The organism is Moorena producens 3L (assembly GCF_000211815.1).
GTDB classification, from domain to species: domain Bacteria; phylum Cyanobacteriota; class Cyanobacteriia; order Cyanobacteriales; family Coleofasciculaceae; genus Moorena; species Moorena producens.
On the sequence record NZ_GL890970.1, the window covers coordinates 327,266 to 384,936 of the forward strand.

51 protein-coding genes and 1 pseudogene (1 of these 52 cut by a window edge) are annotated in these 57,671 nt (G+C 43.3%); 19 read left to right on the forward strand and 33 right to left on the reverse strand.

Annotation, left to right across the window (positions count from 1 at the left end):
* Both LYNGBM3L_RS35145 and LYNGBM3L_RS30080 read left to right on the forward strand, forming a co-directional pair.
* A partial coding sequence (locus LYNGBM3L_RS35145; RefSeq protein WP_052308485.1) for a beta strand repeat-containing protein occupies positions 1-2,868 on the forward strand: 2,868 nt, incomplete at its 5' end.
* Between the two features lie 299 nt (positions 2,869-3,167).
* Complete coding sequence (locus LYNGBM3L_RS30080) at positions 3,168-5,810, forward strand: CHAT domain-containing protein (protein WP_063747955.1); 2,643 nt, start codon at positions 3,168-3,170, stop codon at positions 5,808-5,810.
* A 112-nt stretch (positions 5,811-5,922) separates the two neighbouring features.
* Here LYNGBM3L_RS30080 and LYNGBM3L_RS30085 read toward each other — a convergent pair whose 3' ends face one another.
* Positions 5,923-6,345, reverse strand: coding sequence for a type II toxin-antitoxin system VapC family toxin (locus LYNGBM3L_RS30085; RefSeq protein ID WP_008190319.1), 423 nt, complete (start codon positions 6,343-6,345; stop codon positions 5,923-5,925).
* Positions 6,345-6,590 (reverse strand): FitA-like ribbon-helix-helix domain-containing protein, encoded by a 246-nt coding sequence (locus LYNGBM3L_RS30090; RefSeq protein ID WP_008190321.1) that lies wholly within the window; start codon positions 6,588-6,590, stop codon positions 6,345-6,347. Before LYNGBM3L_RS30090 ends, LYNGBM3L_RS30085 begins: the two co-directional genes overlap by 1 nt.
* Before the next feature lie 378 nt (positions 6,591-6,968).
* On the opposite strand from LYNGBM3L_RS30090, the gene LYNGBM3L_RS30095 reads away from it, so the two are divergent.
* The 3 genes from LYNGBM3L_RS30095 to LYNGBM3L_RS44635 all read left to right on the forward strand — a co-directional run bounded on the left by LYNGBM3L_RS30095 (position 6,969) and on the right by LYNGBM3L_RS44635 (position 8,608).
* On the forward strand, positions 6,969-7,829 hold the full coding sequence (locus tag LYNGBM3L_RS30095; protein WP_008190322.1) for an RNA-guided endonuclease InsQ/TnpB family protein: 861 nt from the start codon (positions 6,969-6,971) through the stop codon (positions 7,827-7,829).
* 40 nt (positions 7,830-7,869) lie between these two features.
* Positions 7,870-8,286 carry an RNA-guided endonuclease InsQ/TnpB family protein gene (locus tag LYNGBM3L_RS49115; RefSeq protein ID WP_008190323.1) on the forward strand — a complete coding sequence of 139 codons (417 nt, stop codon included), beginning with the start codon at positions 7,870-7,872 and terminating at the stop codon, positions 8,284-8,286.
* A gap of 157 nt (positions 8,287-8,443) precedes the next feature.
* Positions 8,444-8,608 carry a hypothetical protein gene (locus LYNGBM3L_RS44635; RefSeq protein WP_008190324.1) on the forward strand — a complete coding sequence of 55 codons (165 nt, stop codon included), beginning with the start codon at positions 8,444-8,446 and terminating at the stop codon, positions 8,606-8,608.
* A 762-nt stretch (positions 8,609-9,370) separates the two neighbouring features.
* Here LYNGBM3L_RS44635 and LYNGBM3L_RS30105 read toward each other — a convergent pair.
* The 6 genes from LYNGBM3L_RS30105 to LYNGBM3L_RS49120 all read right to left on the reverse strand — a co-directional run bounded on the left by LYNGBM3L_RS30105 (position 9,371) and on the right by LYNGBM3L_RS49120 (position 15,297).
* On the reverse strand, positions 9,371-9,739 hold the full coding sequence (locus LYNGBM3L_RS30105; protein WP_008190325.1) for a YccF domain-containing protein: 369 nt from the start codon (positions 9,737-9,739) through the stop codon (positions 9,371-9,373).
* Positions 9,740-9,916: 177 nt separating this feature from the next.
* Positions 9,917-10,774 carry an alpha/beta fold hydrolase gene (locus LYNGBM3L_RS30110; protein ID WP_008190326.1) on the reverse strand — a complete coding sequence of 286 codons (858 nt, stop codon included), beginning with the start codon at positions 10,772-10,774 and terminating at the stop codon, positions 9,917-9,919.
* A 198-nt stretch (positions 10,775-10,972) separates the two neighbouring features.
* The gene (locus LYNGBM3L_RS30115) at positions 10,973-11,344 is read right to left on the reverse strand and encodes a DUF433 domain-containing protein (protein WP_008190327.1); all 372 of its coding nucleotides are present in this window, start codon (positions 11,342-11,344) and stop codon (positions 10,973-10,975) included.
* A 55-nt stretch (positions 11,345-11,399) separates the two neighbouring features.
* Positions 11,400-13,103, reverse strand: coding sequence for an ABC-ATPase domain-containing protein (locus LYNGBM3L_RS30120; protein ID WP_008190329.1), 1,704 nt, complete (start codon positions 13,101-13,103; stop codon positions 11,400-11,402).
* Between the two features lie 397 nt (positions 13,104-13,500).
* A complete protein-coding gene (locus LYNGBM3L_RS30125; protein WP_008190330.1) occupies positions 13,501-14,718 on the reverse strand; it encodes a hypothetical protein in 1,218 nt (405 codons plus the stop codon).
* Positions 14,719-15,168: 450 nt separating this feature from the next.
* The gene (locus tag LYNGBM3L_RS49120; protein ID WP_267872113.1) at positions 15,169-15,297 is read right to left on the reverse strand and encodes a hypothetical protein; all 129 of its coding nucleotides are present in this window, start codon (positions 15,295-15,297) and stop codon (positions 15,169-15,171) included.
* A 63-nt stretch (positions 15,298-15,360) separates the two neighbouring features.
* On the opposite strand from LYNGBM3L_RS49120, the gene LYNGBM3L_RS30130 reads away from it, so the two are divergent.
* Positions 15,361-15,843 (forward strand): M67 family metallopeptidase, encoded by a 483-nt coding sequence (locus LYNGBM3L_RS30130; RefSeq protein WP_008190332.1) that lies wholly within the window; start codon positions 15,361-15,363, stop codon positions 15,841-15,843.
* A 34-nt stretch (positions 15,844-15,877) separates the two neighbouring features.
* The gene (moeB, locus tag LYNGBM3L_RS30135; RefSeq protein WP_008190334.1) at positions 15,878-17,050 is read left to right on the forward strand and encodes a molybdopterin-synthase adenylyltransferase MoeB; all 1,173 of its coding nucleotides are present in this window, start codon (positions 15,878-15,880) and stop codon (positions 17,048-17,050) included.
* Positions 17,051-17,479: 429 nt separating this feature from the next.
* Here moeB and LYNGBM3L_RS30140 read toward each other — a convergent pair whose 3' ends face one another.
* From LYNGBM3L_RS30140 to LYNGBM3L_RS30160, 5 genes are all read right to left on the reverse strand, one after another.
* Positions 17,480-18,079: a DJ-1/PfpI family protein gene (locus tag LYNGBM3L_RS30140; RefSeq protein WP_008190336.1), complete on the reverse strand. Its 600-nt coding sequence runs from the start codon at positions 18,077-18,079 to the stop codon at positions 17,480-17,482.
* A 286-nt stretch (positions 18,080-18,365) separates the two neighbouring features.
* Positions 18,366-19,214: an Rpn family recombination-promoting nuclease/putative transposase gene (locus tag LYNGBM3L_RS30145; protein WP_008190337.1), complete on the reverse strand. Its 849-nt coding sequence runs from the start codon at positions 19,212-19,214 to the stop codon at positions 18,366-18,368.
* Positions 19,215-19,423: 209 nt separating this feature from the next.
* On the reverse strand, positions 19,424-20,275 hold the full coding sequence (locus tag LYNGBM3L_RS30150; protein ID WP_008190338.1) for an Rpn family recombination-promoting nuclease/putative transposase: 852 nt from the start codon (positions 20,273-20,275) through the stop codon (positions 19,424-19,426).
* Positions 20,276-20,534: 259 nt separating this feature from the next.
* Positions 20,535-21,374 (reverse strand): Rpn family recombination-promoting nuclease/putative transposase, encoded by an 840-nt coding sequence (locus LYNGBM3L_RS30155; protein WP_008190340.1) that lies wholly within the window; start codon positions 21,372-21,374, stop codon positions 20,535-20,537.
* 114 nt (positions 21,375-21,488) lie between these two features.
* On the reverse strand, positions 21,489-22,415 hold the full coding sequence (locus tag LYNGBM3L_RS30160; RefSeq protein ID WP_008190342.1) for an Rpn family recombination-promoting nuclease/putative transposase: 927 nt from the start codon (positions 22,413-22,415) through the stop codon (positions 21,489-21,491).
* Positions 22,416-22,642: 227 nt separating this feature from the next.
* On the opposite strand from LYNGBM3L_RS30160, the gene LYNGBM3L_RS30165 reads away from it, so the two are divergent.
* Positions 22,643-24,145 carry a RecQ family ATP-dependent DNA helicase gene (locus LYNGBM3L_RS30165; RefSeq protein WP_008190344.1) on the forward strand — a complete coding sequence of 501 codons (1,503 nt, stop codon included), beginning with the start codon at positions 22,643-22,645 and terminating at the stop codon, positions 24,143-24,145.
* Here LYNGBM3L_RS30165 and LYNGBM3L_RS42165 read toward each other — a convergent pair.
* The 4 genes from LYNGBM3L_RS42165 to miaA all read right to left on the reverse strand — a co-directional run bounded on the left by LYNGBM3L_RS42165 (position 24,097) and on the right by miaA (position 27,617).
* Entirely contained in the window at positions 24,097-24,309 is a 213-nt protein-coding gene (locus tag LYNGBM3L_RS42165) for a hypothetical protein (protein WP_131826905.1), read from the reverse strand. The two genes, LYNGBM3L_RS30165 and LYNGBM3L_RS42165, sit on opposite strands and share 49 nt — an antisense overlap.
* Before the next feature lie 28 nt (positions 24,310-24,337).
* Positions 24,338-24,535: a hypothetical protein gene (locus tag LYNGBM3L_RS30170; RefSeq protein ID WP_202799278.1), complete on the reverse strand. Its 198-nt coding sequence runs from the start codon at positions 24,533-24,535 to the stop codon at positions 24,338-24,340.
* Positions 24,536-25,532: 997 nt separating this feature from the next.
* Positions 25,533-26,378 carry a phytanoyl-CoA dioxygenase family protein gene (locus LYNGBM3L_RS30175; RefSeq protein WP_008190346.1) on the reverse strand — a complete coding sequence of 282 codons (846 nt, stop codon included), beginning with the start codon at positions 26,376-26,378 and terminating at the stop codon, positions 25,533-25,535.
* A gap of 261 nt (positions 26,379-26,639) precedes the next feature.
* Positions 26,640-27,617: a tRNA (adenosine(37)-N6)-dimethylallyltransferase MiaA gene (miaA, locus tag LYNGBM3L_RS30180; protein WP_008190349.1), complete on the reverse strand. Its 978-nt coding sequence runs from the start codon at positions 27,615-27,617 to the stop codon at positions 26,640-26,642.
* A gap of 198 nt (positions 27,618-27,815) precedes the next feature.
* On the opposite strand from miaA, the gene gyrB reads away from it, so the two are divergent.
* The 3 genes from gyrB (at position 27,816) to LYNGBM3L_RS30195 (ending at position 31,855) form a co-directional block, all read left to right on the forward strand.
* A complete protein-coding gene (gyrB, locus tag LYNGBM3L_RS30185; protein WP_008190351.1) occupies positions 27,816-30,419 on the forward strand; it encodes a DNA topoisomerase (ATP-hydrolyzing) subunit B in 2,604 nt (867 codons plus the stop codon).
* 137 nt (positions 30,420-30,556) lie between these two features.
* A complete protein-coding gene (locus tag LYNGBM3L_RS30190; protein WP_229414762.1) occupies positions 30,557-31,363 on the forward strand; it encodes a type I restriction endonuclease in 807 nt (268 codons plus the stop codon).
* Between the two features lie 168 nt (positions 31,364-31,531).
* Positions 31,532-31,855 carry a XisI protein gene (locus LYNGBM3L_RS30195; RefSeq protein ID WP_008190355.1) on the forward strand — a complete coding sequence of 108 codons (324 nt, stop codon included), beginning with the start codon at positions 31,532-31,534 and terminating at the stop codon, positions 31,853-31,855.
* Between the two features lie 23 nt (positions 31,856-31,878).
* Here LYNGBM3L_RS30195 and LYNGBM3L_RS30200 read toward each other — a convergent pair whose 3' ends face one another.
* The gene (locus LYNGBM3L_RS30200) at positions 31,879-32,214 is read right to left on the reverse strand and encodes a XisI protein (protein ID WP_008190356.1); all 336 of its coding nucleotides are present in this window, start codon (positions 32,212-32,214) and stop codon (positions 31,879-31,881) included.
* Positions 32,202-32,618, reverse strand: coding sequence for a XisH family protein (locus LYNGBM3L_RS30205; RefSeq protein WP_008190359.1), 417 nt, complete (start codon positions 32,616-32,618; stop codon positions 32,202-32,204). The genes LYNGBM3L_RS30200 and LYNGBM3L_RS30205 overlap by 13 nt, the downstream gene beginning before the upstream one ends.
* A gap of 176 nt (positions 32,619-32,794) precedes the next feature.
* On the opposite strand from LYNGBM3L_RS30205, the gene LYNGBM3L_RS42175 reads away from it, so the two are divergent.
* Positions 32,795-33,151, forward strand: a complete 357-nt coding sequence (locus LYNGBM3L_RS42175) for a hypothetical protein (RefSeq protein WP_131826903.1) — start codon at positions 32,795-32,797, stop codon at positions 33,149-33,151.
* Here LYNGBM3L_RS42175 and LYNGBM3L_RS30210 read toward each other — a convergent pair.
* The 4 genes from LYNGBM3L_RS30210 to LYNGBM3L_RS49125 all read right to left on the reverse strand — a co-directional run bounded on the left by LYNGBM3L_RS30210 (position 33,095) and on the right by LYNGBM3L_RS49125 (position 39,309).
* Entirely contained in the window at positions 33,095-36,523 is a 3,429-nt protein-coding gene (locus LYNGBM3L_RS30210) for an eIF2A-related protein (RefSeq protein WP_008190361.1), read from the reverse strand. The genes LYNGBM3L_RS42175 and LYNGBM3L_RS30210 overlap by 57 nt on opposite strands.
* A gap of 198 nt (positions 36,524-36,721) precedes the next feature.
* Positions 36,722-38,086 carry an AAA-like domain-containing protein gene (locus tag LYNGBM3L_RS30215; RefSeq protein ID WP_008190363.1) on the reverse strand — a complete coding sequence of 455 codons (1,365 nt, stop codon included), beginning with the start codon at positions 38,084-38,086 and terminating at the stop codon, positions 36,722-36,724.
* A gap of 504 nt (positions 38,087-38,590) precedes the next feature.
* Positions 38,591-38,728: a hypothetical protein gene (locus LYNGBM3L_RS46235; protein ID WP_008190365.1), complete on the reverse strand. Its 138-nt coding sequence runs from the start codon at positions 38,726-38,728 to the stop codon at positions 38,591-38,593.
* A 455-nt stretch (positions 38,729-39,183) separates the two neighbouring features.
* Positions 39,184-39,309, reverse strand: coding sequence for a hypothetical protein (locus LYNGBM3L_RS49125; RefSeq protein WP_008190366.1), 126 nt, complete (start codon positions 39,307-39,309; stop codon positions 39,184-39,186).
* An 828-nt stretch (positions 39,310-40,137) separates the two neighbouring features.
* Between LYNGBM3L_RS49125 and LYNGBM3L_RS30220 the strand changes: the two genes are divergently transcribed.
* Positions 40,138-40,512: a hypothetical protein gene (locus tag LYNGBM3L_RS30220; protein ID WP_008190368.1), complete on the forward strand. Its 375-nt coding sequence runs from the start codon at positions 40,138-40,140 to the stop codon at positions 40,510-40,512.
* Positions 40,513-41,095: 583 nt separating this feature from the next.
* Here the strand turns inward: LYNGBM3L_RS30220 and LYNGBM3L_RS30225 are convergent.
* From LYNGBM3L_RS30225 to petN, 7 genes and pseudogenes are all read right to left on the reverse strand, one after another.
* A complete protein-coding gene (locus tag LYNGBM3L_RS30225) occupies positions 41,096-41,626 on the reverse strand; it encodes a gamma-glutamylcyclotransferase family protein (RefSeq protein WP_008190370.1) in 531 nt (176 codons plus the stop codon).
* 317 nt (positions 41,627-41,943) lie between these two features.
* Positions 41,944-42,177: pseudogene (locus tag LYNGBM3L_RS30230) on the reverse strand (alpha-isopropylmalate synthase regulatory domain-containing protein); the annotation flags it as partial.
* A 140-nt stretch (positions 42,178-42,317) separates the two neighbouring features.
* Positions 42,318-43,943: a 2-isopropylmalate synthase gene (locus tag LYNGBM3L_RS30235; protein ID WP_044495474.1), complete on the reverse strand. Its 1,626-nt coding sequence runs from the start codon at positions 43,941-43,943 to the stop codon at positions 42,318-42,320.
* 88 nt (positions 43,944-44,031) lie between these two features.
* On the reverse strand, positions 44,032-44,550 hold the full coding sequence (locus LYNGBM3L_RS30240) for a LabA-like NYN domain-containing protein (RefSeq protein ID WP_044495347.1): 519 nt from the start codon (positions 44,548-44,550) through the stop codon (positions 44,032-44,034).
* Between the two features lie 582 nt (positions 44,551-45,132).
* On the reverse strand, positions 45,133-45,954 hold the full coding sequence (locus LYNGBM3L_RS30245; protein WP_008190374.1) for a sulfurtransferase: 822 nt from the start codon (positions 45,952-45,954) through the stop codon (positions 45,133-45,135).
* A gap of 418 nt (positions 45,955-46,372) precedes the next feature.
* The gene (locus LYNGBM3L_RS49130) at positions 46,373-46,507 is read right to left on the reverse strand and encodes a hypothetical protein (protein WP_267872114.1); all 135 of its coding nucleotides are present in this window, start codon (positions 46,505-46,507) and stop codon (positions 46,373-46,375) included.
* Between the two features lie 7 nt (positions 46,508-46,514).
* Positions 46,515-46,604, reverse strand: a complete 90-nt coding sequence (petN, locus tag LYNGBM3L_RS37415; protein WP_010871354.1) for a cytochrome b6-f complex subunit PetN — start codon at positions 46,602-46,604, stop codon at positions 46,515-46,517.
* Positions 46,605-46,943: 339 nt separating this feature from the next.
* Here petN and LYNGBM3L_RS30250 point away from each other — a divergent pair, with 339 nt between their 5' ends.
* Together LYNGBM3L_RS30250 and LYNGBM3L_RS44640 are read left to right on the forward strand one after the other, a co-directional pair.
* On the forward strand, positions 46,944-48,761 hold the full coding sequence (locus LYNGBM3L_RS30250) for an intein-containing RctB family protein (protein ID WP_008190378.1): 1,818 nt from the start codon (positions 46,944-46,946) through the stop codon (positions 48,759-48,761).
* 230 nt (positions 48,762-48,991) lie between these two features.
* Positions 48,992-49,210 carry a hypothetical protein gene (locus tag LYNGBM3L_RS44640; protein WP_154659968.1) on the forward strand — a complete coding sequence of 73 codons (219 nt, stop codon included), beginning with the start codon at positions 48,992-48,994 and terminating at the stop codon, positions 49,208-49,210.
* A gap of 239 nt (positions 49,211-49,449) precedes the next feature.
* Here the strand turns inward: LYNGBM3L_RS44640 and LYNGBM3L_RS30255 are convergent, their stop codons facing one another.
* Entirely contained in the window at positions 49,450-50,187 is a 738-nt protein-coding gene (locus LYNGBM3L_RS30255; RefSeq protein WP_008190379.1) for a hypothetical protein, read from the reverse strand.
* 725 nt (positions 50,188-50,912) lie between these two features.
* Between LYNGBM3L_RS30255 and LYNGBM3L_RS49135 the strand changes: the two genes are divergently transcribed.
* Positions 50,913-51,047, forward strand: coding sequence for a hypothetical protein (locus tag LYNGBM3L_RS49135; protein WP_267872115.1), 135 nt, complete (start codon positions 50,913-50,915; stop codon positions 51,045-51,047).
* 236 nt (positions 51,048-51,283) lie between these two features.
* Here LYNGBM3L_RS49135 and LYNGBM3L_RS30260 read toward each other — a convergent pair whose 3' ends face one another.
* The gene (locus LYNGBM3L_RS30260) at positions 51,284-51,946 is read right to left on the reverse strand and encodes a TVP38/TMEM64 family protein (protein WP_081431836.1); all 663 of its coding nucleotides are present in this window, start codon (positions 51,944-51,946) and stop codon (positions 51,284-51,286) included.
* A 131-nt stretch (positions 51,947-52,077) separates the two neighbouring features.
* Positions 52,078-52,776, reverse strand: a complete 699-nt coding sequence (locus tag LYNGBM3L_RS30265) for a TVP38/TMEM64 family protein (protein WP_008190384.1) — start codon at positions 52,774-52,776, stop codon at positions 52,078-52,080.
* A gap of 1,324 nt (positions 52,777-54,100) precedes the next feature.
* On the opposite strand from LYNGBM3L_RS30265, the gene LYNGBM3L_RS30270 reads away from it, so the two are divergent.
* The 3 genes from LYNGBM3L_RS30270 to LYNGBM3L_RS30280 form a co-directional block, all read left to right on the forward strand.
* Positions 54,101-55,279 (forward strand): mechanosensitive ion channel domain-containing protein, encoded by a 1,179-nt coding sequence (locus LYNGBM3L_RS30270; RefSeq protein WP_008190387.1) that lies wholly within the window; start codon positions 54,101-54,103, stop codon positions 55,277-55,279.
* A gap of 567 nt (positions 55,280-55,846) precedes the next feature.
* Entirely contained in the window at positions 55,847-57,025 is a 1,179-nt protein-coding gene (locus tag LYNGBM3L_RS30275) for a mechanosensitive ion channel family protein (RefSeq protein ID WP_008190389.1), read from the forward strand.
* 454 nt (positions 57,026-57,479) lie between these two features.
* Positions 57,480-57,671, forward strand: the 5' portion of a protein-coding gene (locus tag LYNGBM3L_RS30280) for a mechanosensitive ion channel domain-containing protein (RefSeq protein WP_008190391.1). Its footprint extends 993 nt past the window's final position; 192 of the gene's 1,185 nt are visible here — the first part of the coding sequence; the start codon lies at positions 57,480-57,482; its stop codon lies beyond the right edge, outside the window.

The following is a 57,671-nucleotide window of genomic DNA, read 5'->3' on the forward strand; positions in this document are numbered from 1 at the left end:
GCTAACTTATTTTTGATAAATCCCAACGGTATTTTCTTTGGTCCTAATAGCAGACTGGATGTGGGAGGTTCATTTTTTGGAAGTACTGCTGATAGTGTGTTGTTTGACAATAGTTTTAAATTCAGCGCCACCAACCCAGATGCTCCACCTCTGTTAACGATTAAGGGGCCTCTTGGTTTGCAATATGGTTCTAATCCAGGGACTATTACTAATCAGTTGAGTTTCTTACGGGTACCAGATGGTCAAACCTTAGGGCTGATTGGTGGTGATGTGAATATTCCTGGTGGCTTTAATATTGCATTGGATGGACGGATTGAGCTGGGGAGTGTTGGTGCTAATGGTGTGGTGAAATTGACCCCAACGGATACGAGTTTTGTATTGGATTATTCAGGAGTTCAAGCATATAAGGATATTAGTTTGTCCGACGGTGCTAGAGTCGTTACCACTGGGGAAAGTGGTGGGAGTATACAGGTGCAGGGGGGTAATGTGAGTTTACGCGATCGCTCTGATGTATTTGCGAATACTATCGGAAGTCAGAATGGCGGTGGGATAGTTGTTCGGGCTTCTCAGCTCAGTCTTAAGGATGGTTCTAGGATAATTGCGAATGTATTTGGCTTAGGACAGGGGGGAGATTTGAGTATTACCACTGGGGAGTTAATTGTCTCTGATGGAGCATTTGTTTCAGCTAGCACTGTTGCTGAAGGGGACGGGGGAGATTTGACTGTGAATGCTTCCTCTACTGTTGAACTTAGCAGCGACTTGTTTGCTGTAACTTTTGGGACAGGAAATGCGGGTAATTTAAGTATTACCACTGGGCAGTTAATTGTCAAAGATGGAGCAATTGTTTCAGCTAGCACTTTTGGTGAAGGGGACAGCGGAAATTTGACTGTGGATGCCGACTCTATTCAACTGATTGGTACCTCAGCCGATGATCGGGTTCGCAGCGGCTTGCTTGCTCAAACTAATGAGATAGCAACAGGAAATGCGGGAGATGTAAAGATTACCACTGGGGAGTTAATCGTTTCTGATGGAGCAAGAGTTTCAGCTAGCGCTTTTGGTGAAGGGGATGGCGGAAATTTGACTGTGGATGCCGACTCTACTGTTCAACTGATTGGTACCTCAGCCGATGGTCGGAGCAGCAGCTTGGTTGCTCAAACTGAAGGGAAAGGAAATGCGGGAGATGTAAAGATTACCACTGAGGAGTTAATCGTCTCTGATGGAGCAGAAGTTTCAGCTAGCACTTTTGGTGAAGGGGATGGTGGAAATTTGACTGTGAATGCCTCTTCTACTGTTAAAGTGATTGGTACCTCAGCCGATGGTCCATTTGGGAGCGGCTTGTTTGCTCAAGCTAATCCAAACTCAAAAGGAAATGCCGGAAATTTGAGTATTACTACTGGGCAGTTAATAGTCAAAGATGGAGCACAAGTTTCAGCTAGCACAAGGGGTGAAGGGAACGGGGGAACCTTAAGTATAGATGCCTCCTCTACTGTTCAACTAATTGGTACAACAGCCGATGGTAGGATTAGCAGCGGCTTGTTTGCTCAAACTGAAGGGAAAGGAAAAGCGGGAGATGTGAATATTGCCACTGGGGAGTTAATCGTCTCTGATGGAGCACAAGTTTTAGCTATCACTGTTGATGAAGGGGACGGAGGGAACTTGATTGTGGATGCCGACTCTACTGTTCAACTGATTGGTACCTCAGCCGATGGTCGGATTGTCAGCGGCTTGTTTGCTCAAGTTAATCCAGGCTCAAAAGGAAATGCCGGAAATTTGAGTATTACCACTGGGCAGTTAAGTGTCGAAGATGGAGCAAGAGTTTCAGCTGCCACTTTTGGTGAAGGGAATGGGGGAAATTTGACTGTCAATGCCTCTGAATCTGTTCAACTCATTGGTACTGGTACCTCTGCCGATGGTGAGTTTCCCAGCGGCTTATTTATTCAAGCTAATCGGGAAGCAACAGGAAATGCCGGAGATTTGTTGAATATTACCACTGACAAGTTAATAATCTCTGATGGAGCAGAAGTTAGCGCTAGAAGCATTAACAAGGATAGTTCAGCAGGCACGGTAGATATTAATGCCAACTCCATCTTCCTTGACAACAATGGCAGGATCACAGCAGAAACAGCAGGAGGAGACGACAGCAATATTAAACTCTTTTCCCGTGACATCCGACTCCTCAACGAAAGCAAAATTATAACTGAAGCTCAGAATACAACCACTGGGGGAAAGATAGAAATTAAGACTGATACCTTAGTCGGTCTGGGAGATAGTGACATCATTGCCGATGCTGACCAAGGCTCAGGAGGTCGTGTTGAAATTAACGCCAAAGGCATCTTTGGCTTAGAGTTTCGCGACCGTCTCACTCCAGACAATGACATTACTTCCACCTCCGAACGTGGCTCATCCTTCAACGGTGAGGTAATCCTCAACATCTCCCAGGTAGACCCCACTTCAGGCTTAAACGAATTGCCAGGAATCCTGGTGGATGCAGAAGCGATCCTGGCCAATGACCTTTGTGGCTTTGAGAATGATCGCATTGCTGGGGGCAGTTCCTTTACCATTATCGGAAAAGGCGGTTTACCACCCACTCCAGAAGATCCAGTGATTAATGCCCACAGAACAGTGAGGTGGAGAACTCGTCCTAGGTTAGCCAGCAACAGACAACCATTACAAGCCCAAGCATCCGTCAGACCCCGTCAAGACAAAAAAGTGATTATCGAAGCCCAAGGCTGGGTAATAGCAAAGGATGGCACGATTATTCTGACTGCGCAACCATTTAACGGAACTCCTGTGGAGCAGATATTGCCCAATCTTGATTGTCATTCGGGAAGGGGGAATAGGGAACAGGGAACAGGGAATAGGGAATAGGGAGTAGGGAGTAGGGAGTAGGGAAGAGTAATATATAGCAATTCTCTTTCCCATGAGGTACAAAGGGATCCCCCTAAATCCCCCTTAAAAAGGGGGACTTTGAGATTGATAAGTGTACCTCCTACATGCAATAAAACCTATATAATTTTTATTTAAGTTGTGAACATACTCTCTTAAAGAAAGGCAAGAGGCAAGAGTTAATAAACTATTATTATAGTACTATTCCCGATTCTAAATTCTAAATTCTAAATTCTAAATTCTAAATTTTAAATTCTAAATTCTAAATTCCCTTAATTATTATGAAAAAACTATCATTTATAATTGCTATCGCATTAACCTGCTTCCTACCATCCGGGAAAGCCTTATCAAACTCTGTTGTCATCACACCCAATTCCCGACTCCCGACTCCCGATTCCCGATTCCCGATTCCCGATTCCCGATTCCCGTTCCCCTCCTGGGAGGGGTTAGGGGTGGGTTCCGATTCCCGATTCCCGATTCCCGATTCCCCAGACCAACAAGCCCAACACCTCTATGAAACAGGTCAATATCAAGAGGCGATACCGTTGTTGGAGCAACTTATTAGTAACTACACCGACAGTGGCGACCTTATTGGTGAAATTAATTCCTTAGTAAATCTAGCGTTAGTTTATCAAACCTTGGGAGACCTAGACCAAGCTAAACAAACACTATCCCAGAGTTTTACTAAACTATCACAACTTCCCAATACTAAGGAAAGTCAACAATTAAGAGCCCAAACTTTAGAAGTCCAAGGACAAATATACTTATCTCTAGGTCAGGGGTCAAAAGCCTTATCGACTTGGCAGGAAACTAGTGCTATTTACCAAGATATCGGAGATTTAACTAGATTAACAGAAAGTCAGATTTACCAAGTCCAAGCCTTGCGAGTATTAGGATTATATCATCAAGCCACTAAAACCTTAACTCAAATCCAGGAAACTCTCCAAGACCAACCCGATAGCGCCCTGAAAAGTACCGCCCTCCAATACCTAGGTGATGTGCTGCGCCGAGTAGGTAAATTCAAAGACTCTAAAGCAATTTTACAACAAAGTTTAGCGATAGCGGAAAACTTACGAGATCAGACCTTGATTGCTGATAATCTGATCAGTTTGGGCAATACCGCTAGATTAAAAGGAGACACAGCAGACGCTTTAGAGTTCTATCAACGGGTTGTGGAGGAATCTCCCTTAGCTGATATGAAAATTCAAGGGCAATTAAATCAACTGAGTATAGTGATAGCTCAACAAGAGTGGTCACAAGCCAGAGAATTATTGCCTGCTATCGACAATAGTTTAACTAAATTATCTCCCAGTAAAGCTGCAATTTATGCTAGAATTAATCTAGCTAAAACCCTATTAAAACCGACAACATCACAACTCACATCTCCCAAAGATATTGCTACTTATCTCGCTGATGCTATTAAGCTAGCTAGGAATTTAGGAGATAAACGAGCGGAAGCGGAAGCAATCGGTAACTTGGGGACTTTATACGAATACAATCAACGTCTTGATGAAGCGGAAGACTTAACCGAAAAAGCGTTACTAATTTCTCAAGAAATCCAGGCTCCGGATTTAGCTTATCAATGGCAATGGCAACTGGGGAGAATTCTGAATCTAAAACAGGATAAATTGGACGCGATTGACCAAAGGTCACGCTCCGCGATCGCGGCCTATGCTCAATCCGTGCAAACCCTCCAATCTATCCGTAGCGACCTAGTCGCGATTAGTAGCGATATTCAATTTGGGTTTCGAGAGAGTGTTGAACCAGTCTACCGAGAATTAGTAGGACTACTGCTGGAACCGAATGCATCTCAAGAAAACCTCAAACAAGCACGAGATGTAATTGAATCCCTACAACTAGCAGAACTAGACAACTTCTTTCGGGATGCTTGTCTAGATGCTAAACCTGTTAATCTCGACGAAATAGACCCCAACGCCGCTATATTCTATACCATTATCTTGCCAGACCGCCTGGAAGTAATTGTCACTTTGCCCGGACAACCCCTGCGCCAGATTACTACTAACTTACCTCAACCAGAAATCGAACAACAACTGGCTTCGGTAAACATCAATATTATTAATTCTTGGCGAGGTCTGAGAAAGGACAACTTACAAACAATACACGACTGGTTAATCGGTCCGATTGAAGCGGAACTAGCCAAGAGTAACATCCGCACTCTAGTATTTATCCCCGACGGAGCCCTGCGCAATATTCCGATGTCCGTGCTTTATGACGGGGAACGCTATTCCATCGAGAAATACAGTATTGCGGTAGCACCTAGTTTACAACTAATCGACTCTCAACCTTTAGTCAGACAAAACGTTTCGGCTCTCACTGCTGGACTAACCGAAGCTCGTCCCCATCTTCCATTACCTCCACTTCCTGGGGTGAAGGTGGAATTAGAGAATATCAAGGGTCAAGTTCCCTCATTGATTTTACTCAATGAGTCCTTTACTGAATCCAACTTCAATACAGTAGTTAATAGCTCTGGTTACGAAATTGTTCATCTCGCCACTCATGGTCAAGTTAGTTCAGTAGCGGAAGAAACCTTTCTGCTGACCTGGGATGACGTGATCAATCTCAATGAGTTAAATACTCTGATCTCAGCGGATCAAAAGCAAGAAAATCCGATTGAATTACTCGTCCTCAGTGCTTGTACGACCGCCGTGGGAGACTCCCGAGCAGCGTTGGGATTAGCTGGTATCGCCGTGCGTGGGGGGGCACGCAGTACCATTGCCAGTCTCTGGACTGCGGACGATCTTGCTACTACAGAGTTAATGACTCGGTTCTATCAGAGGTTAGCCACAGGCCAGGTTACCAAGGCTGAAGCTTTGCGACAAGCTCAACTGGAGCTGTTGCAGAGCGAGGCATTTAATCACCCCATTTACTGGTCGGCTTTTATTTTGCTGGGAAATTGGTTGTGAAAAGTAGGGAGTAGGGGGTAGGGAGTAGGGAGTAGGGTGCGTTAATAACGCACCAAGCCAAGGATAAAGATGCTCTGGGGTGATATCTTTACAACAAGAAGGACAAGTCAACTTAGTAATTACCCAAGTAGTCAATGAATGGTAAATTCCCACTAACTGCATTATACAAGCGCAGATCTGCCGTGATGAACTTAGCTGCCATTGCCTCTGCTAAGGCTAGATAGAGGGCATCATAGACAGTCCGGTCAAAAACTGCTCCCAAACTATAGGCTCTGGGTAAAATAGATTCTGTCTCTACTGTTGGCAGAGATAGTGCTAGTAGGTGGGCAATGAGACTATTTCCCTCTTGCTCAGTAATCAAACCCACTCTTTGTCTTTTCCAGATGATATTTCCGACTTCTGCTAGGATCAGTTGTGGCGCAATCAAATCTACTCTGGATAACTCCCAATGTTTACGGACAGCCAGAGCCTGTTTGGTTAATGGCTCCACAAACAACCACTTAGCAACAACGCTACTATCAATCACCAACAGCATTAACGGCTCCGGTCCTGATTAATTTGCTCCACTGAATCAGGCATGACACCGACTCGGGTAAAGATTGTTTCTCTAGTGCGATCAATTGCTTCGAGAACCTGTGTTGAAGGTCGCTGGGAGAGTCCCACAGACCGCTCCAATAACACCAGAATCTGTTGATTCACAGAACGGCGTTCTCGGGCAGCCATTGCTTTGATTTTTTGGTAAAGCTCTTCAGGAATATCTCGTAGACTTAAATTGGTCATGGTTTTCCCTAATGTTTACACTATCATGATAGCATAGTAGTAGAAAACCAACCCATGGGAGTGGGATGCTCTTTCAGAGCCACTACGCGATCGCGCTCATCGTCTAACCTACGTTATAAGCATCCCGAAAGCCGAAAACCCCGTGTCTTTAGACCGGGTTAGAATTTACCGCAAGAATAGTGGAGCCAATGAGCGTCGGCAGGTTATGAGTAAAAGTTTGAAGGTTTTTGTAATAAGGCGACCCTATTCTAAGGTTTCGTCTCCGGGATGAAGGCTCGCAGTGGCAAAGCGCCACCCTTCAAGAAATATAGCAAAAATACTTTTCAAATTGCGCTAGGGCTGCTAGCATAATAATATACCAGAAGAGGTCGAATTCTGATGATTATACTTGAGTTTAAGGCATACGGAAACAAGTCACAGTATCAATCAATAGACGAAGCTATCCGAACTATGAAGTTCGTAAGAAATAGCTGCCTCCGCCTATGGATGGATAATAAAGGGTTGAACAAATACGACCTCAATAAATATTGCAAAACCTTGGCTAAAAATTTCCCGTTTGCCAATGAATTAAACTCAACGGCCAGACAGGCTGCGGCTGAGAGAGCATGGTCATCAATATCTCGTTTCTTTGATAACTGCAAAAAGAAAGTTCCTGGGAAAAAGGGTTTTCCTAATTTTCAGAAAAATTGCCGATCAGTTGAGTACAAGCAATCAGGGTGGAAGATATCCCCTGATCAGAAATCTATAACCTTCACTGACAAGAAGGGAATTGGAAAGCTTAAACTTAAAGGTACGTGGGACTTGTGGCGCTTTGATAAGAAGCAAATCAAACGAGTTCGCATAGTAAAAAGAGCTGATGGCTATTATGTTCAGTTCTGTGTTTCTGTCGAAGTAAAGGAACAATTAGTCCCTGCTGACGCGACTGTCGGTCTAGATGTAGGGCTAAAAGACTTTTACACTGATTCCAGAGGAAAAACTGAACCAAATCCCCGCTTTTACAGAACTGGGGAGAAAAGATTAAAATTTTACCAACGTCGGGTTTCCCGAAAAAAGAAAGGCTCAACCAATCGTAGAAAAGCGGTTAATAGGCTAGGTAGGCAACACCTTAAAATAAGTAGGCAACGTGAAGAACATGCCAAGAGACTGGTTAGAAGTTACCGCAAGAAGAGTGCAGCCTTTATAGTTGGTAGGCTATGCATCAAAGGTGGCAGGTTTTGTTGTAAGGCTGCACTCTTCTAAGGTTTCGTCTCCGGCACGTTGCGTAGTTCGGTCTAACGACTTGATAGCTTACGAAGATTTAAGGGTCAAAAACCTGGTTAAAAACCACTGTCTTGCTAAGTCTATTAACGATGCAGGTTGGTATCAGTTTAGGAAATGGTTAGAACACTTCGGAACTAAATTCGGTAGAGTTACCGTAGCAGTAAACCCTGCCTATACTAGTCAGAATTGTTCGGGCTGCGGAGAGGTAGTAAAGAAATCACTATCTACTAGGACTCATACCTGTCGTTGTGGCTGTGAATTAGACCGTGACCACAATGCCGCAATCAACATCCTAAACAGAGCCTTGGGTACGGTGGGGCACACCGGAACCTGGATCATTGATTCGAACGCTTCAGGAGATTTGGCCTCTACTGTTCTTGGCTTCGGCCAGGCTCAGCAAGTCGAGTCAATGATTGAAGAATCCCCGCGTCTTTAGACCGGGGAGTGTCAAGGGCAGTATCTCAATATATAGCACTATAGCGCTTTTTATCCTCATGAGGTACACATATTTTTTTACCTCTTCCCTCTTCCCTCTTCCCATATCCGCTGCTCCCTGCTCCCTGCTCCCTGCCTCATAAGGGTAGGTTTTTTACATGACAGGTCAAACAGGGAGTGTGGGAAGTGTGGGAGGTGTGGGAAGTGTGGGGGGAGAAGCTCAAGTAAACAGAAAAGCACAGAAAAAAATAGAAAATAATATAAACAATCAGAAGAGAACAGAAGAGAACAGAAGAGAAGAAGTGGTTATTTTTTTTGTGTAAGGGCGATTGGGTCAGATCTGATCGAAGGGTTTATGGGGAGATGAGGAGATGGAAAGAATTATCCCGGAAATTATTGTATAATATAATACATAGTTTTCGGAATTTCTACGTAATTAAAGTACCTACTCGCTCATTTGTAAAAAACCTACCCTTGTAAGCTGCTCCCTGCTCCCTAAAACCAAAAAAATTGTACCTTACTAGATTAAAAACCGCTATACACATTAAGGTTAGGACATTCCTAAATTGCGAAACGTAAGTCTAAGCTGACTTCTGACTTCTGACTTCTGACTTCTGACTTGCGCGTAGGTCAATGTAGTGTAAAAAAAAATCCCAATTAAAGTAGGGTGGGCAAAGTAATATTATCTAGAATACTCATTTGAACCAAACTGTTTTTGCCCACCCTACAAGCCTGTTCCCTTTGCTAGAGTATCTCAATATATCACTTCGGCTTTGTAAGCATCACGCGCCAAAAAACAAAAGCAATTAAAGATGTATAACCTAATACTGTTAGCCACTCCTGCAAAGTGCCGATACCAAATAAAACTGTGTTATCCATAAATACAAAAGTATTGAATATAAAATTTAGTTAACCATTCAGCCGTCAGCTGTCAGCCGTCAGCTGATAATAAACCCAGCGTAGCGTGCTTATCGCACAAACGGAATAATTTAATAGTTCGAGATTAATCATAATTTAAAGTCTGGATAAAAGCCCATCAAAGCATATACTGATAGCTGATAGCTGATAACTGATAGCTTACAAATTTAGCGCAATTCTCTTCCGAAGGGAAATAGAGACAGGGGAATTAATTTAAAATGCTGTTGGGCAAAGGGAATACCAATAATCGTAATGGCTAAAATTAGCCCTGATACCAAATGAGCCACAGCAATCTCCCAGCCAAAGGCGATCAACCAGATAATGTTAAAAATCATATTGAGGAGGCTACCAGCCTCTGAAGTTTCCTCAATTGTTCTGCCAAATGGTGCCAGAGTAGCGATGCCCAACTTTATAGCCTGTATTCCAAAGGGGATGCCAATAATAGTCAGACAAATCCCTAATCCACCGATAATGTAACCGGCACCAACAACTAAACCGCCGAAAATTAACCAGATAATGTTTCCTAAAAGGCTCATGACTCTATTTTATTAATTCCCTTGGTGCTACTTAACTATACCAGTTAATGGGATAAAGGACTTCGTCCTAGGTTTGAGGGAGTAGGGAGTAGGGAGTAGGGAGTAGGGAATAGGGGTAATAAAATTAAATGGTCTAATCCTGAAACATCACAGCAAAAAGCTCAGAGCAAACAGTGATCAGTCAACGTCACAGGGCTTTTGCTGTTGCTCTTCCAAAAACAGCTCTACAGCCCGATTAAACTCTTCCGGCTCTACTAAAAATGGCCAATGATTCCCATAAACTTGACGAATAGTTAGATTTTTGAGATAAGTTTTATAGGGTTTTAGCTGTCCATCGGAGCGATTAAGACCATTTTCTGGTACTATCAATACCGTAGGAATATCAATGATTTCCGTTAGTCCTGCTACGCGCATCACGTCTTCAAAAATCTCATTTCTGGCCTGAACCACAAATTTACTGCCCCAACTGCCATCAGGTTTAGGTTCAATGCTGGCTTGAAAGACGTTTTGCTGAAAGGGACTCCAGCCCCGGTATTGTTTTAATTGTTTAGCTTGTGCTTCCGCTTGCTCATAACTGACAAAGGGTCCCATAGCTTTTACAAAAGGCAAGACACGGAACAGTATGGGAAACAGAACCTTAAACCACATCGGAATTTTCCCGATGAAAAAGGGATCCACCAAAATTAGGCTGCGTAATCGCGATGGATTTTGCTTAGCCCAGATCGGAACTAATTTACCAGTCCAGGAGTGACCGAGGATATGAGCACTAGACCATCCTAGGTGATCCATTAAGGCTTCTAAATCCGCGATGTGATCATCAAAGGTATAGCCAAGATCCGGCTTGCTACTTTCCCCATGACCGCGCAGATCTGGAGCAACGATATGATACTTTGGGGCAAGGTAATCCCCGAGGCTAGACCACACTAGGGCATGGTCTGCTAATCCATGTAAGAGTAACAAGGGAGTTTGGCCTTGGTTCCATTCTAGGTAAGACAGTTGGATCTTTGGTAAGTCTAAGGTTTGACGTATGGGCATGATGGGATGATTGCGATTAAGCCATGGTACAGGCTTTCTTATTAGGTAAGCATTCAGCCGTCAGCTATCAGCGAACAGCGATTAGCGCTACGCGCACGCTACTTGAGCTGCTATCAGGCGCTTTAACTGCACGGGATCGGATGAGTAAAACCAGCAGGGATTTTCAACCAGTCGTACCAGCACCCCCTAGTTTGTTTACTACCTTCCGTTGATTAGCTGACGGCTGACAGCTGATAGCTGAATGCTTACCTTATTAGCTTCTTGTTCCGCTTTTAATTTTCGTAATCTAACTATACCTGGAGGAGGGTTTAGTTCTTGAGCTTTATGTTGCTGATGACTCCATTCCAGCCAGTCATAAATATATTGGCTGACAACTTCTTTGTTATTTAAGTAGTAAAGAATTGTAGCATAAACTTGTTCTAAGGTAATGGTGTAAAAACAGTTAAGAATTTCTTCTGGAGTACGATTACGATAAATGTACTCATACAGCACATTTTCAATGCCCACTCGGGTTCCTTTGATGCGAATATCATCAGGAGCCATAAAATCAAAATAGTCTTCTATTTTCATCAGTTCAATAATTGATAATTGATAATTTAAAAAGGACTGTTGATCCGGATTCCCCTCAAAGTACTGACAGGGTCCGCAATCGATTCAGCGCTGCTGCTAATTCCAAGGGGCGGAATTGAACTAAATCCCCTTCAGGAAAGAACGTTAGTACATCGAATCCTTCTTCTTCAATATCCCTCATCACCAGAGCTAAAATTTCCGATAGGGTCAACCGTTCATCGATATAATGCTCTTTAGCATAAACAAGAGCTTTGGAAATTGCTCTTAACTGACCTACTTCTACAATCTGCTCAACAGCAGATAAATCAATATTTTCTGCACCAAACCCTACTTCATCTACATCTCGGACTTTCAATTTTACGGCTTTGCGTCCACGACTGGGGTCAATCCCATGGGCTAATGGTACTCGTGGGGTAATAGTGCCAAAGTGTTTCCCGCCTTCAGCGCTGCGTTCGGTAAAGTATTTTTCGGCAATTAACTGAGCCTTTTCCGTGACATCCTGGGGTTGGAAGTTGTCCATGGCAATGACCGTATCGGCTACATCAAAGTAATCTCCACTGCCTCCCATGACTAATATAGTAGAGACACCATACTCGGTATAGAGCTGTTGGACTTTATCAATAAATGGTGTAATCGGTTCTTTATCTTTAGCAATCAGCTCCTGCATACGGCGATCGCGAATCATAAAGTTAGTTGCTGCTGTGTCTTCGTCTACCAACAGTAACTCGGTACCGGCCTCCAGTGCTTCCATAATATTTGCGGCCTGGGAGGTGCTACCACTAGCATTGGTGGTGGAAAATTTTTCAGTGGAGCGACCTTGAGGTAATTGATTAATAAATGGGGAAATATCTACACCAGAAATCCCCCGACCATCTTCAGCCCGAATCTTGACGGCGGTGGGATTGGTGACTACTAATTCCCGTCCATCTCCAGGAATATGATTGTAAACTCCTAATTCAATGGCTTTGAGCACTGTGGACTTGCCATGATAGCCACCTCCTACAATCAAGGTGATCCCTTCTGGGATTCCCATACCGGTAATTAATCCTCGATTGGGACAAGTGAATGCGACTTGAAGTGTCTTGGGAGATTGAAATGCGATCGCATCCTCTTGTAATGGTTTGTCATCCACCCCACTGGAGCGTGGCAAAATAGCACCGTTAGGAATAAAGGCAACTAATTCACGGGGTCCGAGCTGTTGACGCAGCCAATCGGCATCTTCCACTGTTTCTACATGATGCTTAATCTCAGCTGGATCGAGGACTTCATACTTGATGGATTGGTCAATAATATCAGGGATATCTTGGCATAGCATTTCTGCGGCCTGACGCCCAGAAATCCGACGACCACGAGCTGGTAATCCTACCACAAACCGGATTTCTACCCCTTGATCACTAACCAAAGCGGAGGTGCGCTCCAGCACGGATTGTCCGACACGGGTAATGGCAATCAAGCCACTATTCCCAGTACCCCGCCGACAGCTCATTTCCCCAGCTACCCAATCAAATGAGCGAGTTAGATAATCTTCTAGGGCAATGGCTCGGCTGTCAGTTCGATAAAGCTCACTGGGGAAACCAGCCACTGACTGGGGTAAGTACACGCGCACTTGGCTAGGAGAGGCAAAGGGGTCTCCCTGAACCCTGTCAATCACTAGAGTGAAATCTGGAAACTGATAGCTGCCCTTGATATCTCTGTAGGATTTGTAGCTGCGGTCATCGAGTTGTAGGAGTAAAGACTCCAATTGATTGCTAGTGGCCATAATTGCAAGCAGAAAATTGCTTGTTAATTGTCAATGGTTACTACCAACTTGTCAATTAACAAGGGATTAATGACTGTTGACTGTTGACTGTTGAGTACCCTGATGACTATTGAGTAATGACTTAAGCTATCAGCTATCAGCTATCAGCTATTAGCTATCAGCTATCAGCTATCAGCTATCAGCTATCAGCTATCAGCTATCAGCTATTAGCTATCAGCTATCAGCTATTAGCTATTAGCTTATGGGCTACGCCCACGCTGTCTTGATTCAGTCGCTACTTGAGGTGCTTTTGAATATAACAGGTAACTATCTGTTTAATGTGACTTCCGTCTGCATACTTGATAACTGACCACTGACCGCTGACCACTGACCGCTGACCGCTGACCGCTGACGTTTACTAACTTGACTGCTCTGAGAGATTTACTAGACTTAATTCTTGCAGTGATTTTTCCAGAGCAGCAGTTTCCCAATAGAGCTTAATTGCTCCATGGAAGTTAGGATTTACTGTAATATCGTCTATAGTATAGACGTTAACAAATCCGAATTGAATTGCTTTTATAACAGCCTTTCTGGGAATCAATTCAACATATTTTTTCAAGTAACCAGCACTTATATTCAGCGATACATCAATGCGATGATAATTACCCACATTCACAAACCCAAACATCTTAATATCAATTTCAGATTGTTCATGGAAAACGGCTTGTTGTAGGGTTAAAGCACCAGCTTCAATCAGTTCTTCCATTTGGCCGGCGTCTGCCAAGTTTTGCCTAAATAATCCCAGCAGCTTCCCTAAAGTAGCCTCATCTTGATCCTTAAGTACGACTTCTAAGTCTATTCCCAGCTTCTCTTCATTTACAGAGTTTTTGATCAATGCGATCGCACCTTCTCTGAATCCCTGATCTTGTGTTGGAGGATTCTGTCTCAACCCCTGATCTTGTGGTGGTGGATTCTGGTTGAACAGTAAGCTGGGTTGCTCACCACTTTGTTGACTGCTATCAGATCTATCAATTAAGCCAAACTTAAGTAATAGTTTGTCAATACCTAAAATTTGCTTTTGGGCAGCTTGCCATAGCATTGTTCTGAGGTTAGTCCTAAATTCCCCGATCGGATTTAATAACCACCAAGCTTTACGAGACAGAGACTTTTTGGAAAGATGATTCCCCTTATTCCATTGATTTTTCAGCTCCTGATCGCTAAGGTAACGGGACTGAAACGGTAAGGACGAGTCGGGAATAGAGATTAGTAGTTTTCCGCCCTCATAGGTTAAGCCAGGGGTAAAAATTTTATCTATTTTAATTTCAATCTCATGGAGTTGGAAGATACTGGTGGGTTGACCGAGGATGCTGATTTGAAAATATTGAAGAAATTCTCCTACTGCCTCCATTTGTTGTAAGGCCAACTTTTTTACTGACTTAAAGGGAATATTTTTACCGATTTTTACAGATATATTGTAAACCTGATCCAATGGTATAATGTTGCTAATCGAAATTTTACGACGTTGCAAGCAGTCTATTACTTCCCGGTCATGGTGTTTAAAAATATTGGCAGCATTCTCCTGAAAAAAAAATCGATACTCTTCGTTGTTTGCTGTTATAGTGCGGTTAGGAGTCATATCAAACCCTGGTCCTTAATGACTTGTTAATTGAAAATTTACGATTGAGACTTGTGACTTGAGACTTGTTAATTTAAATTTGACCAACACTGAAGACTAATACGTATTACACCCGACAATATCTTACCTATTACAAGTGATATTATAGTTGATAATTTGATAATTGATAATTTTTGGTTAACGGTTGACAGTTGACGGTAATATACACGTAAGCTATCAGCTATCAGCGTGTCGCGTATCAGCTATCAGCTATCAGCGAACAGCGATTAGCGCTACGTAAGCATTCAGCCGTCAGCTATCAGCGAACAGCGATTAGCGCTACGCCCATGCTACCTGAACAGCTAAAGGTCTGTGGCCACGCTACACCGAACAGTTTATGCCCATAGCTTAGGCTACTAATGGTGCTTTTGAATAAAATAACCTGACGGCTGACGGCTGATAGCTGAATGCTTACGCACTACAGATGGTGCTACTTGAGTGGCCATTGGCCTGTGGCCACGCTACACCGAACAGCTTTTGAATAAAATAAGCTGACGGCTGACGGCTGACGGCTGTTGGCTTAGCCTGCGCGTAGCGCATATGCTTACATATACACTCAACTGTGAACAAAAAAGAGTTGCATCAAGACATGGTGATGGTTAAATGGGTATGGGCTTAAGACTGGACAGTGAGCATCAACTGGCAATTCAAAATCACGCAGAGAGCACCTATCCTGAAGAGTGCTGCGGTTTACTATTGGGTAAGCACCGGGGTGATGTGAAAACGCTGGTTGAGGTATTACCCACACCGAACAACTGGGATGCTGAAGCAGCTGATGCCTATCCTACGGTTGAGGGCAAACATCAGGGAGATTATAGCAGACAGCGCCGATTCAGCATTGCTCCTGAGGTGCTAATGCGGGCACAAAAAGACGCACGCGATCGCAATCTCGATATAATCGGGATCTATCACTCTCATCCGGATCACCCAGCGGTACCTTCAGAATTTGATCGTGCGATCGCTTGGCAGCAATACTCGTATATTATTGTTGCTGTTGAGGAAGGTAAAGCGTGTGACTTCAGAAGTTGGAGCCTGGATGAACACCACCAGTTCCAGCCAGAAGAAACTATCATTATCAAAGGTTAAGTCCTGAGTCTTACCGCTTCAAACCCAACATGCCATGTTAAATCCCAATCTAGATGAAATCCAATTAAGTAAAGACGAATACGAACGTTACTCCCGACACCTGATTTTGCCCGAAGTTGGCTTAGAAGGACAAAAACGTCTCAAAGCTGCCAGTGTCCTATGTATAGGTAGTGGTGGATTAGGTTCACCCCTATTGCTCTATCTTGCTGCTGCTGGAATTGGAAACCTAGGTCTAGTAGATTTCGATGTTGTAGATAGTTCTAATCTCCAACGTCAGGTAATTCACGGGACGTCGTGGGTAGGTAAACCCAAAATTCAGTCGGCCAAAGAGCGGATTCTAGAAATCAACCCTCACTGTCAGGTAGACCTCTACGAAACCCTGCTGAATTCCGAGAATGCCTTGGAAATCATGGCACCCTATGACATTATCGTCGATGGTACAGATAACTTTCCCACCCGTTACCTAGTCAATGATGCCTGTGTACTTCTGAATAAGCCAAACGTCTATGGCTCTATTTTCCGGTTTGAGGGACAGGCGACAGTGTTTAATTACGAAGGTGGTCCCAACTACCGCGACTTGTTCCCTGAGCCCCCACCACCAGGAATGGTACCTTCCTGTGCCGAAGGAGGAGTTTTGGGCATTCTGCCAGGAATTATTGGTGTGATCCAAGCAACGGAAACGGTCAAAATTATTTTAGGCAAGGGGGATACCCTCAGTGGACGTTTGTTGCTGTACAACTCTTTAAATATGACCTTCCGGGAATTGAAACTGCGACCGAATCCAGAACGACCGGTGATTGAGAAGTTGATTGACTATCAACAATTCTGTGGCATTCCCCAAGCTCAAGAAGAGGAAGCCAAACGCCAGATGGATATCAAAGAGATGAATGTCCAGGAGCTCAAGGAACTCATGGAAAGTGGTGCGGATGATTTTGTTTTGATTGATGTCCGCAATCCCCATGAGTATGATATTGCTAAGATTTCTGGCTCAGTGCTAGTGCCATTACCGGATATTGAACAAGGTTCTGGTGTAGCAAAAGTCAAGGAACTGGTTAATGGTCATCGCTTGATTGCCCATTGCAAAAAGGGAGGTCGCTCAGCGAAAGCCTTGGGAATTTTGAAAGAGGCTGGTATTGAAGGGATTAATGTTAAAGGGGGTATTACCGCCTGGAGTCAGGAAATTGATTCATCAGTACCGCAATATTAAATCAAGTATGAAGGATGAAACGGATCTATAGCTTTTCTTGCAGGCGTTGCTGATTATGGGTATGGTTTCGCCCCCCTAACCCCCCAATTCTGGGGGGAAAAAAACTCTAAAAGTCCCCCAAACTTGGGGGATTTAGGGGGCTTCAACAAAACCAGATGATCGCGCATTCATTCCTTAATTCAGCAACGCCTTCTTGCATTTATGAGGTACGCTTCTCAACTTAAAAGTCCCACTTTTTAAGGGAAACGGGGGATCGCTTTGTACCTCATAGCTATAAGACTTGCTATATTGGTTTATTCCTGATGCTTGATTTGATAGTTAAAAGTGATAGTTAAAAGTCATTAATCGTAGGGTGGGCAGTGCCTACCAACGCGCTTTGCAAGCTTCATTATCTGTCTGGTGCACTGCCCACCCTACATGAACTTTCGACTAAACCACAACTGGGTCTAAATGCTCGATGCGAGTACCTAAAACTTTGAGGAATTCTGCTAGCCACTGGGGATGAGCAGGCCAAGCAGGAGCTGTTACTAAATTACCGTCTACTATTGCTTGATCTACTGGGATGTCAGCATAGGTTCCACCAGCACGGGTAACATCGGGACCACAGGCTGGATAAGCGGAACATTTTTTACCCTGGATTACATCTGCTGCTGCCAACAATTGAGCACCATGACAAATTGCTGCGATTGGTTTGTTGGCTTGGGCAAAGTGCTGCACGATTTTGATCACATCTTGATTGAGGCGGATGTATTCTGGTGCTCGCCCCCCTGGAATCACTAGGGCATCATAATCTTCAGGATTGATCCCATCAAAAGTGGCATTGAGAGTGAAGTTGTGACCAGGCTTCTCCGTGTAAGTCTGGTCTCCTTCAAAGTCATGAACCGCTGTGCGAACAATGTCCCCAGCTTTTTTGTCAGGACAGACAGCATCAACGGTATGTCCTACCATCTGCAACCCTTGGAACGGAACCATCACTTCGTAGTCTTCTACAAAGTCACCTACGAGCATTAAGATTTGCTTTCCGGCCATGTTATTACTCCTGTGGTTTGAATCGGAATAGCTCTTGACCAATCTTAATGTATCAAGGTTCTGACGTTGTTCGCGTAGCGTGGCCTTTTGGCCAAGGTTGTCTGTCAGAATGTAGAATGTAGAATGCAGAATGTAGAATGTAGAATGCAGAATGCAGAATGCAGAATGCAGAATGTAGAATTCTTAATTCTTAATTCTTAATTCTTAATTCTTAATTCTTAATTCTTAATTCTTAATTCTTAATTCTTAATTCTTAATTCTACATTCTTAATTCAAAAATTGGGATTTAGTGCTCCAACCAAACCGCTAAATCTGTTACTGTCTCAAAATCCAACAACGCTTCACTCAATTCCTCCAATCGAGTAATCGATAATCCCTCAATCTGCTGTTGGAGCACAGGGTCAAGTAAACCTAACCTCAGGGTTAGCTGACGCATCACAATTAATACCGCTTCCTCCTGCTTTCCGCGCTGGAGTCCCTGCTGGAGTCCCTTTTGGACTCCCTTTTGGATAATATCTTGATAGGTGACTGATTCTTCCATAACTTCCTCCCTTAACAATCGACGAACTAATTCTTGATCAAACCGCAAACCAGCCAGTACATCCACACAAGCTGCTAGGTTTCCCCGTAATGGTTTTTCTTCAATTTTATCCACATAGGCAACCACTTGCTCTAACAATTGATTAGGGTTATTGCTCCTGGCTAAAGTAGCCAAGGGTAACAGAGCTCGATTGGCTAACAGTGGTAATGGGTCTTGCTCCCACAGACGAATGATTCGATAACGGTGCCAGGTGTTAGTATCCCTAAACTCGTTATTGAATACCATCTGTGATGTCGTAGACTTGAGAAAAATTACCACCTGCTCAATGGGACATCGGTACTTTCGTTGTAATCTGACCCAATAGTCCAACATTCGAAATGGTAGTGGTGGCTCGGATTGAGGTAGGGTTTGAAATTCTAGGTGCAGAATTTGGTTTGTACTTTGGAGTAGACTCAGAGCATCAGCTTGAATGGGTTCAGCACTTAATTCGGTTTTAATTACCTGAATATCGCGAGGTTCTTCACCCAATAGCCAATGAAAAAATTCCGATGGGTATTCTTCTGCTAGGTATTTACAGATATTATCGTAGGCCAAGGCAAATTGTTCACAAATGTTTGACTATTTCAGACAGTGTAGTGAATCCCATCTAAAAAATTGATCGCACCTGGATCTTGTTTATGGAGTCAAGCTATGATACCCCAGCACTAATGATTTAGATAAGATCTAAAAAAGACCTGATTAGATCAGGTCTTTTCAAAATCATCTTCCCACCAAAAATCCTGGTGAACACTAACAGTTCAATATCAGCCGTGCTCCAACCAAACCGCTAAATCTGTTACTGTCTTAAAATCCAACAACGCTTCACTCAATTCCTCTAATCGAGTAATCGATAATCCCTCAATCTGCTGTTGGAGTACAGGGTCAAGTAAACCTAACCTCAGGGTTAGCAAACGCATCACAATTAATACCGCTTCCTCCTGCTTTCCGCGCTGGAGTCCCTGCTGGAGTCCCTTTTGGACTCCCTTTTGGATAATATCTTGATAGGTGACTGATTCTTCCATAACTTCCTCCCTTAACAATCGACGAACTAATTCTTGATCAAACCGCAAACCAGCCAGTACATCCACACAAGCTGCTAGGTTTCCCCGTAATGGTTTTTCTTCAATGTTATCCACTTGAGCAACGACTTGCTCTAACAATCCTAGGGGCTGATTACTCCTGGCTAAAGTGGCCAAGGGTAACAAAGCCCGATTGGCTAACAGCGGTAATGGGTCTTGCTCCCACAAGCGAATTACTCTATAACTATGCCAGGTGTTAGTATCCCTAAACTCATTAGTAAATACCAGATCTGAGGTCGTAGACTTTAGAAAAATCACCACCTGGTCAATCCGACATCGGTATTTCCGTTGTAGTCTGACCCAGTAGTCCAACATCCGAAATGGTAGTGGTGGCTCAGATTGGGGTAGGGTTTGAAATTCTAGGTGCAGAATTTGGTTAGTACTTTGGAGTACACTCAGAGCATCAGCTTGAATGGGTTCAGCACTTAATTCGGTTTTAATTACCTGAATATCGCGAGGTTCTTCACCCAATACCCACTGAAAAAACTCTGATGGGTATTCTTCTGCTAAGTATTTACAGATATTATCGTAAGCCAAGGCAAATTGTTCAAATTTAATACTATCTCAGACAGCGATGCAGCGCGGTCTTGGGGGTTTCCCCCATGAGCGACTGCATCAAGACAGTGTAGTGAATCCCAGTTAAAAAATTGATCGCACCTGGATCTTGTTTATGGAGTCAAGCTATGATACCCCAGCACTAATGATTTAGATAAGATCTAAAAAAGACCTGATTAGATCAGGTCTTATCAAAATCATCTTCCCACCAAAAATCCTGGTGAACACTAACAGTTCAATGTCAGCCGTGCTCCAACCAAACCGCTAAATCCGTTGCTGTCTCAAAATTCAACAACGCTTCACTCAATTCCTCCAATTGAGTAATGGATAATCCCTCAATCTGCTGTTGGAGCACAGGGTCAATTAAACCTAACTTCAGGGTTAGTAAACGCATCACAATTAATACCGCTTCCTCCTGCTTTCCGCGCTGGAGTCCCTTTTCGACTCCCTTTTGGATAATATCTTGATAGGTGACTGATTCTTCCATAACTTCCTCCCTTAACAATCGACGAACTAAATCTTGATCAAACCGTAAACCAGCCAACACATCCACACAGGCCGCTAGGTTTCCCCGTAATGGTTTTTCTTCAATTCTATCCACTTGAGCAACCACTTGCTCTAACAATCCTAGGGGCTGATTACTCCTGGCTAAAGTGGCCAAGGGTAACAAAGCCCGATTGGCTAACAGTGGTTGAGGGTCTTGTTCCCACAGACGAATTACTCGATAACGGTGCCAGGTGTTAGTATCCCTAAACTCGTTCGTGAATACCAGATCTGAGGTTGTAGACTTGAGAAAAATCACTACCTGGTCAATCGGACATCGGTATTTCCGTTGTAGTCTGACCCAATAGTCTAACATCCGAAATGGTAGTGGTGGGTCGGATTGGGGTAGGGTTTGAAATTCTAGGTGCAGAATTTGGTTAGTACTTTGGAGTACACTCAGAGCATCAGCTTGAATGGGTTCAGCACTTAATTCGGTTTTAAGTACCTGAATATCGCGAGGTTCTTCACCCAATAGCCAATGAAAAAACTCCGATGGGTATTCTTCTGCTAAGTATTTACAGATATTATCGTAGGCCAAGGCAACTTTTTCACAAATGTTTGACTATCTCAGATAGTGTAGTGAATCCGAGCAAAAAAATTGATCGCACCTGGATCTTGTTTATGGAGTCAAGCTATGATATAGCCCTTGATTTTAGTTAGAGTTATCTTGGAGCCAGTTGAGTAAGTCTTCACTGGTTTTAAAATCCCAGATGGCTTCTGATAAACCCTCTAGCTCTTGATTCGTCAAAGCTTCGATTAATGCGATATCATTACTGGTTAGTTTGCCAAAACGGCGCTCAAGCTGTCGCAATATTACCCTTCTTTCCCCTTCTTCTCGTCCCTGTATTATTCCCTGTTCTATTCCTTCCCGTTGAGCTAGACTCAATGCACCTCGCGTGTCCTCCAACACCATCTCCTGCTTGCGGAGTTTTTCCAATTCTGACACACTCAACCCCGCTTGATTGGCTATAGTTAACGCTTTTTCTAGCTGTGGTATTTCCCTGAGATTATCAGGAATAATTTCTAAGCTGGGCGCTTCTTTGATAAAATATATCCACTTATCTATCACACTTTCTAACTCTTCCAGTTGTTTATTAAATTTGGGAAGTTCTACAAACACCAGCTTTAATTCATTTTCCTGATAAGCGAAGTGCTCTTCTTTTTCTTGAAAGTAAAAACAGCTAATTACTTTCTCGGTTGATGGGAATAACTTAAAATCCGTGATGGTTAACGCAATGACTGGATTGAGATCGAAATATCCTTGTCCCGATTTTAGTTGATTACCATAGGTTTTGCACAAGTTATAGACCACTCGCTTCTCGAAAGCCTCTACATTCCAGATTTGCATTTCAATCAGCACAGTTGTTTGATCCTCTAATACTGCCTTAATGTCTAGATAAGTGTCTTTTAACTCCACTACATCCCCGGCACTGTAGGGGTCAAGGATTTCTAAATCCTGGATTACCGACTCCCCAGAGTAGATCATGGCATTAAGGAAGGAAATCAGAATATCCTTACTTTGATCTGAGCCAAAGATTTTCTTGAAAGCAAAGTCAGTTTTGGGACTAATGAATCTCATGGTTTTACCAGTTTACGAGGTAGAGTGGTTAATCAATGTCTTTCCTAGGGAATCTCACGGACATCGTTTCATTCATCATCCTAGCAAAATCCGTTGATATTCTAGTGTATAACCGGTGAGCATTTATCTAAGCTTAAAGCGATGCAGTTGGCCAAAGGGGGTTTCCCCCACTCGCTATTGCATCAAGACAAGGAATCAACGGAAGGAATCAACGGGAGTGAAGCAGGATGGTTGTTAAAAATAGTAGTAAAAATACTAGCAATAATACTAATACTAATCAATCCAGTAATAATCAATGGGATGATGTTCGTGCAGCGTTGAAACAATTCTGGGGTTACGAGGATTTTCGACCCCCCCAAGGTGAAATTATTCGGATGATTTTAGAACAACGGGATGCTTTAATTATTTTGCCTACTGGTGGTGGTAAGTCGATTTGTTTTCAACTACCAGCGTTACTACAAACTGGATTAACATTAGTGATTTCTCCACTGGTAGCATTGATGGAAAATCAGGTGCAGGAATTGCGCGATCGCAAATTACCTGCTGCTCTGTTACATAGTGAATTACCTCGCTACCAACGGCAACAAACCCTTCAAGCTCTAGAAAAGCAGCAACTGCGATTGCTCTACTTATCCCCAGAAACCCTACTCAGTGCAGCAGTGTGGAAACGGTTGTGTCAGCCACAGCTTCAGATTAATGGATTGATTTTAGATGAAGCCCATTGTTTGGTTCAATGGGGTGATACCTTTAGACCTGCTTATCGCCGTTTGGGAGCAGTAAGACCAGCACTTCTCAAGTGTAAGCCCAAGGGAACAAAAATTGCGATCGCATCCTTTACTGCTACCGCTGACCCCAAGGCTCAACAAACCATCCGCAAAGTCTTGCAACTGCAACAACCCCAAACATTTTTAATTAGCCCCTATCGAGACAATCTTAACCTCCAGGTGCAAACCGTCTGGACTCCCAAAGGACGTCGCCAACGAGTATTGAACTATATTAAAGCCAGACCTAAACAAGCTGGTTTAGTCTATGTGCGTTCCCGAAAAGATAGTGAAGTGTTAGCGCAATGGTTTACTTCCTTGGGATATTCCACCGCAGCTTACCACGCTGGCTTGGGTGCTCAGGAGCGTCGGAAAATTGAAGCCAGCTGGATTAGTGGTCAGACCCAATTTGTGGTGTGTACCTGTGCCTTTGGCATGGGGATTAATAAGCCAGATGTACGCTGGGTGGTGCATTTCCAAGCACCTTTACTCTTATCGGAATATATTCAGGAAGTAGGTCGTGGCGGCAGGGATGGTAAACCAGCGGATGCTTTGACCTTAGTCAGTGAACCAACGGGATGGTTCAATCCAGAGGATAAGCAACGACAAGAATTTTTTTCCCATCAAATGCGATCGCAATACCAACAGGCTCAACAGTTAGCAAAGCAATTACCAGCCCAGGGAGAAGTAGCCAAAGTAGCCAAAGAGTTTCCCAATGGTGCCATAGCCTTAGCACTCCTCGATAGTGCTGGTCAACTAGAATGGATTGATCCATTCCATTACCGGCAACACCGGTCTCAAAAATCTTCCTCCCTAGCACAGGTTAGTAATATCCAACAGCAAGCCCAGTCTCAGATGAATCAATACCTGAAAACTCGCCAGTGTCGTTGGCAATTTTTACTAAAGGCATTTGGTTTTACTCAGGAAGCAGTTGGCTTTAGATGCGATCGCTGTGATAATTGCTCATAGCATTTATCACAGGGAGTAGGGAGCGGTGCGACCCAAGGGCGATTTACTCGCCCTAGGAGGCGCGCACCGTAGGGAGTAGGGAGAGCTGCGACCGGTGGAATAGGCATCTTGCCTGTCCCTTGATCTCTTGGGTCGGGCAGGATGCCCACTCTACTCCTATTCATTCAAAGACTGACACAGCTTATTCAATTTTTATTGTTGAGATTCCTGTAATTCTTTTAAATAATTATTTAGTTTCAACAGACTATATATTCCTAATGCTGTACCAATTGGTAAACTCAACAGATTCACACATGCCGCAATCCAGTTAGCAGTATTTGGCTTGGCTCGCTGATAGAAGAATCCTGCCATTATATTAACAATTCCAAACCCAAGTAGAAATATATGCATGGCGATAGTGAAGAAAATTATCCAAGTATCACATGCATCTCCTCGGAAAGGTTCATTAATACATAATGAAGGACGCATCTGGATTATATATCTCGAAAAATCGAAATATATACGAAATACGAACAATCCAAAGAAGAAATAAATGCCGCCCCAAATATAGCGATGCAGCGCGGTCTTGGGGAGGCAGTGCGGTCTTGGGGAGGCAGCGCGGTCTTGGGGGTTTCCCCCATGAGCGACTGCCGTGGTTCCCCCCATGAGCAACTGCCGTGGTTTCCCCCATGAGCGACTGCATCAAGACAGTGAAAGATACTGAGCCACTTGAAACGTTTCATAGAGTGCTCTCCATTTCTGGTTTAACTCCCACTACTCAAATCTAGCTTGGTGATTGACTGACAAAACTCCTAAAACTATTGATTTTACTTAGGGAGCGGTGCAGCGGTAGAGAAACCCAACAAAACCGCCAGGATTGGGTTTCACTATGTTTCACCCAAGTAACCAAGCAAGATTTGTCAGTCAAGCAGGCGCTTCTTGAGATACCACTAGATTTTTCCACTAGATTTTTGGCACCTAGCTATGAAGGTTATTATTCTAGTCTACCTTAAACGTAATATCAAAGGTATGCGATCGCTCAGGCTAAGACTTATTTTTTACAATTTACAAGACGATCAAGGGATGACCGGACAGGGGATGTTAACTTAGCACGACCAAGTCTGGGCAGATCAGAAACACTAAAGAGGTGATGGTCAGATCATCTACAGAAGAGAGGTGGGTGCATCTCATATTTGAAAATTTTGCGTAGGGTGTGTTAGGGGAGCCTTCATTTTTCGCCTCGTAGTCAGGGTTTGGATAGCCCGCCCCGTAACGCACCACCGTGTCAAACAGCAAAAATGAGATGCACCCAGAGAGGTTGACCAGGTTGTGGTTCACTAGTGAAGTCCATGTAAGCACGAAACAGCTGGGTTAATCATGGCGCAACTCCACTCTAATGATCAAAACTTTAATTCAAAAAGAGACAATCTTGTTGTCGTTGGCTTAAACCGCTGGCAATGGCTTGCAAGTGTTTTTGAGAGTAGTTTATTCTCTCAAAGGTTGTGATCGGTCGTCTAGAGGTGTAGGCGAAAGTAATTGAGTATCGGTCTGATGCAGTAGGTGGTTTCAGACGGTGGAAAATGTTGCGTGTGTCAGTAAAAATTACTGTGCCGTAGGCTCCTGTGCAAGGGTTACTGGTAAATTTAGACGCAACCCTTGCCATGTATTTATCTGAGACTAAACCAGAATAGTAATAATTGTAGTTCAGGGCTTCAGCTAATGATGAGGTTAAATTTCTGGGAATATATTCAAAAGGGCCACCATCTAACCCCACATCATTCAAGTAGATAATGATTTTAACCATGCGATAGTCTTCTGGATCTACGTGCCATTGCCTGACATTTACTGGTTTACTATCGGCAATATTCCTTTGAAAGATTAGACCAGCTAATAACACTGGAAGACCAAGGTAATTTTCTACAATATCAAGCAATCGTTCGTTAAGTCCCCACTTCAAAATTTGTGGGTAATTAATTAGCTCGTTGCGATAGGTTATAGAAGACTCAATTTTCGGTATCGGCAATGCCCGTAATTTGCTTAAAATATCCTCCGCACTATCTCTCAGTTTATTAGAGGAAATTGCTAACTCTTCTAAAGAAGTAATAAACGTTCCTTCTCTCTTTAGAGAATTCAACAATGGTAAATCTACTGGTGCTAGGGTAGGTAGGGAATTAGAATGGTTTTCTAGTCTGATTAGATAGTTGCCATAGGATAACTTATGGAGTATCGGTATTCGGAAAAACTCTCTTTTCATTTTTGACGGTATACGTTTGGTCTTCATGGCAAAATAATTAGAGCTAAAAATCATGAAATTCCTAAGGTATTTATTTGAACACTCCTATTATTACTAGCATGCCAGCCTCAAATGTATACGTTTATATACAATAGCTTTAATAAATAAATATTTTTAATTCATTTTTATTTATGTCAAATTTTATATAGCAATGGAAAATTATGCGTATTTAAATTGGAGATTATTCAGTTAAAAAAAAACGTCACCCCCTCAGCAAACAGTCTATAAAAAACCTTCTATCCGCTCCCAAACTTTCTCCAACAAATCAGGACAATCCGCATCAAACCATTCAATCTCAGGATAAGCCTTAAACCAAGTGCGTTGACGTTTAGCAAATTGGCGAGTGTGGACAACAGTTAAATCTCTGGCCTGATCAAGGGATAAGTTACCAGCAAGATAATCTTTAATTTCCCGATATCCCAACGTATCCAGTAACGGTAAATTCCAACCATACTTCTGAGCAATAGTTTCCACCTCAGCCACAAATCCTGCTGCTAACATTTGGTCAGTACGCTGAGCAATCCGCTGGGTAATAGTTTCAGAATCCTGACATTCCAAGCCAATCTGGAGAATTGGATAATTAGGAGGATTCTCTCCCTGCTGCTGTGATATCGGAATTCCAGTTACATAAAATACTTCCAATGCTCGCAATGTCCGCACTTGGTCATTGGGATGAATCTTCTGAGCAGCAACAGGGTCAATCTGTTGCAGGAAATTATAGAGCTGAGCTTGACCAAGAGCAGCTAGTTGCGATCGCAAATCTTCCTGAGGCGCAACCCGAGGAATTTTTAACCCCCGCACTACGGATTTGATATATAAACCAGTACCACCAACTAGGAAAAGAGGTTTATTGTTTAAGTCCGCCTGATCTACCCGGTCTTCCTGGTGTTCCCTATGTTTGCTAGCTATAATTTCCTGGGCTTGCTGTTGATAATCAGCTACAGTTAAGGTTTCGGTTGGATCACAGATGTCGATCAGATAATGGGGTACCTGCTGTTGTTGAGCGAGTGTCGGCTTAGCCGTTCCAATATCAAATTCTCGGTAAACCTGACGAGAATCAGCATTAAGAATTATCGAACTAACCCGCTGGGCTAATTCTATCCCTAGACTAGATTTACCTGTGGCTGTAGCACCGCAAATTACTATGACTGCTGAGTGCTCAGTGTTGAGTTTTGAGTTTTGAGCGGAGGGCTGTTTCATCTTGCATGGTGACATTCGGAACCCACTCGACCACTGACCCACTGGGTGATAACCTATATAGTCAATCCCCTATAGAAATAACCTATGAAAGTGGTCTGTGGTCGCCTGTAAGGCTTTTGTGTTACAATTTTCGGGTGTTTTATCATTTTTGATGAATCATAGCCTTTCCAAGCTTTTAAGGGAGAACCCCGAAAGATTATGACGAGTAGTTACAGTGCCGATCAGATTCAAGTTCTAGAAGGTCTCGAACCGGTGCGGAAACGCCCAGGGATGTACATCGGGACAACTGGACCTAGGGGTCTCCATCATCTAGTCTACGAAGTTGTAGACAATTCCATCGATGAAGCGCTTGCTGGGTATTGTACTCACATCGAAGTTGATATCAATAGCGATGGTTCCGTAACCGTTACCGATGACGGACGAGGGGTTCCTACAGACACCCACCCTACCACAGGGAAATCAGCACTGGAAACCGTAATGACCGTACTTCATGCCGGTGGTAAGTTTGGTGGTGGCGGCTATAAAGTCTCTGGAGGATTGCACGGTGTTGGTGTTTCTGTAGTCAATGCTCTGTCTGAGTGGGTAGATGTAACGGTGTGGCGGGAAAAAAAAGAACATACCCAGCGCTATGAGCGAGGTGTCCCGGTTACTGAACTGCTCGTCAAGCCCTATAAAAAGACCAAGACTGGTACCTCAGTAAACTTCAAGCCAGATACCGAAATCTTTACTGGCGGTATTGAGTTTGATTACACCACCTTATCCGGACGTCTCCGGGAACTGGCTTACCTGAATGCTAGTGTTAGAATTACCTTCTCAGACCATCGCCTGGAAGAACCCAGAGTAGAAACCTATCACTACGAGGGAGGTATCCAGGAATATGTCGCTTACATGAACCGAGAAAAGCACGCCCTACACGAGGAGATTATCTATATACAAGGGGAACGCAAAAATATCCAAGTGGAAGTGGCACTACAATGGTGCATTGATGCCTATAGTGATAATTTGCTGGGTTTTGCGAACAATATTCGCACGATTGATGGTGGTACCCACTTGGAGGGGCTCAAGACAGTCTTGACCCGAACCATGAATGCGATCGCACGCAAGCGGAATAAAATCAAAGAAAGTGAGTCTAACCTAGGTGGTGAGAATATCCGAGAAGGATTAACTGGGGTGATTTCTGTCAAAGTCCCAGAGCCAGAATTTGAAGGTCAAACCAAAACTAAACTGGGGAATACAGAAGTAAGGGGCATTGTAGATTCCCTAGTTGGGGAAGTCTTGACTGAATACCTGGATTTTCGTCCCCAAGTGGTCGATACTATCTTAGAAAAAGCCATTCAAGCCTATAAAGCCGCAGAAGCTGCTCGTCGTGCTCGTGAATTAGTGCGGCGGAAGTCAGTACTAGAGTCTTCTCCCTTACCCGGTAAGTTAGCTGATTGTAGTTCTCGGGACCCAGGGGAATCAGAGATATTTATCGTTGAGGGGGATAGTGCAGGGGGATGTTTTTCTGGAGAGACACAGGTTGCCCTAGCTGATGGACGCTCCTTGAGCTTCAAAGAACTCGTAGCTGAACAAGCTATGGGTAAAGAGCATTTTTGCTACACGATTACCAATAATGGCAGCATCGGAATAGAACGGATTATCAATCCCAGAATCACCAAAGCCAATGCTGAAGTGATCAAACTTACCTTAGATAACTCAGAAACCATTATTTGCACTCCCGATCACCGCTTCATGTTGCAAGATGGTACTTATAAGCCAGCAGTATCCCTGACCCCTGATGATTTCTTAATGCCTCTGTATCGCCCACTGGCAGAAATCAGGAAACAGGCAAAGGTCAAAACCCAAAACAAAGAAGCCTATTCTGCTGTTGGGGGTAATCAGACACAGGTTTGTGAAGCTGTTGCCAACTATAACAGCGTTGCTGAATTGAAGTATGAATTCCCGTACGTTGGGTTGTGGTCAAGCCCCCTAAATCCCCCAACTTTGGGGGACTTTCAGAGTTTTGTTCCCCCCAAAATTGGGGGGCTAGGGGGGCAAAATCATACCCAAAATCAGCAAAGCCACTATAACTACCAAGTTGTTTCCATTGAACCCCTAGAACAATTGGTAGATGTCTATGATATCGAAGTGCCTCATACCCATAACTTCGCTTTAGAGAGTGGGGTGTTTGTTCACAACAGTGCTAAACAAGGACGCGATCGCCAATTCCAAGCCATTCTCCCCCTCCGTGGAAAAATCCTCAACATTGAGAAAACTGATGATGCCAAAATTTACAAGAACACAGAAATCCAATCCCTAATTACAGCCCTAGGGCTAGGGATAAAAGGAGAAGAATTCGATTCTTCCAATTTACGCTACCACCGCATTGTAATAATGACTGATGCTGATGTGGATGGCGCTCACATCCGTACTTTATTACTAACCTTTTTCTACCGCTATCAACGAGCCCTTGTAGACCAAGGCTACATCTACATCGCTTGTCCGCCCTTATATAAACTAGAACGAGGTCGCAACCATAACTATTGTTATAGCGATCGCGAACTACAACAGCGGATTAGCCAATTTCCGGATAACGCTAACTATAACATCCAACGATTCAAAGGATTAGGTGAAATGATGCCACAGCAGTTGTGGGACACCACCATGAATCCAGAAACTCGCACCATGAAGCAAATCGAAATCGAAGATGCTGCTGAAGCAGACAGAATCTTTACTGTACTCATGGGAGACCGGGTTGCTCCTCGCCGCCAATTCATTGAAACCTATGGCGCTCGACTCAATCTAAACGATTTAGATATTTAATTACGTAGGGTGGGCAGTGATTCCTAATAAATTTCGAGCTGGTACTAGGGATTATTGGCACTGCCCACCATCAGAGTCAAATTAATCGTAGGGTGGGCAGTGATTCCTAATAAATTTCGAGCTGGTACTAGAAGTTATTGGCACTGCCCACCATCAGCGTTAAATTAATCGGAAGGTGGGCAGTAATCATACCTTATCCAAACTTTACCATCCGCATTATAATTACTGCCCACCCTACATCTGTTCCTCTTTTATCTTCCCTATTCCCTATTCCCTGCTCCCTACTCCCTGCTCCCTACTCCCTTATAGTAAATCAAGCCATGGTTACCGCAATTCCAGCTAACCAAATTACCCTCTACGATTTAAGAATAAAATTTGGCTTAGAGCGCACCGATGATGAGCAATTCTTTCGGGAGTGGCAAGATGATTTACCAGAACTAACAGAATTAGAAAAAAAAGAGCTAAACGAAATAAAGAAAGACTATCTCCACTTATCAGAGCGTCCAATGGTGGAAACCATTGTTAAAATGGTAGTACTTTCCCCATTATTGAAACTAGCTGGTTTTTATCGTCCTCCCTTTTATCTTACTGCAGAGAAAGTCGTAGAAATTACTTCCGAAGATCAAGAAACAATTATTACAGGACGACTTGACCTACTGATCTATACTCCTGAATTTTGGGTTTTAGTGATCGAAGCCAAACGAGCTGATTACTCTCTGGAAGTTGGCATCCCCCAAGCACTAAGTTATATGCTAGGGAATCTTGAATCAGAAAGACCGGCTTTTGGATTTATCACCAATGGGCCAGATTTTATTTTTCTAAAACTGAACAAAGACAATACACCAAAGTATGGTGATTCAGATTCATTTTCTCTTCGGAATAAGACAGGCTTGGAGCAGGTTCTTAAAATCCTAAAGCGCTTTAATCAATTACTTAGGCAATAATCAAGTCCAGTAGGGTGCGTTAGGGACGGGCTCGGACTCATTTTCCGCCTGGTAGTGTTAGGATAGCCCGTCCCGTAACGCACCGCCAGTGTTGGGAATTTTATTATAATAATCCAAATATGGCCAAAGATATTTTCCACAATACAGTTAAAACAGCTTTACAAAAAAATGGATAAATTAGATCAATATCGTCAGATTACCTGCGAATTTTTAGAAAGCTTTGCCAGTTATGATCTCAATGCTCAACTTATCTTTGATAGAGAAAGGGATCGTTATCTGGTTTTCCACAACGAATGGCGTAATGAGTACCGCATCTATGGCTGTGCCATGCATCTTGAGCTAATCGAAGGTCAAATCTGGATACAGCACAATAGTACTGAGATTTATATCGATCGTGAATTGATTGAACGGGGTGTTTCTCCCAAAGATATTGTACTGGGATTTCGCTCTCCCAGCGTCCGCAAACGTATTGCTGCTGCGATGGAAGACTAGTAAATGCGCAATCTAACCGGATTTTAACTAACAGCAAACTCAGTAAATTGGCGAATATCTGGAGGATGAAAAGCTAAAACAATATCACTTTTTGGAATACCTGCTGCCACTAAATCATTAGCAATGCCGTCTTCAGTATTGTCACATTGAATCCAAATTTTAGAATTACTAATTTCCACATGAATCAAACAACTATGAAGATGTTCTTGCTTATTCCATCCTTCAGAAATAATTAAATATTCGTCTGTTTCTCGGTCAAATGCTGCATGGTTACGGATGTTAAAATTAGAGTAATCAATGCTAACATAAGGGCTTAAGGTTTGACGAATAATTTGGCGATAGTTTTCTAATTTATCCATTTTGTAATGACCTCCTCTTCCGGGTCAAAAACAATAATTTTAAGCGTGTTATCTTCTAATAAAATTTGTCCTACTTCTTTGCTAAATAAGCGATTAAATATAGGTTCTCTAATAGCTAAATAAAGAAGACGTTCTGAAAGTTTACGTTTAAGAATTTTATCGTATAATATATATTGTCCTAAGGCGTTTTTTAGATCTTCTATTTCTGATGAGCCAACAAAGCTTTTAACTTCTACAGCAATTTTTTGTCCTTGTTTTTCAGCTACTAATAATTTTTCAGCCGCTAGGTCAATATAGATGTCTTTTTTACCTATTTTAAGACTTAAAGGGTCATTGGTAATTGTCCATCCATCTTTTATTAGTGCATTTTTTACTGCATCATGATAAATATCCTTGGCTGGCATTTTCAAAATTATTAAGTGTGGGTGCGCAAATAAAAGCCTATCTTAATTATAGTGGGAACGATCTGTAATTTCATGACAGCCGTAGGGTGCGCTCTGCAGACGCGATCGCACTCATTGTCCGCTTGGTAGTGTTGGGATAGCCCCACCCGTAACGCACCGCTAGTGTTGGAACAGCTGTGTTAAGTCACAGGCTGGAAGCCTGTTCTACAGTTGAGCCTCTGAATATCAACGTTGAGTATCTGAACCTCGACCGTGAGTATTTGAATACCGTCGGTGAGTATTTGAATATAAACGTTGAGTATTTGAATATAAACGTTGAGTATTTGAATACCGTTGTTGAGCCTCTGAGCCTCAACGTTGAGTATTTGAAGATAAACGTTGAACCTCTGAACCTCGACCGTGAACCTCTGAACCTCGACCGTGAGTATTTGAATACCGTTGTTGAACCTCTGAGCCTCCTGAACGAACCTCTGAACCTAATTCCCGATTCCCGATTCCCTGTTCCCTGTTCCCTCTTCCCAACATACCCATAACTTCTCCTTAGTTCCAGGATTCCTAACAAAGTAATCTTCCAGCAATTCACAGCCCCGACGCAGCAGCTCACCTAAACTTTCAACCTTCCAAATTCTGGCAGTTTTGTCATCTGAAGCAGTGGCCAGCCTCTGTCCATCCGGGCTGAAGGCTACACTTGATACCCAGTCTTGATGCCCGGTAAGCACGGCTAATGGATTGCCCTGGTTGTCCCAAATTCTGGCGGTGTTGTCGAATGAACCAGTGGCCAGCTTCTGTCCATCCGGGCTGAAGGCTGCACTTAATAGCCTTTTCTGATGCCCGGTGAGTAGGGCGATTTGATTGCCCTGGTTGTCCCAAATTCTGGCAGTGTTGTCAACTGAAGCCGTGGCCAGCCTCTGTCCATCCGGGCTGAAGGCTACACTATTTACCCTGGACTGATGCCCCTTGAGCACGGCGATTTGATTGCCCTGGTTGTCCCAAATTCTGGCAGTGCCGTCAACTGAAGCCGTGGCCAGCCTCTGTCCATCCGGGCTGAAGGCTACACTCGTTAACCAGTTCTGATGCCCGGTAAGCACAGCTAATTGATTGCCCTGGTTGTCCCAAATTGTGGCGGTGTTGTCATCTGAAGCCGTGGCCAGTGTCTTTCCATCCGGGCTGAAGGCTACACTATTTAACGAGTTCTGAGGCCCTGTGAGCACGGCGATTTGATTGCCCTGGTTGTCCCAAATTCTGGCGGTGTTGTCCCTTGAAGCAGTGGCCAGCCTCTGTCCATCGGGGCTGAAGGCTACACTCCATACCCTGGACTGATGCCCTGTGAGCACGGCGATTTGATTGCCCTGGTTGTCCCAAATTCTGGCAGTTTTGTCGGATGAAGCAGTGGCCAGCCTCTGTCCATCGGGGCTGAAGGCTACACTATTTACCTTGTCCTGATGGGCGGTGACCACAGTTAATTCATGTCCCTGTAAGTCCCAAATTATGACGGTTTTGTTGAATGAAGCAGTGGCCAGTGTCTTTCCATCCGGGCTGAAGGCTACACTATTTACCCAGAACTGATGCCCCTTGAGCACGGCGATTTGATTGCCCTGGTTGTCCCAAATTCTAGCAGTGTTGTCCCTTGAACCAGTGGCCAGCCTCTGTCCATCCAAGCTGAAGGCTATACTATTTACCCTGAACTGATGGCCGGTGAGCAGGGCGATTTGATTGCCCTGGTTGTCCCAAATTCTAGCAGTTTTGTCATCTGAACCAGTGGCCAGCCTCTGTCCATCCGGGCTGAAGGCTACACTCCATACCGAGTCCTGATGCCCGGTGAGCACGGCGATTTGATTGCCCTGGTTGTCCCAAATTCTGGCAGTTTTGTCATCTGAAACAGTGGCCAGCTTCTGTCCATCCGGGCTGAAGGCTACACTATTTACCCTGGACTGATGTCCGGTGAGCAGGGCGATTTGATTGCCCTGTAAGTCCCAAATTCTGGCAGTTTTGTCATCTGAAGCAGTGGCCAGCCTCTGTCCATCCGGGCTGAAGGCTACACTCCATACCACATCCTGATGCCCTCTGAGCACAGATATTTCATGGCCCTGGTTGTCCCAAATTCTGGCAGTTTTGTCCCGTGAAGCAGTGGCCAGCTTCTGTCCATCCGGGCTGAAGGCTATACTCCATACCGAGTCCTGATGCCCGGTGATCACGGCGATTTGATTGCCCTGGTTGTCCCAAATTCTGGCAGTTTTGTCATCTGAAGCAGTGGCCAGCCTCTGTCCATCCGGGCTGAAGGCTACACTCCATACCGAGTCCTGATGCCCGGTGAGCACAGCCCCTTTTCGGAATTTACTAATACTTTGCTGGAGAGCATATATAGGACTAGTAGCAGGATAGTGATCCAGGGGGCAACCATCTTTTACTATACTAAGTAGCTCTTGCCCAATCTCTACTGCTTCATACAAAAGCGTTTCCCCTATTGTACTGGGGCCGTAGTAAACATTATTATCCGGTAACTGTCGTAAAATACCGAGGGCTTTTCGTTCTAGTCGTATCAATAATTTGGCTTCTGCTAGCAACGCTTCCGCTTCCTGTTTGGCCTTGGCTAATATCTCACTAGCCTCTTTCTCAGCCGCCAAAGCCTTTTGGACTTCTCTCTTATCTACAACCTGACTAGCTCTTAAAAACTGGGAATCCAAATCACTTAAGGCTTTTCCCCTAGACCATTGTTCCGCCAGCTCTAATGCTTTCCCCCGCAACAAAAAAGACTCATCCTTACACCCAGAATTAACCCAAGCGGTAAACGCTTCAGAGTAGGGACGTAGTCTAGCCAATTCTGTCTTGACCCAATCGGAATTGAAAACCTCCCCATAAATCCGGTTGTTAACCTCCAAACAACCATGGCGCTCAACCACCAGCCCCGATAACCTTAATTCCGTCTGTTCCTCACTCCCATCAGCAGCTATACACCCGTGCTCCAACACTTGCTGATACAAACCCAATAGCATACCAGCCCGTTGCTCATTCCTGAGGATGCGATCGCGTATAGTCTTCAAATGCTCCTGTTCATCCTGGGCTTCCCAATTGTCAATGATCTTGCTACGCACGATCTGGTCTAGGGAAAGACTATTGCCCGATTCCCAGGTCTGGACTACCAAACGACACAACCGCTGAGTCAGAAACGGTTGTCCCCCCGTCCAGTTTACTATCTCACCTAATACCTGTTCAGGATTATCAACCTTACCTACCAAACCTGGAACCAAAGGCTGTTTGGCTTCCTGAAAAGTAAACCCAGTTAATTGAATATCCTGACCAATATTAAACGGAGTGCGCTGTTTATCCTGAATTAAATCTGCAGCAGTTGCCACCCCCAGCAAACAAAAGGTGAGACGATTGTAAGCTGGCTTTTCGGCTCGTTGATTGTAACAGGCTCTAATTAACGCAAAGAAATCATCTTTAAACCTAACTTTAATAATACTATCAATTTCATCCAGGAAAATAACAATCTTTCCCGGAATACTGCTTAACACGATCTGCTCAATAAACTTACTTAAGCACAACACCGGAGAGATTTGAGCACGCTCCTCTAACCAACTGTCTTCATCAAACGTTCCAAAAAGCTCGAAATCATCCACCAATAACATCATCAAACTTTCATACCACATCGACACCGTGATATCTTCTTTACCAATCACGGTCAGATCGATAGACGCGCAAGCAAATCCCTCTTCTTTCAAGCGTTTTATCGTTCTTACCCGCAAACTCGACTTACCCATCTGTCGGGAATTCAGCACATAACAAAACTCCCCAGCCATCAATGCCTGAAAAAGCTCCTGATCCGCTTGTCTGGTCACATAAGTAGGTTCATCCTGAGGTAAACTACCTCCTACTTTGTAGATTGTTGAGTGTTGATTGGTCATTACAGCGGTTTGGCATTCGGTGAGGTACAAATTTTTAGGTTTTAGGGAGCAGGGAGCAGGGAGCAGGGAGCAGTGATAAGAGTGTAGCAAGTGTGGGAAGATGGGGAGAGAGAATAAGTGGTTTTTAAGAATTAGGTATAGTTAAAGATAGTTTTGCTCATTGTTATTCTACTTCCTGGTCTATTGATAATAATATTATTACCCGATTCCCGATTCCCGATTCCCGATTCCCGATTCCCGATTCCCGATTCCCGATTCCCGATTCCCGATTCCCGATTCCCTACTCCCCAAAATGCGATCGCTAAAATACAGACGATACAAATTAGATATCAAACTACAATCATTACCATGGCGTTCAACCAGACCGATACTTTCCAACTTGCGAGTGATAGTAGCATCCAGGCGCACGGGTTTGGTGTTACTAACTAATAATTTAACAGCTTCCAGCAATTCGGGATGCTCTTGAATACTAGTTAAAAGTTGACGGAGATGACTGCCATAAATTCCGGCTTCTGTGGGGGCATTAGCCAAAAGGCTATCCAGTGTCTTCTCTGCTGCTTGGTGATTCTTGAGATAATCAAACGCTTGGGACAATAAATAAGGATGTCCCCCCACCATTGCCATCAGTTGCGTTACTGAATCCCCAGACAAATTCAACCCATAAGCCTCAGCAAAGCCCTTAACTTGCTCTTCAGTAAACTCTAGTAACTCTATCTGTAATCCCACATTAAATGGCGACTGTTCGGTAGGTAAATTAACGTAAACTTCCGTGGCATAAACTACAATCAACCGTAATTTTTTCCAAACCTCTTTACTCTTAGCATCTTCATGCCAACTACGCAGCAAAGTCAGAAACCCTTCAGCCACCTCTTGATGAGAAAAGACTTGCTCTACTTCATCCAAACACAAAACTACTGGACTATCTAAAGACTTTAATAAATACTGCTCTAAGTATCGTTTGCAGTTTACCTTGCTGGGTAAACGCTTTTTCCAATAACTGTCTAAGTTATCCGACAATCCTAAGTTATCAGCAACTCGTACACAAAAGGACTGTAAAAAGCTATCTAAATTATTTAAAGGTAGCTCATTCATATTTAAATAAACCTGAGCATAACCCTGTTTTTCACTATGGGCAATAATCTTATGACTTAGTAAGGTTTTGCCCATCAATTTCGGTGCTTTAATCCGAATTAACGCTCCCGGTTTGACAATTTCCTGATAGCAACGAGCTTCAATAGGTGGGCGCTCAATATATATCTCTTGAGTTGCTCTAGGTCTAGGGGATAACCCGCACTCGTCTAATACTTGCTCAGCCACCAACTCTGGCTTATAAATATTAACGATTTCAACTAACTCACAACGACAATTAAAACCATTAGCTTCAATATCAAAGTCTTTATATATTTTAGAAATATGCTTTCTTACCGTAGATATATCATAGACGTTTAGCACCTTGTCTCTGATTGCTTCATCTGTCTTGCCACCAACCACTGCCTCTAACACTTGTCGCCTTTTCCAGGGCATAGTGTTTAATTTTTGCTCGAAGGCTTCTTTACTAATCATAGGCGATCGCTGCTTGTGCCTTAGGTAGTCCGTAAGCATTCAGCCGTCAGCCGTCAGCCGTCAGCTTTCCATAACTGAGATTAATGCTTACCTGTTTTATTCAAAAGCTCTTACCGTAGCTTGTCCATAGTCCATAAGCACCTCAAGTAGCTTGCCCATAGCCGATAAACTGATAGCTGTTCGCGTAGCGTGCGCGTAGCGCTTAAGCTGATAGCTGATAGCTTACGGTAGTCCTATGATTAGTTTAGAGTATTATTCATTAGTTGATCAAAATTGAGACAACAAGTTCACAACGTTTGTGTACCTGTGAAAAAATAATCACAAATATATTCTTCGACCGTCACCAATGTGAAGTGCCATGAAGTAACCTGAAGTTTGTTTGTAAGCTATCAGCTATCAGCTATCAGCCATCAGCTATCAGCTTATGCGCTACTTGAGATGCTACTTGAGGTGCTATCAGCTATCAGCCATCAGAGATTAAATATCAGCTTTTGAATAAAACAGCTAAGCTTTTGAATAATGCTGACCACTGACCGCTGACCGCTGATCGCTGACCGCTGACCGCTGACTGCTTACCAATAAAAAAAAATCGGTCAAGGTTTGGTTAACCAATGCTTGACCGAATTCTATAATATAAACCACTACAATTAAAGCTTAGCTTATCAGCTATCAGCTATCAGCTATCAGCTATCAGCTGATTAGCTATCAGCTATCAGCTTAAGCGCTACGCGCACGCTACGCGAACAGTTATCAGCAAAAGGCTGACCGCTGACCGCTGACCACTGACCGCTGACGGCTGACGGCTGACCACTGACTACTGACCACTTACCTCAGCAACTGATCCAAAACAACAACATTCCAACTCAGTAAACTAACCTCCACAAAACAAATTGCACTCATAGTCGCCAGGGCGTCAAAACCCTGGCAAATTACTATCCTAGTCTACGTAAAAATAGCGAATCAAAAAAGTCATAATCTCATCAGGCTTCCCCGTAGGCTCGGGAGTGCTCCACTCGTTGGGATAGGCGTATTTAAGGCCATAAAGGGCAATAAGCGATGCAGCGCGGTCTTGGGGGTTCCCCCCATGAGCGACTGCATCAAGACATTGTCTTCCAAACTTTTTCAGGAGAACCGATCAAGATCAGCTTGACTTTCTTAGGTTTGCGACCAGGGTTTTCTGGGGTGTTATTTTCATTCGAGTTAGGTGGAATGTTCTTGGTCATGAATCGTGACTCCTGTAAATGGTTCATACTATTAATATATTTATAAGTTAATCATTTGTCAAGGGATTTAGAATTTTTTGATTATTACGAAATATGGAGATTGTGGAGAGTAAAATTAATCGTATTGTGGGCAGTAAAATTAATCGTAGGGTGGGCAGTGCTTCCTAGAAAATTTCAAGGTTGTATAAAGTGAAATCGGCACTGCCCACCAACAGAAAATAAATTAAAATAAATTGTAAAATAGAGTAAAATTAATCGTAGGGTGGGCAGTGCTTCCTAGAAAATTTTAAGGTTGTATAAAGTGAAATCGGCACTGCCCACCAACAGAAAATTAATGAAAATAAATTGTAAAATAGAGTAAAATTAATCGTAGGGTGGGCAGTGCTTCCTAGAAAATTTCAAGGTTGTATAAAGTGAAATCGGCACTGCCCACCAACAGAAAATTAATTGTATTGTGGGCAGTAAAAATAATCGTAGGGTGGGCAGTGATTCCTAGAAAATTTCAAGGTTGTATAAAGTGAAATCGGCACTGCCCACCAACAGAAAATTAATTGTATTGTGGGCAGTAAAAATAATCGTAGGGTGGGCAGTGATTCCTAGAAAATTTTAAGGTTGTATAAAGTGAAATCGGCACTGCCCACCAACAGAAAATTAATTGTATTGTGGGCAGTAAAAATAATCGTAGGGTGGGCAGTGATTCCTAGGATTTTTCCAGCTTGTAGTCAGTTAAATCGGCACTGCCCACCAACAGAAAATTCATGGTAAAATATAATAAAATTAATCGTATTGTGGGCAGTAATAATACCAATTCCAAAGCTTACCATCGGGATGATACTCACTGCCCACCCTACATCAACTGCTCCCTGTTCCCTACTCCCTGCTCCCTACTCCCTAAAACCCAAGACTTTATACCTAAACGAATTGAAAACTGCTGTAATGAAACAAACCCACTATCTAACCACAACCGTTCAACAAGGCAACCGCCTTGAGATTTCCCTTCCCAATTTACCGGTAGGACAAACCATAGAAGTGATTTTAATCGTACCTGAAACTGCACAAAATCATTCAATGGAACGCCAAGCTTTTCAACAACTTCCCCTAGAAGAACGTCGTCGCATTTTAGCCCAACAAGCAGAAGCCATGAAAGACTATTATCAAGAAAATCAAGAATGGAAAGATTGGATAAATTTTGATAACGAGTAAATCTATATTGTTTAATTCGGTTAGTATAAATTCCTGTGTTTTAGGGAACAGGGAACAGGGAACAGGGAATAGGGAATAGTAAAAAAAATCTGTGTATCTGATAGGTAAGTATTCAGAATTCAGCTTTTGAATAATACCTGTTTTATTCAAAATAAAATTAATCGTATTGTGGGCAGTAAAATTAATCGTAGAATCGTAGGGTGGGCAGTGCTTCCTAGAAATTTTCCAGCTTGTAGAAAGTTAAATCGGCACTGCCCACCAACAGAAAATTAATCGTAAAAATAATCGTAGGGTGGGCAGTGCTTCCTAGAAATTTTCCAGCTTGTAGTCAGTTAAATCGGCACTGCCCACCAACAGAAAATTAATCGTAAAAATAATCGTAGGGTGGGCAGTGCTTCCTAGAAATTTTCAAGGTTGTAGTCAGTTAAATCGGCACTGCCCACCAACAGAAAATTCATGGTAAAATAGAGTAAAATTAATCGTAAGGTGGGCAGTAATAATACCAATTCCAAAGCTTACCATCCGGATGATACTTACTGCCCACCCTACATCAACTGTTCCCTGTTCCCTTTGCTAGCAATCCTCAGCTCGCCTTTAGTTGCAACTGGTGCATATGATCAAACAACTTCCAGCAATACTCCTCAGATAGCCCACAGGTAACAGCACCCCGGAGTACCACATGGAAATACCAATCATTAGGAGCCATTTCCTGATCTAACTTATTGACCACCACATAAGTCCGAACGCCCTGATACAACTTATTTTGACAGTGGACATTTACCATTTCCTGTCGGTAGCCACCGCGAGGCACTTCTTCCCGCAGATCCAAAGCTTCACTCACCCGCCAAGGTAAATGATACAAAACTCCTTCAACCCTTGACCCAGGAGTTTTCACCACATCCAGCGTCCCACAATTACGACGTCGAGATTTGCGATAAAAACCAATATGATAATCCTTGAGAGTAGCAGTACCAATCACAAAATTATGAGTATCTTCCCCAAGCGATCGCTTTAAATCTACTGGACACATACAAGAGCCATAAGCAAAATAGTAAAAGCCTGACTCTGTGTGACGTTGGTGTTTTCTGTCAGTGTTTAGCTCGGCAGCTGACATACGCAATCCTAATTCCTAACTTAGACCTAGACCTTGGCAAATAAAACCTTATTTTATCGAACAGTCGAGTAGTGGGGAGTGTCAACAAAAACCTTTCAGCAAAAATAAATCCCACCGTTTCAACCAGTGGGACAATTATTGAATATTGAAAGGCAAAGTATGCAGAGGTTTAAACTTTAAGATATTAGATATAGCGTTTCTAGAATTTATGAGGTACGCTTCTCAACCTCAAAGTCCCCCTTATTAAGGGGGATTTAGGGGGATCAAGTTGTACCTCATGGGTATAAGACTTGCTATAATTCCATAACAATTTGAGATCAGACCCCTGCTCTAGATCCTATCGATAACTCAGGATCATTACCCAACTTACCGTTCTGCATGGCTGAATACAGTCGGTTCAGCGCATTCACATAGGCCTGTGCTGAAGCCACAATAATATCCGTACTGGCAGCATAACCCGAATAGACCCGTTCATCGTGCCGCAAACGAATAGTCACTTCCCCAAGAGCATCAATTCCTGCCGTTACCGATTGCACCGAAAACTCAATCAGTAAGATATTAGATATAGCGTTTCTAGAATTTATGAGGTACGCTTCTCAACCTCAAAGTCCCCCTTATTAAGGGGGATTTAGGGGGATCAAGTTGTACCTCATGGGTATAAGACTTGCTATAATTCCATAACAATTTGAGATCAGACCCCTGCTCTAGATCCTATCGATAACTCAGGATCATTACCCAACTTACCGTTCTGCATGGCTGAATACAGTCGGTTCAGCGCATTCACATAGGCCTGTGCAGAAGCCACAATAATATCCGTATTCGCCGCATAACCCGAATAGACCCGTTCATCGTGCCGCAAACGAATAGTCACTTCCCCAAGAGCATCAATTCCTGCCGTTACCGATTGCACCGAAAACTCAATCAGTTCATTAGGCACATTCACCACCCGATTAATGGCCTTGTACACCGCATCCACCGGACCAGTACCAATAGCAGCATCACTAAGTTCTTCACCGGTAGGTGTTCGCAGGGTAATCGTAGCCGTAGGACTAGAATTATCCCCACAGGACACCTGCACCAACTCTAAATGGAACACTTCCGGTGCCTGATAAACTTCATCATTAACAATAGCTTCTAAATCCCAATCCGTAATCTCCTTCTTCTTATCCGCCACCTCTTTAAACCGAACAAACGACTTATTCAGGTCATTGTCGGACAACTCATAGCCCAACTCCTTGAGGCGAGAACGGAAAGCATTGCGACCGGATAGTTTACCCAGTATTATCTGATTTTCCTTTAACCCAATCGACTCCGCATCCATGATTTCATAGGTCAGCTTGTGCTTAAGCACCCCATCCTGGTGAATACCAGACTCATGAGCAAAAGCATTCGAGCCCACGATCGCCTTATTCGGTTGTACCAACATCCCGGTAAGACTCGAAACCAGACGGGATGTCTTGTAAATCTGACGAGTATCAATAGTGCTTAGGGGTTCCTTCGACTCTGGGGGGCGTCCGAAGAAAGGATTAAAATACTGACGGCGGACATGTAATGCCATTACCAACTCTTCCAAAGCCGCATTACCAGCCCGTTCTCCAATACCATTAATCGTGCATTCCAGTTGCCGGGCTCCATTTTTCACTGCTTCCAGGAAATTAGCCACTGCCAGACCTAAATCATTATGACCATGGACAGAAATAATTGCCCGGTCAATATTGGGAACATTTTCCTTAATCCCACGAATCAAGCCACCAAATTCGCTTGGGGTAGTGTAACCTACAGTATCAGGAATATTAACCGTAGTAGCCCCCGCATCGATTACCCGTTCCAGGACTTGGTAGAGATACTCGGGATCGCTGCGCCCTGCATCCTCCGGGGAAAATTCCACATCATCCACAAAAGACTTGGCATAAGCCACCATTTCTGGAGCAATCTCTAACACTTCCTTTCTAGTCTTCTTCAGTTTGTACTCCAGATGAATATCCGAAGTAGCAATGAAAGTGTGAATACGGGCATTAGCTGCCGGTTTGAGGGCATTCGCCGCCGCCTTGATATCATCACGACTTGCCCGTGCTAGACCACAAATAGTTGGTCCAGATTCTATGCCCACGGCTTGAGCAATTTTTTGCACCGCCTCAAAATCACCAGGACTAGCGTAGGGAAAGCCTGCTTCAATCACATCTACTCTCAATCGTGCCAGTTGGTGAGCAATAATCAGCTTCTCATCCACATTGAGGGTTGCTCCAGGAGATTGTTCCCCATCCCGAAGGGTAGTGTCAAAAATGATAATGCGCTCTGATTGAGGTTGCTGGTTCATAACTAACTCGATGGGTTGATAGTCAGTGATTTGAAGAGAACGGTCGTCAGCCAACTAGATCGAAAGTTTGCTTCATATATAATTATAACTATGAATCAATTTTTTCAATTTGATCACGGACATCATTTAAATCAATATAACGGTCAGTGGCATTCCTCAGTTCCCTAGCAATCATCCCTTCTGTGGAAACCACCGTAATATGGGTATTTTTAGAGCGCAGTAATTCAATGGCTCTTTCAAAATCCCCATCTCCACTAAACAAGATCACTTTGTCATACTGTTCCACAGTATTAAACATATCCACAACAATTTCTATATCTAAATTAGCCTTTTGTGAATAGCGACCAGAGTTATCATCATAATATTCCTTTAAAATTTTAGTACGAACGGTGTATCCTAGACTAATTAGAGCATCTCGGAACCCCCGCTGGTCTTGAGGATCTTTGAGTCCGGTGTACCAAAATGCATTAACTAGAGTAATACCAGGCTCGTTTTTAAAATAGTCCAAAACCCGCCTAGGATCAAAAAACCACCCATTCTTTTGTTGGGCGTAAAACATATTATTGCCGTCTACAAAAATAGACATACGTTTCAGTGGACAATGCATATTTACTTAAACCTAACAATTTTCTATATAATCTTTAAGATAATTTTTTATTCTAGCAGTTTTTAGCTAGTAAATTAGTAATTACCTAAGACTTAACTAGTTAGTGGGTAAGCACTCAGCTATCAGCTATCAGCTATCAGTTTATGGGCGCTTGGGCAAGCTACACCGAACAGCTTTTGAATAAAACAGGTAAGCATTCGTTTAATCTGAGTAAAGTCACAGGCATTAAGCCTGTGCCACAAAGCTGAATGCTGACGGCTGACGGCTGAATGCTTACGTTAGTGGTAATTAGTGATTTGATTACTACTGATAGTGATGAGTGATCTGTACTTACCTCGTGAAAGAGTAAGCAATAGGGGGATAATTTCCGGATTTTGAGGATAGGATGCCAAATTTTCCCTCCTCTCCAGTTAAGTTATAGGGAGAAGGGGACCAACTCAGATCGAAACAATCAGGAGTATCAAAGGGGTGGTAGTTTAACGGGATTGGCAAGCTTTTGCGCAAGCAACACACTTAACCTGTTGCTTGCTTTGAGTAGTGCCACAGTTCCTCAAAGCTTTCAGCGTCAACGGGTGGGTAAAATTATAGATAAGAGCACCAGTCACTCCAACTCCCAGCATAGAGCTTGCCAGTGTTCATTCCTGCCAATGCTAGGGAGAAGAGATTGACACAAGCGGTTACACCAGAACCACAATAAACCAGAATTTCTTGTTTGTTCTCCAGCTCAGTCCAGCGCTCTTGTTGCAATGTTAATGGTTGCAAATAACCATTGGTGTCCGTCACACCATGCCAAGGGTAGTTGAGGGCACCGGGAATGTGACCGGCAACAGGGTCAATCGGTTCTCGTTTACCTAAATAGCGATCGCTTTCCCTAGAGTCTACCAACGCCACCTCTGGCAAATCTTTACGTACTTTCACACTATTAATATCCACCACCGAATCAGAGCGCAACTGCTCTACAAAGATTCCTGGTTTTGTGGTAGGCTCTTGATCAGTTACTGGATACCCTTGGGAATGCCATCCTGTCCAACCCCCATCCAGCAACGCCACTTGGTCGTGTCCCAAGTAGCGCAGCAGCCACCACAAGCGGGCTGCAAAGGCACAACGGGAATCATCATAGGCAATCACTAGGGTTTTTCGGAAATTAACACCAATCCCTGCTAATTTTTGAGCTAACTTCCGAGGTTCAGGCAAAGGATGACGCCCACCATGACGCTCTACTGGTCTCGAAAGGTCCTTATTCAAATCGAGATAGTGAGCGCCCGGGATATGGCTAACTTTATACTGCTCATAGCCCAGGTCTGGATCAGATAGAGCAAAACGGCAATCGACAATTACGATGTCGGGATCATCAAGATGCTCACTCAGATACTGAGCAGAAACTATAAAAGGTTGTTCCGTCATGTGACATCACGGATTATAAATTTTAGTATTGATTTAGGACGAATAAGCTTTAGCGATATCAAGTGAGTCCGACGATTTAGCCTCCTAGGACTCTGTTCAAACAAAACTAATTAACGTTTGCTTGTTTGGTTGAGATTTGAACTTCCCCAACCGTCTTGGATGGGGATTCCCAGGCACAACCAAATAGATTGTTATCTCCTAGGGCGTAACTTTCCCCCGCACCGGGGGTAGCTGAGTAAGGTCAATTCCCAGTTTTTTAAGACCTTTCTCTTTTATTTTAACACTATTTGAAAGTAAAAATTCATCCCCAAACTATTCGTCAAGGGGTATTCTTTTCCCTCTCAAACTCTCCCTTTTGATAAGTTGGTAGTGCTTCCTTTAGAGGGATGAAAACCCCCAGCCATCCGCTGTCAGATTTTCATCCCTGTTTATCCCGCTGTTTGCGGCGGCGATCGCGCCACTCAGCAGCAGTTAGATAAATGATTCCTCCGCTGACCACCACTAATAATCCAGCGGCAGCAAAGAACAACATAGTGATTACGGGATTTTCCACGATACTGTTAAAACCCGTTACGACCCCAGACAACCATTGAGATTGACCAAGTGAACAAAACCAGTACAGAAACCCAGCCTAGTGTCAGAATATCCATAGCAATATATAAAAAAATTACTCAATAACTCCAAATCTTATAATAGTTCAATTTGAGACAGCCACCTCCTGCAGAAGTGGAATTCATTTGGGAATTATCTGGTTATGGGGTTAGCCCCCTGGTCTTTGAGCAAAGCTGATCATCCAGAGTCTGGCTAGGTTTCAGGTCAAGAGTATTTTAGCTGCACAGGGGGATAGTGTGACACTTACAAAACTGTCCACAGATTACTTCAAGAAAACTTGTGATGAACACCAGGTGATCAGATTCGACCTTATGGCCAAATTTGTAATATATCTGTATCATTGTGTAATATATAAAAAAAATAAATAATTTATTGTTATGCCTTACGAAAAACTAGACATCTCCACCCCAAAACCTGTGCTGTCTTGGGCGAATCACTCCCTAGCTGCTCAGGAAACCCAAATGGCGAAAAATGTTGCGTCTCTGCCATTTGTGTTTAAGCACGTCGCATTAATGCCAGACGTTCACCTAGGTAAAGGCTCATTGGTTGGCTCTGTAATTGCCACCAAAGATGCCATCCTGCCAGCAGCTGTCGGGGTAGATATTGGTTGTTTTACAGGTGATACCCTCGTTCCCTTGGTTGATGGCAAATCTTACTCACTCCAAGCACTAGCCAAAGGAGAGCGAGAAATTATTGTCTACTCCTGCACACAAACCGGAAAAATCGTCGCGGCTAAGGCTACAGCAAAATTAACCCGCCGTAACCAACTACTCTTAAAGGTCGTTCTCGACAACTCAGAAGAAATTAAATGTACTCCCGATCATCGATTCATGCTCAGGGATGGTAGTTACCGGGAAGCCCGTGACCTCGAACCAGGGACATCCTTGATGCCTTTCTACTCCCAAACCGATAAAGATGGTTACACCTTAATCCAGCAACCCGATTCTGGAAGATGGCAAAAGGCAGATGGGATTATCCCTCCCTCTGATATCCCTTCCTCTGAATGGTTAGAATCTCAATTGTCAGGAACAGTACCATCTTTTCCAGGTCACAGAACAGTCATTGACCACCATATTGATCACCATAACCTTGCTCGTGCCGAGCATCGAAGCTCAAATCTGGTAGGGGGGGCAAATCACAAAGTCGTCAATATCTTACCACTTCAGGAAAAACAAGATGTCTACTGCCTAACGGTTCCAGAGTATCACAACTTTGCCCTGACCGCTGGTGTGTTTGTTCACAACTGTGGCATGTCTGCCATTAAAACCCCTTTTGTGGCAGACCAATTGGAGGGCAAGCTCAAGAAGATTCGCTTGGACATTGAAGCAGCTATTCCCGTTGGCTTTGAGCAAAACACAGATATCGAGAAAGCAGTGGTAAACTGGCAAGGCTGGCGTGATTTTAAGGAACTTCATCCAGGTGTGCAACGGCTAGATGGAAAATCCATGAAACAGCTGGGTTCCCTTGGAGGTGGCAATCATTTCATTGAATTGTGTCTTGATACCGACAATCAAGTGTGGCTGATGCTACACTCTGGTTCACGGCATATTGGTAATCAGCTAGCTAAGTGCCACATTAAGACCGCTAAAGAATTAGCAAAGCTAGCACATACAACCCTTCCTGACCGAGATTTAGCATACTTTGTCGCAGGAACCCCTGAATTTGCTGCCTACTGGCGGGATTTGCAATGGGCGCAAAACTATGCCCGTTACAATCGCGATATCATGATGGCTCGCTTCAAGGGAATTGTAGAGAAACATCTGGCTGGTGGTAAGTCCTTCAAGCCCTTGTTGTCAGTTAACTGCCATCACAACTATGCCGAAAAAGAAGTGCATTTCTCCGAAGAGGTTTATGTTACTCGAAAAGGAGCAGTGCGAGCTCGTACCGACGACTATGGTATCATCCCTGGGTCCATGGGGGCAAAGTCTTTCATTGTTAAGGGTAAAGGCAATCATGACAGCTACTGCAGCTGTGCTCATGGTGCTGGTCGTTTGATGTCTCGCAGCAAAGCAAAAAAGCAGTTCACCGTTGATGATTTAGTTGAGCAAACTAAAGGTGTTGAGTGCCGTAAAGATAAGGACGTTATCGATGAAATCCCAGGTGCTTATAAGCCAATTGATCAGGTGATGGCTAATCAGTCAGATCTAGTTGAGGTAGTGGCAACTCTGAAGCAGGTTGTTTGTGTTAAGGGTTGAAAACTATCAAAACTGAATCGAATCATTAAACTGTTAACCATTAGACAAAATGCAACAGAAACGTTTAGGTTTATGTTGCATTTTGCCTGTTGTAATCTCAAAAAAAAATGTAAGTATTCAGCTATCAGCTATCAGCTATCAGCTATCAGCTATCAGCTATCAGCTAATGCGCACGCTACTTGAGGTGCTACAGATGGTGCTTTTGAATAAGCGATGCAGAGGTGCGACCCGTGGCGAATTTAATTACGGGTCAAACGCACCATTACGGTCTTGGGGAGGCAGAGGTGCGACCCGTGGCGAATTTAATTCGCCTACGGAAAACTCACCATTACGGTCTTGGGGGTTCCCCCCATGACCGCGCTGCCGTGGTTTCCCCCGGAGACAAAACCTTAGATAGGGTCGCCTTTATAGTTAGCAGGTTATGCAGAAAAGGGTTAAATATTTTTTAATAAGGCGACCCTATCTTACGGTAAATTCAAACCACTCGCGCTTGGGATCAAGACAACAGGTAAGCATTGGAATAATGCTGAGTTACTTTAGCTGACGGCTGACGGCTGACGGCTGACGGCTGACGGCTGAATGCTTACAAAAAAATAGATATCTACAGACATCAGCCATTGTGGTTAACGTTTATTACGCAATTCAACACATCGGTAATACGACACCACCATTAACGGTTACAATTACCTTAGGATTTAGAGCGAGATTTTATGGTGAGAATCACCAAATCTACCTCCCGGTCAACCCTTAAGTGAATCTGATAGTTTTTTTGTTCCGTGATTAATAAATTTTTCTGGTTTTCACTAAGTTCTTTCAACCCATAGTTAATCCAAGCCATACCATTTTCCCATTCCGGTGATACTACCCTAATGAATAATCCTAAGAGTAAAGCAGATTGGCTTTCATGAGAGTATTTATAGGGAATTTTAGTGGCGATCGAGGCTTGAGTTATATTGTTAACATTTCCCAGGATATTAATTAATACTGTGTCCCCCGTATTTAGGCCGATAAAATTAATTTTATTGTGAATATTTTCTACCTGGTTAAATGTAAAACCAATGGCTTCAAAGCCAGGCTTAATATTGTCTATACCTATCCCTATCCCTAGTCCAATTTCTTCATAGTCAGTTATAATAGGTAGGATTAGTTTATTGAGCAGTGAAGCTTTATATACTAGTTGTTCAGAACTAGTAGAAGTAACACTTGATAATGAGTTTTTTGGTTCTGACGTGTCTTTGAACCAACTAATCAGTGATTCTATTGGATTTACAATAATTGTTGATGAATCTGTCAATCTAAAATTGTTGTTTTCGATTAACAGGCTGATTCCCCCTAGGATAATTACTAGAGAAGGTAACAGGCAAAAAGTATTAATAATGAACGATTGTCCATTGAACCAATTTTTAGAATACTGTTCTTTAGTCATTTCCTGCCAAGCTCAAAGTCGCCAAGGGTGGATATTTTATTATGAATAGACATAGGGGGAAAAATGATTCTGGAAGCGTTACCCCACTTAACCTTAAACCTAATTTCAACGCCTATGTCTAAGGTCGGAGAGAGATAGTTATTCGGGTATATATCATCGGTACATGATAATTGGTAATTGCCAATTTACAATTGAGTATCATACTATTCCTGCTGTTAAACACCACTTGTAGATCGCAATTACCTATTACCTATTACCTATTACCTATTACCTATTACCTATTACCCTAGACCTATTAACAGAAACTCATCTCTATCAACATGCATAGAAAATTAGTATTCTGGTTGAGATGTTTTTGAGGTCAATCACGAAGTTTTATCACACATTGTGAAAATCTTGGGAAGGCTATCCTCAGTCTTGTATAGTAAATATCCCCCAAAATGTTAAATTTTGGTGAAAAACACTTGGTGAAGAACACTTTGAGGTGCGACCCAAGGCCGGGGAACCCGGCCTAGGAGGCGCGCACCTTAAGTGTCTTGCTATACAAAAGGAATGGCAAGCACTCACCTTCGGTCTCACGGGACTTGTGAAAACTTAACGTTTCCACAAATAAGGTAAAAACTTTAACGAGTAAAGTTTAAGTTAAAAGGTACTACTGACAGAACCTTCCTTTTCCCCTGACCTCAGCGATGCAGCGCGGTCTTGGGGAGGCAGAGGTGCGACCCGTGGCGAATTTAATTACGGGTCAAACGCACCATTACGGTCTTGGGGGTTCCCCCCACTCGCTATTGCCGTGGTTTCCCCCACTCGCTATTGCATCAAGACAGGGAAAAAATGAGGGGTTACACCCTTCATATTAACAAATTTAACAGATTCCTGTAAATCCCTGTCTTGTTCTTTACTTGTCTTACAGAGACGCTTCAGGAAAAGCCTAGCAAGTCGGGCTAGTTGATCAGAAAATTTTTTACCCTATTGACCCACTGATACCACGTTGCTTTATTGCCATGCTACTTCCTGGGATTGATCGGGGAGATAGGGAGGATGGGAAAGATGGTAAAATGAGGAGAATGGGACAGGAGAATGGGCAACAGGAAGACTATTTCTTTTTTCCCTTTGCCAACAGTGGCAAGGCAGACAGTATACCTAGGAAACTGAGTGCTAGGAAAAATGGTAAGCGATCGCCTCCTTGCAAAGCTTCCCCCCCAGTTACTCCCAGCCAAGTATAAGCGAGGGTACCAGGAATAATCCCAAAGAAAGTGCCAAGGGTATACTCTACCGAGCTAATCGGGGTTAGACCAAACAAGAAATTCACTACATTAAAAGGAGAAATGGGGGCAAAGCGTACTGCTAAGACAAACATCAGGGGTGTCTGCATCACTGCTTGATTGAAGCTGACCAATGCTTTATGATGCCTGAACTTGTATTCAACCCAATCTCGCAATAGATAACGCGCTACCCAAAATGCTCCCAATGCGCCTAAGGTTGCTCCGATAACAGACCAGAAGGTACCCCAAACTAAACCAAAAACTGTACCACCAGCGATAGTCAGTACTGTGCCAGGAATTCCTAAAACCGTTGCCAGAGCATAAACCAGGATAAATAAACAGATTGCCCAATGGCCTAATTCTTGCAACTGTTGCACTAGAAACCTCTGGTTAAATAAGGCTCTGACAGGAGTCGAGTAACACAATAGGACCAAAATAAATAGCGCGATCGCTAACCAAAGGCTTCGTCTTTTCAGCAATCTGTTCAATCTCATCAATCTTCTACCTTAATCACCTTAAATTGTCAGGACTTAGGGTCAGGACTTACGCAACACTCGACTTTCATTCCCCCTGATATTCGCCCTTATGGTGTAGGGTGCATTATTAACGCACCCGACAAGCAGAGTTATTGCCTAAGTTTTGATTTTTTCCAAAGTAGGGGGGTGGTAGATAGCACCGCTAATACAACTAGTGCTCCGATCAGTTGCCAGGGGGGACTACCGCTGATAGCTTCGAGACCACTGCGACCTAACCAAGCATAGGCAAAGGTAGCCGGGATAATTCCCACTGCGGTCGCAATAACATAGGTGGGTAGAGGAATTGGTGTTAAGCCAAACAAATAGTTCACGGCATTGAATGGAAAAATTGGTGCCAGGCGAATTGAGAGCACAAACCAAAAACCATTTTTCTCAATTCCCTCACTGAGTTGATCAAAACGAGAGTCCTGAAACTGATACTTAACCCAATCACCAGCAACAAAGCGAGCAATCATAAACGCAGCCGTTGCTCCTAAAGTAGCACCAATCACAGTCCACAAAGTACCCAGCATTAGTCCAAACAGAGCACCAGCTGAAAAGGTTAAAATCGCATCAGGAACAGCTAGTACTGTGGCAACAATATAAATTAGAATGTACCCCAGTGGTCCAAAAATACCCATGCTTTCCTGAAGCAATCTCAAATTTTCCAGCTTCAGCCAAGACCCAACGGGCGTAAATAGTAAAATTAAGGCAGCTGTCACCAAAACTATTGCCCCAATCCCTAACCTTAGTCTTAGCTGTATCTTGGACTGGGGCAGATTTTGAGATTTCGAGGATGAAAGGTTCATGAGCTGGTTAAAAAGTAATTGGTAATTGGTTATTTTGAAATAGGGTTATTATTTGAATTAACAACAATTATAAATTAAATTGCCTCCCATAACATATTAGATAACTATATCTAATATGTTATGGACACAATATCGCTATTTGTAACGTCCCAATGATCTAATTTTTATAGATTTTAATCGTCATTTTAAAATGCTCATTAAGTCCTAGAAATTTCCAGGCTTATGAATCTATTAAATCTTAGCTTAATGAGTTTTTACTGAGAATAGCCTTAATCAATAAGGAGCTAGTTTAGTAAATCAGGGAATCAGTGTAAATCCTAGAGATAGAACTTATCCAAAAGTGCAGAAGTCCCTGATAGCAAGTTGCTTTCTGGTGATGTTACTTGCTGATCACAAGCTCATCCCCCTGATCCTCCTCATATCAAGTCCGGTTGAATACTGATCATAAAGGTGCGCTTTCCCCATCTAATTATTAAATTCTTATTAAATTCGCCACGGGTTGCACCTAAAAGTGTGGGATCGGGGAAATGACGAGATAGGCTAGCAATAGAACACATCAATAGGGTATTGTTTTCGCCATATCTACAAGAGAATTTAGATTAATTTTAGAAATAGGGTACCCATATTACAAGTAGAACATGCTACTATTAACTCCGTCTTTACGAGATGGCTATAGACTAGTCATTGTGGGAGGTCTAGCAAATGATCAAGTTTTAGTTTCAAGTTTAACTAGCCGTTTATAGGGAATTAATTGTTTACAAGTTGGGTTGACAAGTCTGGCCAAGCAGGAGTAACTGGGTTGTCTTGATGCTTGTCTTGATGCAAAGCGCGAGTGGGGGGAAGCCCTCAGGTTGGTGCATCGGCGCTATTCGAGGTCTCGGCATCAGCTCCTGGCACGACCCTGGAAACTATGGGCACAGAACTTTTGATTCTACAAGCCCATGACTCTAATCAACCCAAACTGGGCAGTTGATGGATTGCAGTTGATTTGCGATCGCCAAACCAATAGCTAGTAATCCTTCGCTATTTCCAGCTTCTTTTACTAGCTAATACTTTTCGGTAAAATCCAGATGTGATTGACCGAATATTTTTCCTACAAACAGATATTAAAAGTTTAAAACTGGCTCCTAGGGTGCTGCGGAAACCGGCAATTGCTCTCAATCCTGTTTGTGGATTACAATCCCAATTGCATACCCAGAACTATTGGGGAAATTCGCGACTTATAGTAAAATAATTTCACCAAGAGACTTGCCATCGACTTGCCATCGACTTGTCATTTAACTAGGCAAAGGTCGATCTATGCTGTTGCATTTTCGTCGAAACTATGGAAAACCTTAAGACTACATTCAACAATACAATCAACGTTATCAAAGAAAGAATCTTTGATACCGACTTCAAGCTCGCCAACATCCCTCTTTCCACGATAGTTCTTGTGGTGCTCATCCTCATGTTCACCCAGATATTGCGAGGCTTGTTCACTGCCATAATCATTAGCAGAATCGAGCGTCTGACTAGCGGTACAGAAAGCACCCTAGACGATGAGTTCCTTAGGATTATTAGGGCACCATTAGGCTGGCTAATTTGGCTGGCTGGACTATGGGTAGTACAGCTAGTTGTGGCAAGCCATCTTACTCCTGAACAGAATCAGAAAATCCCCGAAATTCTGTTTGTGAGCGCTCTGTTCATTGCCACCTATATTCTTTACCGTGCTGCTCCACTACTGGGGGAGCTTCTAGGGGGATTGGCGGCCAACACTGAAACTGAACTCGACGATTTGTTTGTGCCCTACTTCCCAAGGCTTTTTCAGATATCAGCAGTGCTGATTGCCGCTATTAAAGCCAGTGAGATTTTGTTGGGAGCATCTGCTGGTGCACTGATCGGTCTACTGGGTGGTGCAGGTGTCGCCTTAGGTTTGTTATTCAAAGACATTATCTATGACTGGTGTTGTACGGTGATTATCTACGCTGATGGTCTCTATAAACCGGGTGACTATGTAATAGTGGACGGAGTAAGTGGTTTTGTTCAGATAGTCAGTATTGGTCTGAGAAGTACAACACTTCTTATTACTGAGTGGGGTTCTATCAAAAAACTTCCCAATTCTAAAATGATTGCTGGAGTTGTGGAAAATTGGTCCCAGAAGACTGGCAAGACCTTTAAGTGGGGCATAAATTTAACTCTGAAAGTTGATGGAACTTCAGCTGATAAAACTACCAGAATTTGTGAGGCTATTAAAGAAAAAATACCGACTATCGATGGCTTGCACAAGCAGAAAATGAAAGTTTTGTTTTCCCACATTGAAGATAATGCTAGGGTAATTAAAATTATAGTATATGTGATTGATACCAACCTCTACACTGCTGCCCAGCAATCCTTGAATATAGCAATATTAGAAATCCTGGAGAAAGAGGAGATTGATCATCTGCATATTGAGCTGGAAAAGCAACTTGAAGACTACAAACAGATGAAGGGAAATTTAGTTAGTGAGGTGATATCTAAATCCTAGCAATCCTTTGAACAAGGGATGCAGCGCTCGTTCCCTTCGAAGCTGCATCGCTTTTAGGCGCGACAATCGCGCGAATTTAATTCTTAATGGTAAGAGCGCACCTTTCAAATTAGGCAAAAATTCGGCGTTGCTGATTCTCAGTATGGTTTCGCCCCCCTAGCCCCCAAGCGAGGGATTGCTCGCTTGGGGGGAAAAACTCTCAAAGTCCCCCAGAATTGGGGGACCAACGGGGGCTTTAATAAAACTAGATGATCGCGCATTCATTCCTTAATTCAGCAACGCCAAAAATTCTAATAAAATTCCTGCGCCCAGGCCGGACACTCCCCGCCCCCCTTCTTTTTTAGAAATATCAGATACACCCCAGATAGTAAACCTTTGAAACTGGCTCCTAGGGTGCTGCGCAGACGGGCAATTGCTCTAAATCATGTTTATTGCATACCTAGCACGCCTAGCACTATTGGGTAAATTCCCCACTTATAGTAAAATCATTCCACCAAGAGACTTGCCATCGACTTGCCATTTAGCTAGGCACAGGTCGATCTCTGCTGTTGTCTTTTCGTCGAAACTATGGAAAACCTTAAAAGTACATTCAACACGACAATCAACCTAATCAAAGCAAGGATCTTTGATACCGACTTCAAGCTCGCCAACATTCCTGTTTCCACGATAGTGATTGTGGTGCTCATCCTCCTCGTCACCCAGATATTGCGAGGCTTGTTCACTTCAATAATCATTGACAGACTCGAGCGTCTGACTAGCCGTACAAAAACCACCCTAGACTATGAGTTAATTAGGATTCTTAAGCAACCATTAGGCTGGCTAATTTGGATCGGTGGACTATGGGTAGTACATCTAGTTGTGGCCACCCATCTTACTCCTGAACAGAATCAGAAAATCCCCGAGATTCTGTTTGTGAGCGCTCTGTTCATTGCTACCTATATTCTTTACCGTGCTGCGCCACTACTGGGGGAGCTTCTAGCCGGATTGGCGGCCAACACTGAAACTGAACTTGACGATTTGTTTGTGCCCTACTTCCCAAGGCTTTTTCAGATATCAGCAGTGCTGATTGCCGCTATTAAAGCCAGTGAGATTTTGTTGGGAGCATCTGCTGGTGCACTGATCGGTCTACTGGGTGGTGCAGGTGTCGCCTTAGGTTTGTTATTCAAAGACATTATCTATGACTGGTGTTGTACGGTGATTATCTACGCTGATGGTCTCTATAAACCCGGTGACTGGGTAGTAGTGGACGGAGTCAATGGTTTTGTTCAGATAGTCAGTATTGGTCTGAGAAGTACAACACTTTGTATTATTGAGTGGGGTTCTGTCAAAAAAGTTCCCAATTCTAAAATGATTGCTGGAGTTGTGGAAAATTGGTCCCAGAAGACTGGTAAGACGTTTGAGTGGGGCATAAATTTAACTCTGAAAGTTGATGGAATTTCAGCTGAGCAAACTTCCCGAATTTGTCAGGCTATTAAAGAACTAATCCCGACTATCGATGGCTTGCACAAGCAAAAAATGAAAGTTTTGTTTTCCCACATTGAAGATAATGCTCGGGTAATTAAAATTATAGTATATGTGATTGATATCAACCTCTACACTGCTGCCCAGCAATCCTTGAATCTAGCCCTATTAGAAATTCTGGAGAAAGAAGAGATTGATCACCTGCATATTGAGCTGGAAAAGCAAATTGAAGACTACAAACAGATGAAGGGAAATTTAGTTAGTGAGGTGATATCTAAATCCTAGCAATCCTTTGCACAAGGGATGCAGCCCTGGCTCCCCTATTCCGAAGCTGCATAGCTTTTAGGTGCGACCCGAACGCGCCCCGCGTCGGCTTTGCCGAAAGACGCGACCCAAAGCCGGGTTACCCGGCCATTGGAAAGCGTGCTGCCACGGGAATTTAATAATTAGATGCGGAAAGCGCACCTTTGAAATTAGGCAAAAATTTTAATAAAATTCCTGGGCCCAGGCCGGAGACTCTCCGCGCCCGGGCCCCTTCTTTTTTACAAAGATGAGATGCACCCTGACTCCTAGGGTGCTGCGCAAACGGGCAATTGCTCTAAATCATATTTATTGCATACCTAGCACGATTCGGTAAATTCCCAACTTATAGTAAAATCATTTCGCCAATCGATTTGCCATCGACTTGCCATTTAGCTAGGCACAGGTCGATCTCTGTTATTGTATTTTGGTCGAAACTATGGAAAACCTTCAGGGTACATTCAACACTACAATCAACCTAATCACAGAAAGGATATTGAATTCCGACTTCCAGCTCGCCAACATTCCTGTTTCCACGATACTTATTGTGGTGCTTATCCTCCTCCTTACCCAGATATTGCGAGGCTTGTTCACTGCCATAATCATTCACAGACTCGAGCTGATAACTAGC

Coding starts and splice junctions, on each gene's coding strand:
- LYNGBM3L_RS30265 (WP_008190384.1), bottom strand. CDS start 52,776: ATGAACCTTTCATCCTCGAAATCTCAAAATCTGCCCCAGTCCAAGATA.
- gyrB (WP_008190351.1), top strand. CDS start 27,816: ATGACGAGTAGTTACAGTGCCGATCAGATTCAAGTTCTAGAAGGTCTC.
- LYNGBM3L_RS30160 (WP_008190342.1), bottom strand. CDS start 22,415: ATGAGATTCATTAGTCCCAAAACTGACTTTGCTTTCAAGAAAATCTTT.
- LYNGBM3L_RS30105 (WP_008190325.1), bottom strand. CDS start 9,739: ATGAGCCTTTTAGGAAACATTATCTGGTTAATTTTCGGCGGTTTAGTT.
- LYNGBM3L_RS30210 (WP_008190361.1), bottom strand. CDS start 36,523: ATGACCAATCAACACTCAACAATCTACAAAGTAGGAGGTAGTTTACCT.
- LYNGBM3L_RS49120 (WP_267872113.1), bottom strand. CDS start 15,297: ATGCGCTACGCGCAGGCTAAGCCAACAGCCGTCAGCCGTCAGCCGTCA.
- LYNGBM3L_RS30205 (WP_008190359.1), bottom strand. CDS start 32,618: ATGCCAGCCAAGGATATTTATCATGATGCAGTAAAAAATGCACTAATA.
- LYNGBM3L_RS30245 (WP_008190374.1), bottom strand. CDS start 45,954: ATGACGGAACAACCTTTTATAGTTTCTGCTCAGTATCTGAGTGAGCAT.
- LYNGBM3L_RS30250 (WP_008190378.1), top strand. CDS start 46,944: ATGCCTTACGAAAAACTAGACATCTCCACCCCAAAACCTGTGCTGTCT.
- LYNGBM3L_RS30195 (WP_008190355.1), top strand. CDS start 31,532: ATGGATAAATTAGATCAATATCGTCAGATTACCTGCGAATTTTTAGAA.
- LYNGBM3L_RS30220 (WP_008190368.1), top strand. CDS start 40,138: ATGATACTCACTGCCCACCCTACATCAACTGCTCCCTGTTCCCTACTC.
- LYNGBM3L_RS30260 (WP_081431836.1), bottom strand. CDS start 51,946: ATGAGATTGAACAGATTGCTGAAAAGACGAAGCCTTTGGTTAGCGATC.
- LYNGBM3L_RS30215 (WP_008190363.1), bottom strand. CDS start 38,086: ATGATTAGTAAAGAAGCCTTCGAGCAAAAATTAAACACTATGCCCTGG.
- LYNGBM3L_RS30270 (WP_008190387.1), top strand. CDS start 54,101: ATGGAAAACCTTAAGACTACATTCAACAATACAATCAACGTTATCAAA.
- LYNGBM3L_RS30225 (WP_008190370.1), bottom strand. CDS start 41,626: ATGTCAGCTGCCGAGCTAAACACTGACAGAAAACACCAACGTCACACA.
- LYNGBM3L_RS30235 (WP_044495474.1), bottom strand. CDS start 43,943: ATGAACCAGCAACCTCAATCAGAGCGCATTATCATTTTTGACACTACC.
- LYNGBM3L_RS30080 (WP_063747955.1), top strand. CDS start 3,168: ATGAAAAAACTATCATTTATAATTGCTATCGCATTAACCTGCTTCCTA.
- LYNGBM3L_RS30115 (WP_008190327.1), bottom strand. CDS start 11,344: ATGAAAATAGAAGACTATTTTGATTTTATGGCTCCTGATGATATTCGC.
- LYNGBM3L_RS49125 (WP_008190366.1), bottom strand. CDS start 39,309: ATGACCAAGAACATTCCACCTAACTCGAATGAAAATAACACCCCAGAA.
- LYNGBM3L_RS30125 (WP_008190330.1), bottom strand. CDS start 14,718: ATGACTCCTAACCGCACTATAACAGCAAACAACGAAGAGTATCGATTT.
- LYNGBM3L_RS42165 (WP_131826905.1), bottom strand. CDS start 24,309: ATGAATAGGAGTAGAGTGGGCATCCTGCCCGACCCAAGAGATCAAGGG.
- LYNGBM3L_RS30090 (WP_008190321.1), bottom strand. CDS start 6,590: ATGACCAATTTAAGTCTACGAGATATTCCTGAAGAGCTTTACCAAAAA.
- LYNGBM3L_RS30140 (WP_008190336.1), bottom strand. CDS start 18,079: ATGGCCGGAAAGCAAATCTTAATGCTCGTAGGTGACTTTGTAGAAGAC.
- LYNGBM3L_RS30130 (WP_008190332.1), top strand. CDS start 15,361: ATGGGTATGGGCTTAAGACTGGACAGTGAGCATCAACTGGCAATTCAA.
- LYNGBM3L_RS30255 (WP_008190379.1), bottom strand. CDS start 50,187: ATGACTAAAGAACAGTATTCTAAAAATTGGTTCAATGGACAATCGTTC.
- LYNGBM3L_RS30275 (WP_008190389.1), top strand. CDS start 55,847: ATGGAAAACCTTAAAAGTACATTCAACACGACAATCAACCTAATCAAA.
- LYNGBM3L_RS30165 (WP_008190344.1), top strand. CDS start 22,643: ATGGTTGTTAAAAATAGTAGTAAAAATACTAGCAATAATACTAATACT.
- LYNGBM3L_RS30095 (WP_008190322.1), top strand. CDS start 6,969: ATGATTATACTTGAGTTTAAGGCATACGGAAACAAGTCACAGTATCAA.
- LYNGBM3L_RS30175 (WP_008190346.1), bottom strand. CDS start 26,378: ATGAAAAGAGAGTTTTTCCGAATACCGATACTCCATAAGTTATCCTAT.
- LYNGBM3L_RS30085 (WP_008190319.1), bottom strand. CDS start 6,345: ATGCTGTTGGTGATTGATAGTAGCGTTGTTGCTAAGTGGTTGTTTGTG.
- LYNGBM3L_RS30120 (WP_008190329.1), bottom strand. CDS start 13,103: ATGGCCACTAGCAATCAATTGGAGTCTTTACTCCTACAACTCGATGAC.
- LYNGBM3L_RS30110 (WP_008190326.1), bottom strand. CDS start 10,774: ATGCCCATACGTCAAACCTTAGACTTACCAAAGATCCAACTGTCTTAC.
- moeB (WP_008190334.1), top strand. CDS start 15,878: ATGTTAAATCCCAATCTAGATGAAATCCAATTAAGTAAAGACGAATAC.
- miaA (WP_008190349.1), bottom strand. CDS start 27,617: ATGAAACAGCCCTCCGCTCAAAACTCAAAACTCAACACTGAGCACTCA.
- LYNGBM3L_RS30200 (WP_008190356.1), bottom strand. CDS start 32,214: ATGGATAAATTAGAAAACTATCGCCAAATTATTCGTCAAACCTTAAGC.
- petN (WP_010871354.1), bottom strand. CDS start 46,604: ATGGATATTCTGACACTAGGCTGGGTTTCTGTACTGGTTTTGTTCACT.
- LYNGBM3L_RS30240 (WP_044495347.1), bottom strand. CDS start 44,550: ATGCATTGTCCACTGAAACGTATGTCTATTTTTGTAGACGGCAATAAT.
- LYNGBM3L_RS30170 (WP_202799278.1), bottom strand. CDS start 24,535: ATGCATATATTTCTACTTGGGTTTGGAATTGTTAATATAATGGCAGGA.
- LYNGBM3L_RS44635 (WP_008190324.1), top strand. CDS start 8,444: ATGACAGGTCAAACAGGGAGTGTGGGAAGTGTGGGAGGTGTGGGAAGT.